The 56,609-nt window shown below is 70.2% G+C and carries 51 protein-coding genes and 8 pseudogenes (1 of these 59 running past the window's edge); 23 read left to right on the forward strand and 36 right to left on the reverse strand.

Translation table 11 applies throughout. The features are described 5' to 3' along the window. The first annotated feature begins 318 nt into the window (after positions 1–318). The gene (locus ASC56_RS32390) at positions 319–1,083 is read left to right on the forward strand and encodes an alpha/beta hydrolase (RefSeq protein WP_055495167.1); all 765 of its coding nucleotides are present in this window, start codon (positions 319–321) and stop codon (positions 1,081–1,083) included. Between the two features lie 62 nt (positions 1,084–1,145). On the opposite strand, the pseudogene ASC56_RS38735 reads toward ASC56_RS32390, so the two are convergent. The 7 genes and pseudogenes from ASC56_RS38735 to ASC56_RS38745 all read right to left on the reverse strand — a co-directional run. Then, a pseudogene (locus ASC56_RS38735) lies at positions 1,146–2,104 on the reverse strand (IS5 family transposase); the annotation flags it as partial. Positions 2,105–2,224: 120 nt separating this feature from the next. After that, the gene (locus ASC56_RS32405) at positions 2,225–2,662 is read right to left on the reverse strand and encodes a biotin transporter BioY (RefSeq protein ID WP_055495168.1); all 438 of its coding nucleotides are present in this window, start codon (positions 2,660–2,662) and stop codon (positions 2,225–2,227) included. Between the two features lie 22 nt (positions 2,663–2,684). After that, positions 2,685–2,996: pseudogene (locus tag ASC56_RS42985) on the reverse strand (IS630 family transposase); the annotation flags it as partial. A 305-nt stretch (positions 2,997–3,301) separates the two neighbouring features. Next, positions 3,302–4,300, reverse strand: a complete 999-nt coding sequence (gene gap / locus ASC56_RS32410; protein ID WP_055495169.1) for a type I glyceraldehyde-3-phosphate dehydrogenase — start codon at positions 4,298–4,300, stop codon at positions 3,302–3,304. Positions 4,301–4,403: 103 nt separating this feature from the next. Further along, a complete protein-coding gene (locus tag ASC56_RS32415; RefSeq protein WP_055495170.1) occupies positions 4,404–5,360 on the reverse strand; it encodes a GlxA family transcriptional regulator in 957 nt (318 codons plus the stop codon). Positions 5,361–5,533: 173 nt separating this feature from the next. Beyond that, a complete protein-coding gene (locus tag ASC56_RS32420) occupies positions 5,534–6,643 on the reverse strand; it encodes an NAD(P)/FAD-dependent oxidoreductase (protein ID WP_055495171.1) in 1,110 nt (369 codons plus the stop codon). A 211-nt stretch (positions 6,644–6,854) separates the two neighbouring features. Beyond that, positions 6,855–7,052: pseudogene (locus tag ASC56_RS38745) on the reverse strand (IS701 family transposase); the annotation flags it as partial. 4 nt (positions 7,053–7,056) lie between these two features. On the opposite strand from ASC56_RS38745, the pseudogene ASC56_RS38750 reads away from it, so the two are divergent. Beyond that, positions 7,057–7,677: pseudogene (locus ASC56_RS38750) on the forward strand (cation:proton antiporter); the annotation flags it as partial. Positions 7,678–7,696: 19 nt separating this feature from the next. Further along, positions 7,697–8,412 (forward strand): annotated as a pseudogene (locus tag ASC56_RS32430) (IS630 family transposase); the annotation flags it as partial. 29 nt (positions 8,413–8,441) lie between these two features. Here the strand turns inward: ASC56_RS32430 and ASC56_RS32435 are convergent. Beyond that, positions 8,442–9,203 (reverse strand): class I SAM-dependent methyltransferase, encoded by a 762-nt coding sequence (locus ASC56_RS32435; protein ID WP_199836125.1) that lies wholly within the window; start codon positions 9,201–9,203, stop codon positions 8,442–8,444. A gap of 279 nt (positions 9,204–9,482) precedes the next feature. Here ASC56_RS32435 and ASC56_RS32440 point away from each other — a divergent pair, with 279 nt between their 5' ends. After that, on the forward strand, positions 9,483–11,000 hold the full coding sequence (locus tag ASC56_RS32440; RefSeq protein ID WP_055495173.1) for an FAD-dependent monooxygenase: 1,518 nt from the start codon (positions 9,483–9,485) through the stop codon (positions 10,998–11,000). A gap of 317 nt (positions 11,001–11,317) precedes the next feature. On the opposite strand, the gene ASC56_RS32445 is transcribed toward ASC56_RS32440, so the two are convergent. The 4 genes and pseudogenes from ASC56_RS32445 to ASC56_RS32460 form a co-directional block, all read right to left on the reverse strand. Further along, entirely contained in the window at positions 11,318–14,254 is a 2,937-nt protein-coding gene (locus ASC56_RS32445; RefSeq protein WP_055495174.1) for a M48 family metalloprotease, read from the reverse strand. After that, entirely contained in the window at positions 14,251–14,721 is a 471-nt protein-coding gene (locus ASC56_RS40820; protein WP_063785037.1) for a hypothetical protein, read from the reverse strand. Before ASC56_RS40820 ends, ASC56_RS32445 begins: the two co-directional genes overlap by 4 nt. A 356-nt stretch (positions 14,722–15,077) precedes the next feature. Continuing rightward, positions 15,078–15,934 (reverse strand): annotated as a pseudogene (locus ASC56_RS32455) (NAD(P)H-binding protein). 48 nt (positions 15,935–15,982) lie between these two features. After that, complete coding sequence (locus tag ASC56_RS32460; RefSeq protein ID WP_055495175.1) at positions 15,983–16,552, reverse strand: TetR/AcrR family transcriptional regulator; 570 nt, start codon at positions 16,550–16,552, stop codon at positions 15,983–15,985. Between the two features lie 153 nt (positions 16,553–16,705). Here ASC56_RS32460 and ASC56_RS41330 point away from each other — a divergent pair, with 153 nt between their 5' ends. The 6 genes from ASC56_RS41330 to ASC56_RS32485 all read left to right on the forward strand — a co-directional run bounded on the left by ASC56_RS41330 (position 16,706) and on the right by ASC56_RS32485 (position 19,487). Then, complete coding sequence (locus ASC56_RS41330) at positions 16,706–16,936, forward strand: hypothetical protein (protein ID WP_055495176.1); 231 nt, start codon at positions 16,706–16,708, stop codon at positions 16,934–16,936. A 25-nt stretch (positions 16,937–16,961) separates the two neighbouring features. Next, complete coding sequence (locus tag ASC56_RS32470) at positions 16,962–17,321, forward strand: DUF6247 family protein (RefSeq protein WP_234377162.1); 360 nt, start codon at positions 16,962–16,964, stop codon at positions 17,319–17,321. Next, entirely contained in the window at positions 17,318–17,581 is a 264-nt protein-coding gene (locus ASC56_RS32475; RefSeq protein ID WP_055495177.1) for a hypothetical protein, read from the forward strand. The genes ASC56_RS32470 and ASC56_RS32475 overlap by 4 nt, the downstream gene beginning before the upstream one ends. Positions 17,582–17,706: 125 nt before the next feature. Then, a complete protein-coding gene (locus ASC56_RS38755) occupies positions 17,707–18,099 on the forward strand; it encodes a DUF6193 family natural product biosynthesis protein (RefSeq protein ID WP_234377163.1) in 393 nt (130 codons plus the stop codon). 624 nt (positions 18,100–18,723) lie between these two features. After that, a complete protein-coding gene (locus tag ASC56_RS32480; protein WP_055495243.1) occupies positions 18,724–19,098 on the forward strand; it encodes a VOC family protein in 375 nt (124 codons plus the stop codon). Between the two features lie 62 nt (positions 19,099–19,160). Continuing rightward, complete coding sequence (locus tag ASC56_RS32485; RefSeq protein WP_159039754.1) at positions 19,161–19,487, forward strand: VOC family protein; 327 nt, start codon at positions 19,161–19,163, stop codon at positions 19,485–19,487. Positions 19,488–19,663: 176 nt separating this feature from the next. Here the strand turns inward: ASC56_RS32485 and ASC56_RS32490 are convergent, their stop codons facing one another. Genes ASC56_RS32490 through ASC56_RS32550 form a run of 13 tightly spaced genes read right to left on the reverse strand, consistent with a single transcriptional unit; the run spans position 19,664 to position 33,268 of the window. Continuing rightward, positions 19,664–20,860, reverse strand: a complete 1,197-nt coding sequence (locus ASC56_RS32490) for an acyltransferase (protein ID WP_055495179.1) — start codon at positions 20,858–20,860, stop codon at positions 19,664–19,666. Between the two features lie 60 nt (positions 20,861–20,920). Further along, a complete protein-coding gene (locus tag ASC56_RS32495) occupies positions 20,921–22,144 on the reverse strand; it encodes an LLM class flavin-dependent oxidoreductase (RefSeq protein WP_055495180.1) in 1,224 nt (407 codons plus the stop codon). After that, complete coding sequence (locus ASC56_RS32500) at positions 22,141–23,529, reverse strand: NtaA/DmoA family FMN-dependent monooxygenase (protein ID WP_055495181.1); 1,389 nt, start codon at positions 23,527–23,529, stop codon at positions 22,141–22,143. Before ASC56_RS32500 ends, ASC56_RS32495 begins: the two co-directional genes overlap by 4 nt. Next, complete coding sequence (locus ASC56_RS32505) at positions 23,526–24,455, reverse strand: fumarylacetoacetate (FAA) hydrolase (RefSeq protein WP_055495182.1); 930 nt, start codon at positions 24,453–24,455, stop codon at positions 23,526–23,528. The genes ASC56_RS32500 and ASC56_RS32505 overlap by 4 nt, the downstream gene beginning before the upstream one ends. A 20-nt stretch (positions 24,456–24,475) precedes the next feature. Further along, a complete protein-coding gene (locus ASC56_RS32510) occupies positions 24,476–25,729 on the reverse strand; it encodes a pyridoxal phosphate-dependent aminotransferase (RefSeq protein WP_055495244.1) in 1,254 nt (417 codons plus the stop codon). Positions 25,730–25,782: 53 nt separating this feature from the next. After that, positions 25,783–27,450 carry an AMP-binding protein gene (locus ASC56_RS32515; protein WP_055495183.1) on the reverse strand — a complete coding sequence of 556 codons (1,668 nt, stop codon included), beginning with the start codon at positions 27,448–27,450 and terminating at the stop codon, positions 25,783–25,785. Next, complete coding sequence (locus ASC56_RS32520) at positions 27,447–28,565, reverse strand: Glu/Leu/Phe/Val dehydrogenase dimerization domain-containing protein (protein ID WP_055495184.1); 1,119 nt, start codon at positions 28,563–28,565, stop codon at positions 27,447–27,449. Before ASC56_RS32520 ends, ASC56_RS32515 begins: the two co-directional genes overlap by 4 nt. Before the next feature lie 41 nt (positions 28,566–28,606). Further along, a complete protein-coding gene (locus ASC56_RS32525) occupies positions 28,607–29,170 on the reverse strand; it encodes a type 1 glutamine amidotransferase (RefSeq protein ID WP_055495185.1) in 564 nt (187 codons plus the stop codon). An 11-nt stretch (positions 29,171–29,181) separates the two neighbouring features. After that, positions 29,182–29,988, reverse strand: coding sequence for an acetylglutamate kinase (locus tag ASC56_RS32530; protein ID WP_055495186.1), 807 nt, complete (start codon positions 29,986–29,988; stop codon positions 29,182–29,184). Beyond that, positions 29,985–31,040: an N-acetyl-gamma-glutamyl-phosphate reductase gene (gene argC / locus ASC56_RS32535; protein ID WP_055495187.1), complete on the reverse strand. Its 1,056-nt coding sequence runs from the start codon at positions 31,038–31,040 to the stop codon at positions 29,985–29,987. The genes ASC56_RS32530 and argC overlap by 4 nt, the downstream gene beginning before the upstream one ends. Beyond that, on the reverse strand, positions 31,037–31,885 hold the full coding sequence (locus ASC56_RS32540; RefSeq protein ID WP_055495188.1) for a RimK family alpha-L-glutamate ligase: 849 nt from the start codon (positions 31,883–31,885) through the stop codon (positions 31,037–31,039). Before ASC56_RS32540 ends, argC begins: the two co-directional genes overlap by 4 nt. Further along, a complete protein-coding gene (locus ASC56_RS32545) occupies positions 31,885–32,070 on the reverse strand; it encodes a hypothetical protein (RefSeq protein ID WP_055495189.1) in 186 nt (61 codons plus the stop codon). The genes ASC56_RS32540 and ASC56_RS32545 overlap by 1 nt, the downstream gene beginning before the upstream one ends. A 46-nt stretch (positions 32,071–32,116) precedes the next feature. Next, on the reverse strand, positions 32,117–33,268 hold the full coding sequence (locus ASC56_RS32550) for an isopropylmalate synthase (protein WP_079102851.1): 1,152 nt from the start codon (positions 33,266–33,268) through the stop codon (positions 32,117–32,119). Positions 33,269–33,537: 269 nt separating this feature from the next. Here ASC56_RS32550 and ASC56_RS32555 point away from each other — a divergent pair, with 269 nt between their 5' ends. After that, the gene (locus ASC56_RS32555) at positions 33,538–34,293 is read left to right on the forward strand and encodes an arylmalonate decarboxylase (RefSeq protein WP_055495246.1); all 756 of its coding nucleotides are present in this window, start codon (positions 33,538–33,540) and stop codon (positions 34,291–34,293) included. 103 nt (positions 34,294–34,396) lie between these two features. Here the strand turns inward: ASC56_RS32555 and ASC56_RS32560 are convergent, their stop codons facing one another. The 6 genes from ASC56_RS32560 to ASC56_RS32585 form a co-directional block, all read right to left on the reverse strand. Continuing rightward, positions 34,397–35,107, reverse strand: coding sequence for a response regulator transcription factor (locus ASC56_RS32560; RefSeq protein ID WP_055495190.1), 711 nt, complete (start codon positions 35,105–35,107; stop codon positions 34,397–34,399). Between the two features lie 44 nt (positions 35,108–35,151). Continuing rightward, a complete protein-coding gene (locus tag ASC56_RS32565; RefSeq protein WP_055495191.1) occupies positions 35,152–36,357 on the reverse strand; it encodes a transposase in 1,206 nt (401 codons plus the stop codon). Positions 36,358–36,722: 365 nt separating this feature from the next. After that, positions 36,723–37,580 carry an alpha/beta fold hydrolase gene (locus ASC56_RS32570; protein WP_055495192.1) on the reverse strand — a complete coding sequence of 286 codons (858 nt, stop codon included), beginning with the start codon at positions 37,578–37,580 and terminating at the stop codon, positions 36,723–36,725. Between the two features lie 101 nt (positions 37,581–37,681). Continuing rightward, positions 37,682–38,050: a MerR family transcriptional regulator gene (locus ASC56_RS32575; RefSeq protein WP_055495193.1), complete on the reverse strand. Its 369-nt coding sequence runs from the start codon at positions 38,048–38,050 to the stop codon at positions 37,682–37,684. Between the two features lie 54 nt (positions 38,051–38,104). After that, on the reverse strand, positions 38,105–39,352 hold the full coding sequence (locus ASC56_RS32580) for an MFS transporter (protein WP_055495194.1): 1,248 nt from the start codon (positions 39,350–39,352) through the stop codon (positions 38,105–38,107). A 62-nt stretch (positions 39,353–39,414) separates the two neighbouring features. Beyond that, on the reverse strand, positions 39,415–39,957 hold the full coding sequence (locus ASC56_RS32585) for an SDR family NAD(P)-dependent oxidoreductase (RefSeq protein ID WP_055495195.1): 543 nt from the start codon (positions 39,955–39,957) through the stop codon (positions 39,415–39,417). A gap of 191 nt (positions 39,958–40,148) precedes the next feature. Between ASC56_RS32585 and ASC56_RS32590 the strand changes: the two genes are divergently transcribed. After that, positions 40,149–43,454 carry a BTAD domain-containing putative transcriptional regulator gene (locus ASC56_RS32590; RefSeq protein WP_055495196.1) on the forward strand — a complete coding sequence of 1,102 codons (3,306 nt, stop codon included), beginning with the start codon at positions 40,149–40,151 and terminating at the stop codon, positions 43,452–43,454. Between the two features lie 231 nt (positions 43,455–43,685). Further along, positions 43,686–43,997 carry a hypothetical protein gene (locus ASC56_RS41335; protein WP_199836126.1) on the forward strand — a complete coding sequence of 104 codons (312 nt, stop codon included), beginning with the start codon at positions 43,686–43,688 and terminating at the stop codon, positions 43,995–43,997. A 275-nt stretch (positions 43,998–44,272) separates the two neighbouring features. On the opposite strand, the gene ASC56_RS32600 is transcribed toward ASC56_RS41335, so the two are convergent. After that, on the reverse strand, positions 44,273–44,926 hold the full coding sequence (locus ASC56_RS32600) for a hypothetical protein (protein ID WP_055495198.1): 654 nt from the start codon (positions 44,924–44,926) through the stop codon (positions 44,273–44,275). A 260-nt stretch (positions 44,927–45,186) separates the two neighbouring features. On the opposite strand from ASC56_RS32600, the gene ASC56_RS32605 reads away from it, so the two are divergent. The 3 genes from ASC56_RS32605 to ASC56_RS43285 all read left to right on the forward strand — a co-directional run bounded on the left by ASC56_RS32605 (position 45,187) and on the right by ASC56_RS43285 (position 46,173). Next, positions 45,187–45,618 (forward strand): hypothetical protein, encoded by a 432-nt coding sequence (locus ASC56_RS32605; protein WP_107309409.1) that lies wholly within the window; start codon positions 45,187–45,189, stop codon positions 45,616–45,618. Next, positions 45,612–45,863 carry a helix-turn-helix transcriptional regulator gene (locus tag ASC56_RS32610; protein WP_055495199.1) on the forward strand — a complete coding sequence of 84 codons (252 nt, stop codon included), beginning with the start codon at positions 45,612–45,614 and terminating at the stop codon, positions 45,861–45,863. Before ASC56_RS32605 ends, ASC56_RS32610 begins: the two co-directional genes overlap by 7 nt. A gap of 82 nt (positions 45,864–45,945) precedes the next feature. Beyond that, positions 45,946–46,173, forward strand: a complete 228-nt coding sequence (locus ASC56_RS43285; RefSeq protein WP_371330329.1) for a hypothetical protein — start codon at positions 45,946–45,948, stop codon at positions 46,171–46,173. A 145-nt stretch (positions 46,174–46,318) separates the two neighbouring features. Here ASC56_RS43285 and ASC56_RS32620 read toward each other — a convergent pair whose 3' ends face one another. Continuing rightward, positions 46,319–47,422, reverse strand: coding sequence for a GlxA family transcriptional regulator (locus ASC56_RS32620; RefSeq protein ID WP_079102854.1), 1,104 nt, complete (start codon positions 47,420–47,422; stop codon positions 46,319–46,321). 96 nt (positions 47,423–47,518) lie between these two features. Between ASC56_RS32620 and ASC56_RS32625 the strand changes: the two genes are divergently transcribed. Further along, complete coding sequence (locus ASC56_RS32625) at positions 47,519–48,337, forward strand: dienelactone hydrolase family protein (protein ID WP_055495201.1); 819 nt, start codon at positions 47,519–47,521, stop codon at positions 48,335–48,337. 102 nt (positions 48,338–48,439) lie between these two features. Beyond that, positions 48,440–49,054 carry a transposase family protein gene (locus tag ASC56_RS32630; protein ID WP_234377167.1) on the forward strand — a complete coding sequence of 205 codons (615 nt, stop codon included), beginning with the start codon at positions 48,440–48,442 and terminating at the stop codon, positions 49,052–49,054. Here the strand turns inward: ASC56_RS32630 and ASC56_RS32635 are convergent. After that, on the reverse strand, positions 49,048–49,416 hold the full coding sequence (locus tag ASC56_RS32635) for a VOC family protein (RefSeq protein ID WP_055495202.1): 369 nt from the start codon (positions 49,414–49,416) through the stop codon (positions 49,048–49,050). The genes ASC56_RS32630 and ASC56_RS32635 overlap by 7 nt on opposite strands. A gap of 439 nt (positions 49,417–49,855) precedes the next feature. Between ASC56_RS32635 and ASC56_RS43290 the strand changes: the two are divergent. Together ASC56_RS43290 and ASC56_RS41340 are read left to right on the forward strand one after the other, a co-directional pair. Next, positions 49,856–50,146, forward strand: a pseudogene (locus ASC56_RS43290) (helix-turn-helix domain-containing protein); the annotation flags it as partial. An 82-nt stretch (positions 50,147–50,228) separates the two neighbouring features. Then, positions 50,229–50,912 carry an IS630 family transposase gene (locus ASC56_RS41340; protein WP_199836127.1) on the forward strand — a complete coding sequence of 228 codons (684 nt, stop codon included), beginning with the start codon at positions 50,229–50,231 and terminating at the stop codon, positions 50,910–50,912. Between the two features lie 535 nt (positions 50,913–51,447). Here ASC56_RS41340 and ASC56_RS32645 read toward each other — a convergent pair. Continuing rightward, entirely contained in the window at positions 51,448–53,217 is a 1,770-nt protein-coding gene (locus ASC56_RS32645; RefSeq protein WP_055495249.1) for a S8 family serine peptidase, read from the reverse strand. Between the two features lie 114 nt (positions 53,218–53,331). Next, a complete protein-coding gene (locus ASC56_RS32650; protein WP_055495203.1) occupies positions 53,332–53,787 on the reverse strand; it encodes a hypothetical protein in 456 nt (151 codons plus the stop codon). A 355-nt stretch (positions 53,788–54,142) separates the two neighbouring features. Between ASC56_RS32650 and ASC56_RS42395 the strand changes: the two are divergent. The 3 genes and pseudogenes from ASC56_RS42395 to ASC56_RS32660 form a co-directional block, all read left to right on the forward strand. Next, a pseudogene (locus ASC56_RS42395) lies at positions 54,143–54,555 on the forward strand (cupin domain-containing protein). 106 nt (positions 54,556–54,661) lie between these two features. Further along, on the forward strand, positions 54,662–55,090 hold the full coding sequence (locus ASC56_RS32655) for a hypothetical protein (protein ID WP_199836128.1): 429 nt from the start codon (positions 54,662–54,664) through the stop codon (positions 55,088–55,090). Positions 55,091–55,326: 236 nt separating this feature from the next. Beyond that, positions 55,327–56,609 carry the beginning of a M48 family metalloprotease gene (locus ASC56_RS32660; protein ID WP_234377168.1) on the forward strand. The gene runs 1,375 nt beyond the window's last position, so only the first 1,283 of its 2,658 coding nucleotides appear in the window; it begins with the start codon at positions 55,327–55,329; its stop codon lies beyond the right edge, outside the window.

Genomic DNA, 56,609 nt, shown 5'->3' on the forward strand with positions numbered 1-56,609 from the left:
ACAAGAGCAACGGTTCCAGCTTCGGGCCCCGACGGGGAACTGACGCACCAGCAGCAGAAGTCACATAACTACTAACGATCAACTACTGGCGCAGGACACTAGGGTCTGTCTGGAGTTCTGATCACGTCGCAGGGAAAAGGGTTGAGTGAGCTGACGTTCGCTTGGTAGCGTCCGGGACACCGTGACAGGCCGTGAGGAGGTGAGACCCATGAACGCTGTATCGACGTGGGTGCTCCCCCTTCCCGTCACGGCCGGGCGATTGACGTAAGTGTCGCCGGGAGCGCCGCGACAACAAGGCACTCCCGAAAGGCAACACCTATGCACTCTCTGCAGTTCACCGCCACGTCGTCGTCGAACGGCATGGTCGAACGCGACTTCATCTTGGGCGAGATCCCCGGCGTCCTCTGGTCGCCTGCCTCCGGCGTCGATCGCGCGCCCCTGGTGCTGATGGGGCACGGCGGCGGTAACCACAAGAAGCATCCGGCGATGGCGGGCCGGGCACACCGCCTCGTGACCGGCTGCGGCTTCCACGTCGCCGTCATCGACGTGCCCGGTCACGGCGACCGGCCGCGCACCGCGCACGACGAGCAGGAGATCGCCGAGCTGTACCGGGCGAGGGAGGCGGGCGAGCCGGAAGGCCCGATCGTCGTCCGCTACAACGCCCACCTGGCGGAGCTCGCCGTGCCCGAGTGGCGGGCGACCCTGGACGCCCTTCAGGAACTTCCGGAGATCGGCGCCGATGGTCCGGTCGGCTACTTCGGCATCAACATGGGCACCGCAATCGGCGTGCCGCTGGTGGCGATCGAACCCAGGATCACGGCCGCGGTCTTCGGCCAGCACTGGCCCGATGTCCTGGCCGAGAAGGCGAAGCAGATCACCATCCCGATCGAGTTCGACATGCAGTGGGATGACGAGCACATCCCGCGCGAGGCCGGTCTCGCGCTGTTCGACGCCTTCGCCTCGAAGGAGAAGACGTTGCACGCCAACGCGGGCAAGCACAAGGAACTGCCCAGGTTCGAGGCCGACAGCGCGGTCCGGTTCTTCGCCCGCCACCTCGGCCGAGCGGTCACCTCGCCGGCCTGACGTGCGCGGTTGCGGCGTACGGCTTGCCAGCCGGACGCCGCAACCGCGGCCCCGGGTTGAGGCCGTAGTTGGAGCCCCGCCATGTAGCTCGCCGGAGTCTTGTCGTATCGCATGGCCAGGCCCCGCCATGCCCGGATCTTGTTGATGCAGCGCTCCACCGTGTTGCGCTCCTTGTACTGCTCAGCGTCATGGGACACCGGCCGGCCGCCGGAACTGCCGCGCTTCTTGCGGTTCGCGGCCCGATCGGCCTTCTCCGGGATGACCGCCTTGATCCCGCGTCTGCGCAGGTAGGCGCGGTTCGCTCGCGAGGAGTACGCCTTATCGGCAGCTACCGCGTTCGGTCGGGTGCGCGGACGGCCCACCGGTCCGCGTACCTTGACTTTCCCAACACCGCGACGAACCGGGGACTGTCGGCGGCCTGCCCGGGCGTGAGCACGAACGCCAGCGGGCAGCAGCGCCAGTCTGCCGCGAGGTGGACCTTGCTGGTCAGCCCACCGCTCGACCGCCCCAGCGCCACCGCTGCCTTGAGCCGGGCCCGGCGGCGCCGACGCAGCAGTCGGCGCTCGGCCCGCTCGGACTCCCGGGCCGGCGAGTCGACGGCCACCGGGGCGATTTGCCCTGTTTCCGAGGCCCCTATTCCTGCGCCGCGGCCTTTTCCAGCGCTGCTAGGACCACCGGTTCCACCACCATCCCGGCCGCGTCGCGATGGGCGCGGGCCACCGTGGAGTCCACGCTGACTAGGGACATGCCGGCCTGGCCGAGCCGAGCGGCCTCGGCGATCATCCCGTCCATCACCGCGGTGAAGACGTCGGCGTCGAGCCACTGGGTGAAGCGGTCGTAGACCGTCTGTCAGGCCTCGAACTCCGCGGGCATCTCTCGCCATTGGCTGCCGGTGCGGAACCGCCAGATGACGCCCTCGAACTGTTCGCGCAGGTGCTGGGGGGTAGGGGCCGTACCGTCCGATCGGCAGGAACGGCTCTATCAGTTCCCACACATTATCGCTCAGTTCACGTCGCGTCACCTGAGCCCTCTACCAGCTCGGCGTGACCCTCGGGTCCGAAACGGACCGCATTGATCACGACTCCAGACAGGCCCTAGTGCCGCATGTAGGCAGCAACGTTCGCCCTGTTGCTGCCTGGCGTCAGCTCGTGCTGAGTGGCGTGGTTTGCTCAGCGTCGAGTTGGTGGTCGGCCCAGACGTAGCTTTCGGGGAGCAGGTCGGTGATAGAGACGGTTTGGAGATGCTCGCCTGTGCCGACGATGACCTTCAGGGCTGGGAAGTAGTCGAGAAGGACTTGGCGGCACCGGCCGCATGGGGGAACGACCCCCCGGTCGCGGTCGCCCACGGCGACGATCGTGTCCAGGTCGTAAGCGCCTTGGGCAGCCGCCGTGCCGATGAGGACCAACTCTGCGCAGGGGCCGCCGGTGAAGTGGTAGGCGTTCACCGCGGTGATGATCCGGCCGTCTCGGGCGCGCGCCGCGGCCGCCATGGTGTGGTTGTCGCCGCGGCATCGAGTGCGGGCGACGTGGGCTGCGGCCTGGATGAGTTCGTGGTCGACGGTGTGGGGGTGTGTGGTCATCTTCTCTGCCCTTCGTGCGGTGTCAGGCGACGTTGGCGCGAGTGACGATGGTGCGCAAGTGAATATCGGCCGTGTGCTTGTTCCGCCAGATGATGTGACGGCGGATCATGCTGCCCTGGGCCTTGTGGGTGGGTGGTCGGTGCCGTCGAGGGTGAAGTAGCGCAGGGCGGTGAACTGGACCTCGAAGCGGTTCAGCCAGGAGGAGTTGGTCGGGGTGTAGGCGGTCTCGACGTTGTTGGCCTCGGCCCAGTAGGCGACCCGACGGCATTTCTTGATGGTCAGGTGCGGGGGAGTAGTTGTCGCACACGATCGCGATGCCGACCGCCGGTGGGTATTCCGCGCACGGCGGCGGACGGTGGGCGCCCGGAGTCCGACTCCGATTCGCGAACAGGGATTCGACCATAGGCCGCTCGATCGAGTGCCGACGTCTCGTGGGAATACCGCGCACTACGAATACGTGACGGGCACCAGTTGTGCGCGGCGACCTCTCGCCGGAACTGGTGGACGACGGGCTGTGACCGGAAGGCGGGGCGGACCTCTGTGACTGAGCGTTCCAGTTGGCCCAACCGGCCAACTGGAACGCTCACGGAGCTACTGGGCGACGCGGTCGCCGGATGTGGGGGATGGCCCCGGCGTCGGTCAGCGGGTGGCGAGGAGCTCGAGCGTGTCGATCACGCGGTTCGAAAAGCCCCACTCGTTGTCGTACCACGCGGCCACCTTGACGTGACGGCCGTCGACGCGGGTGAGGGCCGAGTCGAAGATCGACGAGGCCGGATTGCCCGTGATGTCGGACGACACGAGCGGGTCGTCCGAGTACTCGAGGATGCCGGCGAGCGGCCCCTCCGCCGCGGCGCGGTACGCCGCAAGCACGTCGTCGCGCGTCACGTCGCGGGTGACAGTTGTATTGAGTTCGACGATCGAGCCCACCGGAACCGGCACGCGGATCGAGTCGCCCGACAACTTGCCGCCGAGGTTCGGCAGCACGAGGCCGATCGCCTTGGCGGCGCCCGTCGTGGTCGGCACGATGTTGACGGCGGCGGCACGGGCGCGGCGGGCGTCGCGGTGTGGACCGTCCTGCAGGTTCTGCTCCTGCGTGTATGCGTGCACCGTCGTCATGAAGCCGTGCTCGATGCAGGCGAGGTCGTCGAGCACCGCGGCCAGCGGCGCAAGGGCGTTGGTCGTGCATGAGGCGTTCGAGATGATCGTGTGCACGTCCGGGTCGTATGCGTCCGTGTTGACCCCGAACGCGAGCGTGACATCGGCACCATCCGACGGTGCACTGACCAGCACCTTCTTCGCACCGGCATCGAGGTGGGCGCGGGCGGCAACGGCCGACGTGAAGCGGCCGGTCGCCTCGAGCACGATGTCCACGCCGAGTTCGGCCCACGGCAGCTGCGCCGGTTCACGTTCGGCGAGCACCGTGATGCGACGGCCGCTGACGATGAGGGCGTTCCCGTCGACGGTCACCGGGCGACCCAGCCGGCCGGCCGTCGTGTCGTAGGCGAGCAGCCGCGCGAGGGTGGCTGGCTCCGTGAGGTCGTTGACCGCGATGATCTCCAGGTCGCTGTCACGTTCCAGCAGTGCACGCAGCACATTGCGTCCGATGCGGCCGAATCCGTTGATGGCGATGCGCGTCATGAATGGTGTCCCTTCGGTTCACCATCAATTTCGCGCGCTGCATCCGCCCGCGACAGCGGCGTGATCGCCACGGTTCGAAAGGATCGCGCCAGGTAGCGGTGGGCTACTCGCCCTGGGTGAAGGTGCGCCGGTACTCGCTCGGCGTCGTGCCGAGGATGCGATGGAAGTGCAACCGCAGATTCGCACCGGTGCCCAGGCCGACGTCGGCGGCGATCTGCTCGACGTGCCGCTCCGAACGTTCGAGCAGCTCACGGGCCAGGTCGATGCGGGCGCGCATGACCCACTGCATCGGCGTGTATCCCGTGTCTTCGACGAAGCGCCGCGAGAAGGTGCGCGGCGACACCGCAGCATGCCGGGCGAGCAGCTCGAGGGTGAGGGGCTCGCCCAGCCGGTGCAGCGCCCACTCGCGGGTGGCGGCGAACCGCTCACCAAGTGGCTCGGGCACGCTGCGCGGCACGTACTGCGCCTGACCGCCGCTGCGGTAGGGGGCCGCGACCAGGCGCCGGGCCGCGTGGTTCGACGCGGCCACTCCGAGGTCGCCGCGCAGGATGTGCAGGCACAGGTCGATGCCCGATGCTGCGCCGGCCGACGTCAGCACGCTGCCCTCGTCGACGAACAGAACGTTCTCGTCGACCTGGACGAGCGGATGCTTCGCCGCGAGCGCCCGCGCGTAATGCCAGTGCGTCGTGGCGCGCTTGCCGCGGAGCAGGCCCGTGGCGGCGAGCGCGAAGGCGCCCGTCGAGATGGCGGCGAGTCGCGCGCCCCGGTCGTGGGCGGCGATCAGCGCGTCAACGACGGCCTGCGGCGGGTCGTCGCGGTCCGGGAACCGGTAGCCGGGGACGAAGACGATGTCGGCCCACGCAAGCGCGTCGAGGCCGTGGGCGACGTAGTACGACAGGCCATCGCCGCCGGTCACGAGACCGGGTGCCGCCCCGCACACCCGCACCTCGTACGGCATGCTCGTGCGGGTCGTGAAGACCTGCGCGGGAATTCCGACATCGAGCGGCTTCGCACCCTCGAGCACAAGGACGGCAACGCGATGCAGGCGGGAGGCTGGCACGGAATAGAGGCTACGTGGGGGCGTGACTTCGATACGCCCACTGCGTGGACCGTGCGGATGACACCGCGCCCGGACTGTCTTCCAGCCCGGGCACGGACCGGTTTCCGGAGTCGGTGTCCCGCACCGGCCCGGGCAGTGTTGGGCCCATGGCCGGTGTCGTGGTGCGCGTTTGCTCAGGAGTCCGTCGGGGGAATGAGATGGTCGAGTGCCTCGGCGCAGTCCTGGGCGGCCTGAGCCGAACGCGGCAGCATGAGACTCTCATAGGCACGGACGGCGTCGTCGATGCTGGATTCGGTGACAAGGGCCTGGGCGAGATCGGTGCCGTCGAGCATGGCGAGGTTGGCACCGAGCCCGACCGGGGGCATGAGGTGCGCCGCGTCGCCCAGCAGGGTGATGCCAGGGACGTGTTCCCAGGTGTGCGGGACGGGGAGCACGAACACGGGCCGGTTGACGAACCCGCCGTCGTGGTGCCGCAGGAGATGGAGCAGGCTCTCGTCCCAGCCGTCGAACATCTTCAGCAGGTGTGCGCGCACGGCCGCCGTGTCGTCGAGTTCCAGGCCGGCGGCCACCTGCCAGTCATGCGGGGCGCGGAAGGCGATGTAGACGCGGATGTGGCCGTTGCCGTTGCGCTGGGCGAGCAGGGCCTTGCTGTCGGCCGCCGCCAGCAGGGTGCCGTTGCCGACCAGGCGTGCGAGGGCGGGATGGCGGGTGTCGCAGTCGTCGAAACCGGTCTCGATGAAGGTGACACCGGTGTAGCCGGGTGTGGCGTCCGACAGGGCTGGGCGGATGCGCGACCACGCGCCGTCGGCGCCGACCACCAGGTCGGCGTCCTCGGTGGTGCCGTCGTCGAGGAGCAGGCGCCAGGAGCCCTCCCCGAGCGGGGTGGCCCCGGCGACAGCACAACCCCAGCGGACGGTGCCCTCGTCGAGGGATTCCAGGAACAGTCCGCGCAGTTGGCCGCGGTCGATCTCCGGGCTGTCTTCGTCGTGGACGGGCCCCGGGAAGGGCACGGCGGTGGCGGTGACAGGGTCGAGCACGCGCCACTCCTGGCCGTCGGGGCGCGCCAGGGCACGGAACCGATCGAGCAGGCCCGCCGCGCGCAGGGCGATCTGACCGGTGGCGGCATGTATGTCGAGGCTGCCGCCCTGGGGGCGGGCACCGGCGGAAGCCTCGGATTCGAAGACGGTGACGGAACGGCCGTGGAGCTGCAGGACGCGAGCTAAGGCAAGGCCGCCGAGGCCCGCGCCGACGACCGCGATGCGGGGGCCGTGAGCGGAGTGCATGGGTGTGTCCCCTCGAAAGGTGGATGAGTTGCCAGGAGATCCGGCGCACGACCAAGAAAGCACAGTGAGCAATGAGATGCCTCTGAAATACGGTGCGCCGGTACCGAACCGACCGGGCGTCGCTAGCGCAGGAAGGCCCAGACCTGCCAGCCCCTGGCCGACGCCGCACTCCAGCTCTTCCTCGACCGCGGCGAAATGCTCAGCCCGCCAAGATCGCCCACCGGCTGCCCGCGATGCGGATCAGCTCGTCGAGGGTGGTCTCGGCCCGGCAGTAGGCGATGTGGTAGGAGATCTCCCCGGGCCGGCTCACGCTGCGCCGGGCAAGGACCCCGTGCCGGCGATCCGGCCGGTGCCAGGGCCGCACCTCGATGCGCGCCCAGTCGTAGAGGCGCAGGCCATGAGCCCCCTGGTGCGTGCGATCGCAAGGCGCCGGATGGGCGCTCGTCGCCGGGCGGCTGGAGAAGTGGGGTGTCCGGGCTCTCTTGATCGTGGTGGTCTCGGGGATCGCCGCCGGTGTCTTCACCCACAGCGCGATCGCAAGCACGTTGGACTCCGAGATTGCCCAGCACACGGCCGAAGTCATCCTGGCCGTCCTGCTGTTCATCGATGCCACCGAGCTACCTGGTGGTCGGCTGTGGGGCAGAGATCCCGCCTCGGCCGCTCGGGCACTGCTGGTGGCCCTGCCGCTGAGTCTGACGCTGATGGTTCTGCTGGGCTGGCTCGTGCTGCCCGAACTTCCGGTAGCGGGGCTGCTGCTGATTGCCTGTGTGATCGTGCCGACCGACTTCGCTCCGGCCGAGACGCTGGTACGCGACCGGCGCATCCCGGCGCGGGTGAGAAGCGTGCTCAACGTGGAGAGCGGCTACAACGACGGGATCGTCGCGCCGATCTTCCTGTTCGCGCTGATCCTCGCTGGCTCGACTTCTTCTGCGCACACCCCCATGCAGGCACTGGGCACGGCCGTCCCATCTGCGATGAAGGCATTCATCATCGGGCTGCCGATGGGCGCGCTGCTCGCGTGGCTGATGAATCTGGCCGACCGCAGGAACTGGACGACACCTGCTCGCCCGCCGCGGCGTCACCTTCCAGCGCACCAAGACGTGGAAGGAATCCCCCGACCCCGAGCGCGACGCCAAGCTGGACCGCATCGAGGAGGTGCTGGACCGTTTCCCGGACCCGGTCTTCGCCTTCGACGAGTTCGGCCCGCTCGGAATCCGGCCCACCGCGGGCTCGGGCTGGGCCCCGCCTGAAACACCCTGACCGACTCCCCGCCACCTTCCACCGCACCCACAGAGTGCGCTACTTCCACGGTTGCTACTCGGTCGGCGATGACCGCCTGTGGGGTGTCAACCGCCGCAGAAGGGGCGCCTTCACCACACTGGCCGCGCTGAAGTCGATCCGTGCCGCCCGCCCGGACGGCACACCCATCTACGTGATCATGGACAACCTGTCCGCCCACAAGGGCGCCGACATCCGCCGCTGGGCGAAGAAGAACAAGGTCGAGTTGTGCTTCACCCCCACCTACGCCTCGTGGGCGAACCCGATCGAGGCCCACTTCGCCCCGCTGCGGCAGTTCACCATCGCCAATTCCGACCATCCCACCCACACGGTGCAGACCCGGGTCCTGCACGCCTACCTGCGCCGGCGCAACGCCAACGCCCGCCACCGCGACGTCCTGGCCACCGGCCGCCGAACGCAAGGAACGCGCCCGCATCCGCCGTGAGAGGAGCATCCGCTGGGGCGGCCGGCCACTCACCTCGGCTGCATGAGCGTGCCGCCCCGCCGCGGCCGCACCACGTCAGGGACGGAGCGCGACGAGGAGATCAACCACGTAGGTCTCTTCCACCTCCTCGCGGGGAAAGATCCTGCCCAGCCGCTCACGCTCGTCGACGAAGAACGCCTGACGGTCAGCCTCTTCAAGGACGAGGAATGCCGACCGGCTGCCAATGTTGGCGAGATGCATGTCCAAAGAGACGGTGCGGCTCCAGCGCACTTGACGGCGCTCAACTCGCAGCCCCGTCAGCCCCGCCAGCCGGACAGCATCACTGTCCGAAGGGCGCACCGCAGACCTTGGCTTCACCCCGCAGTGGTGCGCAATACGCCCGTGCTGCTCGCGGATCCACGGCACGTCGAAGGCCGTGGTGTTCCACCAGATCGCCAACGCACCGCCCGCTCGCAGGACGCGCAACGCCTCCGGGACAGACCGGCCGGGATCGGTCCACTGCCAGGACTGGGCATACGTGATGAGGTCGCAGGAAGCCTCGGCCAGCGGCAGCGCATTACCGTCACCCCTTACGATCGGCACCCCCGGGAGCGCCTGGTGGAACTCACCAGCCATGGCCTCACCCGGCTCGACAGCAATCACATCAGCACCTCGCTCCCGCAGCAGCACGCTGGCGATTCCGGTACCCGCGCCGACATCAGCGACCCGGGCACCCGCCAAACGACAGCCTGCGAACTCCTCGATGCGGTCAAAGAGCAAGGCTGGATACGAAGGCCGACTCGCCGCGTACTGAGCCGCGGCTACATCGAACGACTGGGCGCGAGAGCTGACGGTCATACCCTCATCATCACCTCCCCGCACCAAACACTCGACCACCACCACCACCCTGTGATCGTTTCCGGTCACAGCACTAGGTCGGCAGCGACTGCGGCGGAAGCCGGTGGCCGGACAAGCCTCCCCCTTGCTGATCGGCGCTTTGACCAGGGGTGATCAGGCGGCGGGGCCGTGGTGTCGGTCATATGTCGGGGGCTGTCGGTCCGTTGTCGGTGGGGTTTGGCACCTTCCAGAGACCTGCCGGGTGCCCATCCGGCTGTAGGTTCAGGAAGGAGATCTCTCGTGCATGACGTAGTGATCGTGGGCGCCGGCCCAGTTGGTCTGTTCCTTGCCTGTGAGCTTGGCCTCGCGGGCTGCTCTGTCCTGGTGCTCGAGCGGGAGCCGGAGCTCCGCTCCCCGTTCAAGGGAGAGCCGCTTGGGATGCGGGGCCTGTCCTCCGCGGCGGTCGAGGCGTTCTACCGCCGCGGGATGCTGCAGCAGCTGCTGACGGCGCCGGGCGTCCACGACTATTCCGGCGCGAACCCCGACGCGGACGAGCCGTCACCCCCTCGTCACGCTGGTCACTTCGCCGGCATGATGCTCGATCCGGCCAAGGTCGACGTCGCCGCCCTGCCGTTCCGGCTTCCCAGCCCGGCACCGGAGGGCGTGCTGGCATACCTCGAAGCCGTCGAGACGGTGCTGTCCGAGCAGGCATCCAAGCTCGGCGTGGAAGTCAGGCGCGGCGTCACGGTCTCAGCCATCGTCCAGGACGACGAGAGCGTGGTCGCGCAAGCCGGCGCGGACGAGTACGCGGCGCGCTGGCTCGTCGGCTGCGATGGCGGACGCAGTACGGTGCGTGGGCTCGCGGGCTTCGAATTCGTCGGCACCGAACCGCAGTTCACCGGCTACACCATGCACGCCACCGTCGCCGATCCCGAGAAGCTGCGCCCAGGGTTCAACCTGACGCCGACGGGCATGTACCTCCAGCCCTCGGAAGGGCACATCGGCATGATGGACCTCGACGGCGGCGCGTTCGACCGCTCGCAGCAGCCGACCCGCGACCATCTCCAGACGGTTCTGCGCCGTGTGTCCGGCACCGACGTGACACTGAGCGACGTCCATCTCGCCTCGACCTTCACCGATCGGGCCATGCAGACGACGACCTACCGGCAGGGACGCGTCCTGCTCGCGGGCGACGCCGCCCACATCCACTCCCCCCTTGGCGGGCAGGGACTCAACACCGGCATCGGCGACGCCATGAACCTGGGGTGGAAGCTCGCGGCGACCGTGCACGGGTACGCGCCGGACGGGCTTCTCGACACCTACACCCGCGAGCGCCATCCGATCGGCGCAGCGGTGCTCGACTGGTCACGCGCCCAGGTGACGGCCATGGGTCCGAACCCGCATGCCCAGGCGATCCAAGGAGTGATTCGCGACCTGATCGGGACCCGTGACGGAACGACCTACGTGTTCCAGAAGATGTCGGGACAGTGGATCCGTTACGACCTCGGCAGCGAGCATCCGCTGGTCGGCCGCAACGCCCCGGACCTCCGGCTTGAGGGCGGCACTCGCCTCGGCGACCTGATGCAGGACGGACGAGGCGTCGCGCTCGATTTCAGCATCGACCGACGCCTACACGGTTCAGCGATGGGCTGGGAGGGCCGGATACGGTACGCGGCCGGGCCGGCGAGGAACGACCTCGGATTGGGCGCCGTGCTTGTCCGGCCTGACGGCATAGTCGCCTGGGCAGGTGATCGCCGCCCTGATCATGAAGCGTTCGAGCGGGCCGCCAGCCATTGGTTCGGCAGTCCGGCGATCTGAGCGACCAGATGGCGGCCGCCTGCTCGTTGCGGGCCGTCGGCCCACGGGCGGCGCGGCCCGGGATGGGTGGTGTGCCAGTCCGGGACAAGCTTCAAGATCGTCCCATGGCCTCTTCTGGGCTCACAACCCCTCCCTGATCCGGACGTATAGCAACGCGGGCGGCGACCTGTCCAGCAACCGCCAAAGCAGCCGAGGACGCGTACGGGCAGGCTCGCGCGCTGGTCCAACGCATGCTCCGCCGGTCCTCCTCCCCGAGCGAGGCCGGCAACAGCGAGGCCCAGGACCCAGGTCGGGTGTGCCGGAAGCATTCGGCTGGATTACTTGGCATCGGTCGTGCCGGAGTGCCGGACCAGATTGGGCCAGTACCGGCGGGCGTCCTCCATCGCCCGCAGCACGTCGGTCACCGCGGTGGCCGTCGCCTTCATTCCGTCAGCCAGCTCGTACAGCGGCGTGATTTCTTTGCGGTCCGCCGGGCTCTTCTGGGGCTTGTCCAACCAGGCGAGGCAGTCGCGGCTGCCGTGCTTGGTCTGCTGCAGGGCCCTCGACCACCCGGGCTGGAGCGTGCTGTCGGGTACGGGCAGATACCGCTCACCGGCGGAGGCGTCCCTGGCCAGCGCCGAACAGAGGGCGCGGAAGCGGCTCTCGTTGAGACGCACGAGGTCGTGCGGATGTCTGACCGCTGTCTCGTACAGCGCCTGGACCTCCTTGTTGAAGGATTGGTAGTCGGACGTCAGACGCAGGGTGTCGGCCTGGCCCTCGAGCCGCCACCAGACGATCAGTTGGAAGGCACGAGTCCGGTCGGAAACCGCCGCGGGCGGAGGACTGGGCGGCTGGAAGGGTGTCGAGGCTTGGCCGTGTCCCACCGTGGTGCTGACCATGGCGCCAGCGGTCGCGAGCAGAACCACGGTGCCTGCCCGCCGGGCGAAGAGTCTCCGCGCGCCACTCTCCGCCGGATGCGCGGTCGGCCGTGGGCGCGACGGCTTCCGGCGGACTGCCTGCACGGCGTGTGCGGCCAGCGCACCGGCCACCGCCGTCAACGCGGCCGCGTACGCCGCGGGCGCCGCCGCCCCGGCCAGCAACTGCCACAGTGGCCAGCTGCCTTGGGGCACCCAGTGGCAGCTGCTGCCCATGGTCCGCAGCGGGCCGAGGCAACCGTCGACGGATCCCAGCAGGAACTGTCCCGCCAGCGCCGTCGCCTGGACGATGCCGGCCGCGACGAGCGCCCCGGGCAGCCGCAGGTCGCGGGCTGTGAAGCCCACCACGGCGCTGGTCACCGCGGTGGCGACCCAGATCGCCACCAGCACCCACCAGGCGTACACCAGGGCGAACCCGCCGCCGCGCTGGCCGATGGGCGGCTGCCAGCTGTGCATGTACGCCATCACCGCCGCGATTCCGGCGAGACCGGCAACACCGCCGAGCAGTCCCGCCGCGGCGGTGGCTCGCAGCCCGGGCCCGTTCACGACGGGGAGGGCGCCGGCCCGCGGGTGCCCGGCCCCGCGCGCGGCTGGGAAGGGTGGCAGCGTCCACAGCGCCAGCGGATAGGCCCACAGACCGATCGCCACGCATACGAACACCGTATTCACACCCGCGATGGCAAGGTGCGGGAGCACACTCGCGATCGCGTGCAGCTCGCCGGAATGGCTGCTCCAGGGGCCCGGGAACATCTTGACGATGTCCTGCTGCAGACCGCCTTCGGTGAAGATGTTTCCGATGGCTGACAGGGACCCCGATTGATGCCACCAGCTGAGTCCGACGCCGCCGAGCAGACACGCAGCGACCAACGAGGGAGCCATCGCGGCGTTCACCGTAGCTCCCCGCCATGACCGCAGGCGAAGCAGCCCGCATTGCACGATCCACGCGACAAACGCGGTCGCGCTCCCCAGGAGGACCACAAGGACCACGGGATGCGCTGGAATCCACTGCTGCCCGCTGACGGCGCCAGAGGCCAACTCCCCGACCACCAAACCAAGTCCCAGCCACAGGCCGGAGCGAAGCCCCGTGGGCACGGGTATGCCCTTGAAGAGGGCATATGTCAGTGAGCGCCACGCTGCCACGGTCACGATGGTCGCCGCAGGCACTACCGTCAGCCAGATGGCCGGTGTGACGTTCCAGACTGCGGCCAGCGTGCGGGACGAGAGCAGGGTGGCCACGCCGATGAGGAACATCTGCAGGGAGCTCAGGGCGAACAGCGTCGCCGGTTCGTCGAGCGAGCGCTGCCGCTCCGTCCATGACGGGTGGGTCCGCCATGGGCTGGCCAATCCGGCCGCCCGCTGCCTCCACACCCCGGACCGCTCGCGCTCGGCGGCCTTCTCCCACACACTGCGATCGGCCCCGTGGGAAACGGCATCGACATCGGCGTACAACTCCCGGTAGCGCAGAGTGTCCGCGTCCGCTGCCCTCACCAGGAGCACATAGAACACCGCGAGCACCAGGCTTCTGAGGATGCCCGCACGTGCGCCGGGCCACAGCGCGGCATCCGTGGGGACGAGGAAACGGTTGAAGAACTCACCTGCGGTGTACGTCGCCCCGATCACCAGCCCGTAGGGCAGGAGCACCAGGAGGAAGAAGACGCGCCGGAGGGCGACCACAGCGTAGGCGATGTCGACGTCCCGGTTGCTGATGTGCGCGAGTTCGTGCAGGACGACGGCGCGGAAGCCCTCCGGGTTGGACTGGCGCGACAGCAGAAGCCCTCCGTGCAGGCACACCGTGCGGTGTCCGGGGCGCCCGAACGCGGCGGCGCCGGCGTCAACCGAGGCCGGTGCCACCACGAAGCGGGGAGCCGATCCGAGCCCGGCTGCCGACACCAGGCGCATCAGCTCGGCCGCCAACTCCCCGTGGGGGTCCACCTCCTGCACGGGTATCACCCGCCCGGGCCTCCCCTTCCACCTCGGCAGCCACCAGTACAGTGCCAGAGCTGCGGCGAGCACCACAGCGGTGCCCGCCACCCCATGCACGTACGGATCGGGATCCGCGGCCGACACGCAGGCCCGCAACTTGGTGGCGTACTGGATGTCGAACAGCAACGTGTCGAGGTACCGGCCGTTAGGATCCAGGCCCGCTGCCAGCTCGCATTCGAGGTGCTTGCCCTGCCACGGCAGGACCATGGACAGGTCCGCGAGCATGGAGATACTGGCCGACACCATCACGATGACCAACAGGGTGAACCGCAAAGTGGTGCCGGCAGGCAGAATCCGCGGATCGAGCGACCGCCGCTCGTCCGCCACCTCCGCGGGCAGGCCCAGCTGTCCGCTCACCGCTCGCTCTGCGGTGCCGGGGGATCCAGGACCAGCCGGGCCACCACGCAGTCGGCCAAGGCCCTGCTCGTCGACTCGTCCATGCCGGCGCCCACCGCTCCCTCGCGTACCTGCTGGTGAACCGCGTCGAGTTGGTCCCGCGTCAGCGAGGGCACGGTCGTCAGCGCGGCCGGCTGACGCCGCAGCAGACTGCGAACGGCTCTCCTCAGCCGAGGTCCCACACCGCCGACCATCGCCTTGACGCCCGAGCGGCATGCCTCGTCCACCGCGATCCACACCACCGGCGTCACCACGGCGGTGACCTCGGCCAGGCCGAATCCCAGCGGCTCCCGGTGGTCCGCCCGGCGATTCAGCAAGCGCACCACACTGTCCTCGTCCAACCTGCCGAGGGCCTCCACCAGCGGGAGCTCACTGGGCGCCTGCTCCCTGACGACGCTCTCCACGACCTCACGGACCAGGGGACTCACGGCGCCCACCCTTCGGGGGATGACCTTGCCAACCGACCACGCGCACAGGGACGATATTCACACGGCAAGTGACGGCCGGTCACCGTTTCGTCGATTCTTCCGAGACGGCGATCCGTTCGGCGGCGGCCCGGCTGGTACTCCAGCTGTAGATCGTGATCTTGCTGGTGGGGCTGTACAGAGACGGGCCGCTTCGCCCGGTACGAACCCCGTGGGCCGATTCGGCCTGTGCCGGAAAGCTCGTCGACTGGGCGAGACAGCACGTGATGCGCCGCCGTACGGCACCAGGCTGCTTCGGCCGGTCCCCTTCGCCGACTCATCCGGCTCTGCCGGTGACAACTACTGAGCCTCGACCACATCTAGGCGGCGATGCTGTCCGCGAACTGGTCGGCGACGCTGCGAGGCTCGCGGCCGAGCAGTTCGGCCAGCAGAGGGTCGACTCCGGCGAAGCGGCCTTCGCGGGCCGCCTGGAACGTGGTGAGCGTCATCCGTGCCATCGCCTCCGGCGTGCCGGCTGCGACCTTGTCCGCGATCCACTCCTCGTCGTCCTCACGACGCGTTTGACCTCACGGTCGCTGATCTTGGAGGCCATGGCGGCGATGTCGTCGAACGTCACGGCCTGGCGCGCGGTGAGCGTGACCGGTCCCTCGAATGTCCGGTCACCGGCCAGGATGACCGCTGCCGCTTCGGCGGCGTCGGCGCGGTCGGTCCATGAGACCGGCCCGTCGGACGGGGCCGTGATCGTGCCGGTCTGCTGCCAGGGGCCAAGCAGCCAGCCCAGGCTGTGGGCGTAGAAGCCGTTGCGCAGCGAGGTCCATGCGACGCCGGAGCCGGCGAGGATCTCTTCGGTGGCGGCGTGGTCGCGGGCCGGGTGGAAGGGACTGTCGGTCCCGGCGCCCTGGTGACTGGTGTAGAGGATGCGCCGGGCTCCCGCTGCGACGACGGCCTCGATGCCGACGCGGTGCAGGGCGACCGCGTCGGCGTGGGGGTCGTTGGAGGAGACGAGCAGGACCTGATCGGCGCCCTCGAAGGAGCGGCGCAGCGCGGCCAGGTCCTCGTAGGAGCCCTGGCGTACCCGTACTCCGCGGTCGGCGAAGTGCTGTGCCTTGGCGGCGTCACGGACGCTGACACCGATCTGCTCCGCAGGGACGCGCTTGAGGAGATGCTCGACGGTGGCGCCGTTGAGTGCGCCAGTCGCACCCGTGACAACGATCATGATGGTGTTCCTTTCGTGCCCGCTCCGCGCTCGGCGCGTGGGGGCTTCTCATCGGCCGCGCAGGAGCGGCAGAAGGATGTCGTCGACGAGGTGCTCGACGAAGCGTTCGTCGCACCGCTCGCCGGCGACGACGACGCGGTGCACGATCACGGCCGGGGCGACCTCGGCAAAGAGCTCGGCGGCCTGGGGCGCCAGGTGTTCGCCGTGCCCGATCGCTTTGCGCAGCGGCTGGTCGGTCATCGCGGCCTCGTCGCGGCGCAGAATGCGGCGCATCTCCTCGGCGAGCCTCGGGTCGCTGCGCATACCGGCGAACAGCGCCCCGAGCAGTCCGATCTCCTGATCGGCGATCTGTTGCGCCAGCCACGCGACGAGCGCGAGCAGGTTCTCGCGAAGATCGCCCGCGGCGGACTCGGGCGGAGTGGCGTGCGAGCGATGCTCGACCGCAGCGGCGACGAGGGCAGCCTTGTCACGGTAGCGGCGGTAGATCGTCGTCTTCGCCGCCCCGGAGCGGCCTGCGACCGCCTCCATGGACAGCTGCTCGTAACCGAATTCGGTCAGCAGGGAGAGTGTCGCGTCGAGGATCGCTACGTCACGGCCCGTGTCACGCGGCCTGCCCATGGCGGACGGCCTGTCCGGTCCACCGGCTCGCGAGCCACTCGGTGCGCTCACCAAGATACGGCCTCCCCACTTTCGCTACGCTACGGTTGCGTATCGAAAGTACCCCAACCGGTAATGAGGTCAAACCGGACCGTCTGCGTTCGTGGGCTTCTCTTGATCGAAGAGACAGCACACCCAGTCGGTGACGTTCTCTTCGTCCTCGACGCCATATGCGAGCAGCGTGCAGCAGCGTCGCGGCTGCTGCACGCTGCCCAGCGGCTGCGCGAGGCCGTCGGTGAGATCCCCGACGACTACACCGACGACTACACCGACGACGACATCTTCGACGACGACATCTTCGACGACTACACCGACGACGACATCTTCGACCACGGCGTCGACTGACGCCCCACCGGGAAGAGATGACCGCATGTCCGTCCCCACGGCCCCGCATCGCGCGTACGGTGGCGATACGACCCGCCTGGAGGTGCCGATGAGCGCGCAGCCCGAGGAAGCCCCCGCCCCGCCGGCCCCGGCCGCCGCCGCCCAGCTGCTCGCACGGCTCCGGGCCGACCCCCGCGCCGGCACCTGGGTGCCCGCGTTCGAACAGGACTGGGCGCGGGCCCTGGATGACGCCCGGCACAGCTACAGCCTCGCTCCGGTCCACGATGTCGTCCGCATCTGGCGGGCCCGCCTCGCATCGGCTCCGGCCGTGGAGGCGTTCCTTGCCGGCGGCTGTGACGACTCCGACGGCATCGACCTGGACCAGGTCCTCGGGGCACGTACGTGAGCGATCAGCCGCCCTGGCCCGCACGCCTGTCGCCCCAGGCCGCAGGCACCGCAGGGGAGTTGCCCGACCACACCCGCGAGATGCTCCGGGACGTCCTGGACATCGCCGGGCGCGACCCGTGGTCCTTCCCGCCCTTCGACGCCCGCGACCCCGAAGGCGAGGACGTCCGCTCCGCCTCGGTCGGACAGCTCACCGCCGTCTACTGGATCAACCGCCCAGCCGGACGCCTGTACGTCGTGGACATCGTCTGGCTCGGCTGACTGGTTGTGTTCACCAGTTCACCAGTTTCGGTTCTGGCTCAACTTCTGTGGAGGCGGCCCTCAAAGATCCCTGATCGGATTGCTTGCCCTGGCCTGTCGTCAAGTCTCCAGGCAGAATGCTGATCATGACAGATGGTGCTGCTTCAGACATCACGGAGACCGCGTGGCGCAGCCTGTTGACCCAGCGTTACGTTGACCAAGAGTTGGTACGTGCCGCCTACGCCGAGCCTCGGCTTCGGCAGCTCTTTCCTTGGACCGGTATGTGGGAACTGCACTTCAGCCGGTGTACCAAGTACCCCTGGTCGTGGGATCTTCCGTTCATTCTCCCTCGGAACGGTGGGGGATTCGAGGTGTGGGGCCCGTCCAGAGCCGATTTCATTGGTGAGGCCGACACGGCCGATGCGGCCGCGGCGATGGCGGCCGACCATCTACCGGCAGGCAGCCGACGCGTGGTCGTCGGCAACCGAGACGCCCTCGCCGCGGCAGAGGAAAGCCCTGACCGGCACACGACGCCCTGACGCTCATGACACGTGGACTTCCACGGGAGTTGAGCCAGAACCCTGTTCCGTGGCCAAATCCAGCTGACCCTCCCTCGAACGAGCAGCGTCCCTTTCCCTGGCATTCCAGCTGCCGGAGACACAGCGTTGCCGCGGTGCCTGACAAGAGATCCAAAACCATTGGGAGTGGACACGACGGCCCTGGGACACTGGCAGGCATGAAGCCGCTCCCCGGATCTTGCCAGTGCGGTTTTTAGTGCTCTGTCGACGGTGCTGGTACTGGGGAGTCTGTGGCTTTTCGATGCCGATATGGTGCGTGCGCTCGACCGCTGGATGCGTGGGCGGCAGGCCGCGGCCGATTCCATGATGTTGCCGGTGAGTACGGTGGCGGCGGAACTGGTCGTGGCGTTGGCTCTCGTGCTGCTGGCCGACCGAGTCTTGGGCGCACGGCTCTTCGGTTCCCGCGGATGGGGCAAGCGGTTCGAGGTTGTCAGCGGCTGGGTCCGCAGTTGGGAGCAGGTGCCGCCAGGGCTGCGCGAGGTGCGGCGGATGCCGTTCCGCCGCGCATGCCCGCGGTGGCGGCGGGTACGACCCCTCCCGTATAGGGGCGTCGCGAAAGCGGCCGAAGAGCGAGGGGCGTCGGAAGTGATTCGAAAGCTGCAGGCGGTCGCGCTGGACTGCGCCGATCCGGTAGGGCTTGCGCAGTTCTACGCGGATCTGCTCGGCGGCCGGGTGGTCGCGGACCCGGAGAATCCCGACTGGGTCGAGGTGCACGGGTTCGAGGGGACGCCGCTGGCCTGCCAGCGGGTGGACGGCTACCGGCCACCCGAATGGCCCGGCCAGGAGCGCCCGCAGCAGCTCCACCTGGACTTCGACGTGGACGACCTCGACGGGGAGGAGAAGCGGGCGCTCGCCCTCGGCGCAACCGTGCTGGAGCGGACGGACCAGCTCCACCCGGGGGCCAATTGGCGAGTCTACGCGGACCCGGCCGGCCATCCGTTCTGCCTCTGCCTCCACTGAGTGAACCGCCCAGGTTCTGATGGAGACTCGATTTCATGAAAGGGTCGAGTCCCGTTGCCCGCTTGAGCTTTGCCGCCGTGCGGCTGGCCTTCGGCGACTCCACCGTCATGATCGCTGACGAGTTCCCCGAGCAGGGGATCATCTCACCGCTGACACTCGGCGGCACCTACGGTGCGCTGCAGATCTCCACCGACGACGCGGACTCCCTGTGGAAGCGTGCCCTCGACTCCGGCGCCGAGGTCTTCCACCCTCTCGCCGACGCCTTCTGGGGCGATCGGCACGGGCAGATCATCGATCCGTTCGGCCACCGCTGGGGCATCTCCCAGCGCCTGCGCGACGTCACCCCCGAAGAAGTCGCCCGGGCCGCCGCCGCAGCCTTCGGCGGCTGAAGGAGCTCGGAGCGTCATGGCCGATAGGAAGTAGGCCGCCACCCGCGAGGTCTGCTTCCGCACGCGTGTGTGCATCTGCCGGGTCGGCGCGTGCCTCGTGCGCCGGCTGCGGCGTGGTGATCGGTGTCAGCTCTCCAAGGTGCCCGGCAGCAAAGGCGCTCTTGCTTGAAGAACGCCTACTTGGCATACGCGGCGATCGTTGGCTTCATGAAGCGGTTGATCGGGGTCTCGATGAACCGGTAGGAGATCACGGAGACGGTGAGGCACAGCGCGTAGAAGGCGGTGACGAACAGCACTCCGTCGATGACCGAGTTGCCCCAGGGGTGGACGTAGCGTTGGCAGATCAGGATCAGCGCCCACTGGTACATGTAGATGCCGAAGGTGTATTTGCCGTAGGCCGAGAGGCGCGTGATGGCACGGCTCTTCTTGGAACCGGGGGTGTCCCAGCGGGCGATCTCCCTGGCTGCCAGGGCGCCGATGAGCAGGACAATCGGAATGATCGTCAACGCCGTCAGGTCCAACAGGATCGGCGCCCATAGCTCCTCGACCACAACCGCGAGCACGAGCAGCGCGGTCGGCAGCAGGACGTTCCGCGTCCACCTGCCGCGCAGCACCAGCAGGCAGATCACCACCCCGCACAGCGCCTCCAGGACGCGGGTGAGGGGAAAGACGTAGACGAGCCAGTACTTCCACTCGGAGACTCGGACTGCGTGGCCGCGCTCGGTGAAGGCCGCGTTCGCGAACGTGGCGCCGTCCGGCAGGATGTGCAGCACGACCGGCAAGAGCACCACGACCGCGACCAGACCGGCCAGCAGGTAGAACAAGAACCGGTCGCCGTGGCGGGCCAGGAACCGGTACATGGTCGGGAACACCGCATACAGGACGAGTTCAGTCGACAGGGTCCAGGCGGGGGCGTTGGCGGCCCAGTAGATGCCGTGGTCCGGGAACCAGCTTTGCATGAGGGTGAGCGTGGCGAACAGGCCGGTGGCCGGGAAGGTGGCGGCGAAGGCGCACACGATCATGGCCCAGGTCAGGAAGTGCACCGGCAGGATGCGCAGCAGCCGGCGGGCGCGGAAGCCGCGGCCCGGTGGGCGCTCCGCGGAGATCCAGGTCAGGATGAAGCCGCTGAGGACGATGAAGAACGACACCGCGTTGAAGCCGGCCGGATTGAAGATGCGGTAGTACGTCTCCTGCACCGTGTGGTCTTTGAAGACTTGCTCGAAGGACAGATGCGAGGCCAGGATGCAGAAGGACGGCAGCAGACGGGCGGCGGCGATGAAGGTGAGCTGTCTGGCCGCCGGGCGCGCCGGTGACTGCTCCGTACGGACAGGGGTGTCGGCAGGGGTGGATGTCAGCGCATGGGTAGTCACCATTGCACCCTCACACCCTCACACTCAGTGTGAGGGTCAAGCCGATTTCGGGGGTGAGGATCGTCACAGTCCGGTCGGGCTCGCGTGCGCGGAACGGCTGTCGGGGCGCGCCAGGCGCAGGTGGCCGCGCAGCGTCGTCGCGTCGTACGCGGTGCGGAACGCTCCGCGCCGCTGTAGTTCGGGTACCAGGTGGCGAGTGATCTGCCGCAGGTCGTGCGGCAGCGTGCCGGGGCGTAGCCGGAAGCCGTCGAGTCCTGCTTCGCGCCAGTCCAGGAGCAGGTCGGCGAGTTCACCGGAGGTGCCGGCGAACACCTCGGCGTCGGAGGCTGGTTGGGTTCCGTCCAGAGCGTCGAGGCGGGCCTTGCGGCGGGCGGCGGCGCCCGGTTCGGTGTCCAGGAAGACGAGGACCTCCGCGAACCGGAGCAGCGGCCAGGCGCGTGTGTCGCGGCCGACGCGACCGGCGGCCGTGTCCACCTGGTCGAGGATCGCCGCGGCTGTCGCGCGGTCGTGGGGCGTGACCCATACGACGTCGACGGAGCGTGCCGCGAACTCGTAGGGCACGCGGGCGTGCGCCAGGCTCATCACCGGTGGCTGTCCCTGCGGGGGGCGTGGGATGGTGGCGGGGCCCCGGACACTGAAGTGCGGGCCCGTGAAGTCGATGTGGTGGACCTTGTCGTGGTCGATGAAGCGGCCGGTGGCCACGTCACGGATCTCCGCGTCGTCCTCCCAGCTGTCCCACAACCGGCGGGCGACCTCCACCGCGTCGGCGGCCTCGTCGAACAGCGGGCTCAGCCGTCGGCCGATCCGCTCGGGGTCGTGCACGTCGCCGGCGGTGAGCTGCGGCGTCGTACGGCGGCCGAAGTGGGTGGCGTCGGCGGCGCGCGAGGCGATCTGCGGGCGCCAGCCGGCCCGGCCGGTGCTCGCGTGGTCGAGGGTGGCGATGCCGGTCGACACATGGAACGGCTCGGTGTGGGTGACGTTCGCGGTCGGGACCAGGCCGATGTGCGTGGTCAGGGGCGCCATGCGGGCCGCGAGCAGGACCGCGTCCAGGCTTCCTCGCACCTGGTCGGTGCGGTCGTCGGGCCGGTGGAAGGCGGCCGACTGCACACCGAGCGCGTCCTCGAAGGTGACGAAGTCGAGCACGCCGCGCTCGGCCTCGGTGACCAGGTCGGCCCAGTAGTCGGCGGTGAACAGCGCGCCGGGCCGGGCGTCCTTGGCCCGCCAGGCCGCCGGGTGCCAGCCGGCGGCGTCGAGGGCGACGGCGAGGTGCAGCGGGGGTGCGGTCACGAGGCCTCCTCCTCGGCGGTGGTGTCCGGGGTGTCGCGCCGTGTGCTGTGTCGCAGGCCCAGGTGGTCGCGCAGGGTCGGGCCCGTGTAGTCCCGCCGGAAGACGGCCTTCTCCTGGAGCAGTGGCACGACCCGGTCCACGAAGTCGTCCAGGCCGCCGGGGGTCAGGTGCGGGACGAGAACGAAGCCGTCGGCGCCGTCGGTCTGCACGAAGTGGTCGATCGCGTCGGCGATGGTGCGGGGGGCGCCGACGAAGGTCTGCCCGCCGGAGACCTCGACGACCAGTTCGCGGATGCTCAGGCCGCGTTCGGCGGCGAGGGCCCGCCAGCGCCGCGCGGTCTCGGCGCGGTCCCGGCGGAACAGTGAATGACCCTTCAGCATCAGCGAGTCGGGCTCGGGCTCGATGTCCGGCAGTGGGCCATCGGGGTCGTAACCGGACAGGTCACGGCCCCAGACGGCCTCCAGGTGCGCGATCGCGGTCTGCGGGCTCACCTGGGCGCGGGTGATCTCGTCGGCATACGCGGCGGCCTCCGCGTCGCTGTCGGCCACCACCACGGTGGCCGTCGGCAGGATCTTCAGCTGGTCGGGGCTGCGGCCGTACCGGGTCAGGCGTTCCTTGACGTCCCGGTAGAAGGCGCGGGCCTGGTCGAGCCGGTTGTACTTGCTGAAGACGACGTCGGCCTCGGCGGCGGCGAAGTCGCGGCCCGGGTCGGACTCGCCCGCCTGGATGATCACCGGGTGCCCCTGCGGCGGGCGCGGGGTCGTGAAGCGGCCCGAGATGTCGAAGTGCCGGCCGTGGTGGCTGAAGCGGCCGGCGCCGGGCCGGACGAACGCGCCGGCCGCCGCGTCGGCGCGCACGTCGCCCTCGGCCCAGCTGTCCCACAGCTCGCGCGCGGTCGCCAGGAACTCCGCGGCGCGCCCGTACCGGTCGGCCTCGGCAAGGAACCCGCCCCGCCGGAAGTTCTCGCCGGTGAAGGCGTCGAAGCTGGTGACCACGTTCCAGGCGGAGCGCCCGCCGCTGAGGTGGTCGAGGGTGGCCAGCCGGCGCGCCACCTCGTAGGGCTCGTTGAAGGTGGCGTTGACGGTGGCGGCGAGCCCGAGCCGGGTGGTGAGCGCGGCCAGGGCGCTCAGCTGCGTGAGGTTCTCCGGCCGGCCCACTACGTCCAGACCGTACAGCTGTCCCTTGTGCTCGCGCAGTCTGAGGCCCTCGGCCAGGAAGAAGAAGTCGAAACGGCCGCGTTCGGCGGTCTGCGCGAGGCGCAGGAAGGAGTCGAAGGCGATCTGGCTCTGCGAGCGCGGGTCCGACCAGACGGTCACATTGTGGATGCCGGGCAGCTGGGCCGCGAGGTGCACCTGCTTGCGTCCGGCGGAGGCCGGGCCGCTCATGAGGCCGGGAGCACGGCCGCGGGGGCCGGGGAGACGTACCGCACCGTGTTCTCGAAGCTGACGCCGTGGCTCTTGACGTCGATGCCGATGCGGTCGCCGTCGGCGATGCGGAAGCCGTCGTGGAAGCTGGCCTCGTCGGCACCCAGCAGCACGTAGTTGACCAGGCCGGGCCGCCGGACCGCCGGGAAGGAGAACAGGTGCTGCGCCATGTCCCGGATCCGGAAGTACAGCGCGTCGCCGCCGCAGTCGAAGCTGCCCTCCCAGGCCGTCGCGCCGTCCCGCACGATGGTGACCCGGCCGGCCGCCGAACGCGGCGGCGGGCCGAGGAACAGCCAGGGCGCGAGCGCGGTGTCGCACAGCTTGCAGTACGGGTTGTAGCCGGGGTCCTTGCGGTGCAGGCCGATGTCGCACAGGTCGTTGCCGAAGGTGTAACCGGCGTAGTGGGGAGTGCCGTCGGCGTCGTTGACGTAGACGAGCGCGACCTCCGGCTCCTCGATGAGGGCGATCGGGCCGGCGGGCACGGTCAGCGGTTCGCCTGGCAGCCGGGCCCAGTCGCCGAAGCCCTTGAAGAACCACTTGGGCGGGGTGAACTCGCCGTCCTCCGGCTGGCTCTGCCCGTCCCACTTCTTCTTGTGGGTGCCCATGAAGCCGCTCAGCAGCGCGGCGCCGGACGCCTCGGGCAGCAGCGGCACCAGCGGGCGCGCGGCCGGGTCGCCGGCCGGGACGACGACCGTCTCGGCGCCCTCGGTGACGGCGGCCCGGACGGCGTCCGCCGAGCCGTCGGTGCCGGTGAAGGCGGCGGCCAGGGCGCCGTCGTCCACCCGGTACAGCGTCTGCACTTCGCCCGGTTCGCGGCGGCCGAAGGTGACGTAGCGGCCGTCTTCGTAGGCGACCTCGGTGAGCACGAGCGGCAGGGACTGGGACATGGGGAAGCCTCCAGGTGCGGTCAGGGGCGGGAGTCGGTCAGGTCGGCCAGAGCCTCGCCGAGGTGGTCGAGGCCCTCGCGGATCCACGGCAGGACGAGCGGGTCGGGCGCGGTCAGCGCGGTGGTGCGCTGCTCGTCGGTGTCGCCGTACAGGCGGCTGGTGGCGGCGCGGATGCGCAGCGCGCCGTCCGGCTCACCGAAGGCGCTCGCCGGCAGGACGCCGACGCCGTGGCGCTCGACGAGCAGCCGGACCAGGCCGTCGCCGCCGGTGACGCCGTGCGCCGCGGTGAGGCGGGCGCGCAGCGGCTCGAAGTCCGGGTACAGGTAGCAGGTGGCGGTCACCGGCGCGAGCCGGGCGCCGACCGCGGTGAAGCGGCTCGCAGCCGCGCGGGCCACCGCCGCGTGCAGTCGGCGGCTCGCCGCGATCCGCTCGGTGATCTCCGGCGGCTCGGCGAAGGCCCAGGCCGCGGCCGTCTGCACCGGGGCGGGCGGGCTGGACCAGATCTGGCTGGCGACGGAGAGCAGCGCCGTGCGCAGCTCGTGCCCGGTGGGGCCGTCGGGCAGCCGGGCCACGCCGGTGCGCCAGCCGCCGACCGCCAGGTTCTTGGTGAGGCCGGTGGTGACGACGGTGCGCTCGGGGGCGTACGCCGCCGGGGAGAGGGCAGGCCGGCCGGGGTCGTGGACCAGGTCGCCGTAGATCTCGTCGGAGATCACGACCAGGTCCAGGTCACGGGCCGCCTCGGCCAGCCGCCGCACGGTCGCGGCCGGGGCCAGGGTGCCGGTCGGGTTGTCCGGCACCGTCGCCACCACGGCGCGCGGGTCCTGCCCGGCGGCGCGCGCGGCGGTGACCGCCTCGCGCAGCCGCTCGGGGTCCGGGACACCGCCCTCGCCCGGCAGGATCGGCACCGGCAGCGCCCGCCCGCCCGCGAGCCGGGCCTGGGCCACGTAGCTGACCCAGCTCGGCACGGGCACCACCACATCGCCGCCGATCGCGAGGACCAGCGCGTACAGCAGCGCCTTGCTGCCCGGGCCGGCCACGACCAGCCCGGGGTCGGTGGCCAGGCCGCGGCGCTGCCAGTAGCCGGCGGCGGCCTCGCGCAGCGCGGGGCCGCCGGCCACCGGACCGTAGGCGTTCTCCCCGGCCGCGGCGGCCAGCCGCTCGCGCAGCTCCGGGAGCACGGGCAGGCCGATCTCGCCGCTGGTCATGGGCAGCACGCGCTGTCCCGAGCGGCGCCGCTCCTCGAGGGCGGCGTCGGCGGCGAGCGTCGCCGACATGGAGACGGCCGCGGCCCGCCGCGGGGCCGCCTGCGGGGAGGCGGGCACGCGGCTCACCCCGTCCCGTACCGCTGGCGCAGCTCGGCCTTGCGGACCTTGCCGGTCAGCGTCTTGGGCAGCACGGACACCACTTCGAGGCGGTCGGGCAGGAAGCGCTCATCGTGTCCCGCCTTCCGGAGCCGGTCGCGGACCTCGTCCAGCGTCGGGCCCTGCTCGCCGCGCGGCACCACGACCGCGCAGATCACGGCGTCGTTGCCGGCGGTCGCGGGCGGCAGGCCGACCAGCGCGGCCTCGACGGCCCTGGGGTGGGTGCCGATGACCGCCTCCAGCTCCGTCATGGGCGCGACCCGCCCGTCGCGGACAATGGCGTCGCGGGCCCGGCCGACGATGCGGATGCCACCGCGGCCGTCGTCCCGAGCCAGGTCACCGGTGTCGAACCAGCCGTCCGCGTCGAACTCGGCGGCGAAGACCTCCTCACGCCGGTAGTAGCCGAGCGCGAGCGAGGCGCCGCGCACCTTGAGCTGGCCCGTGCCGTCGACGCCGGGCGCCTCGATCCGGGTGCGCATGGCGTCGATGACGCGGCCGTTGCTGTGCGCGGCCCAGTCCTCGGGGTCGGTGGGCCGGGTCATGGTGACCGGGCCGTTCTCGGACATGCCCCACAGCGAGTACGTCCGCGCGCCCAGCGTCGCGTGCACCTCCTCGGCCAGCTCCCTGAGGACCTGGGCCGAGCCGATGACCACGTGCCGCAGCGTGCTGGTGTCCCGCTTGAGGGCCCGCTGCGAGGCGGCGATGTCGGCGAGCGTGGCCGGCGGCCCGTACAGCAGGGTGGCGCCGTAGCGCTCCACCAGGTCCAGCAGCGCCTCGTTCCTGCGCATGTCCTGGAAGGCGACGGTGCCGCCGAGCATGACGCCCGCGAGGACGCCCTGGGCGAAGCCGGAGTAGTGCACGAGCGGCGTGGACACGGCGGCCACCCAGTCGTCGCCGAGGCCGAAGGCGTCGACGTAGCCGCGCACGGCCGAGTGGACCGTGTTCTGGCTGTGCAGGACGCCCTTCGAATCGCCGGTGGTGCCGGAGGTGAACAGCACCACGAACGGTTCGTCGGCAGCGAGCGCCAGGCCGTCCAGCTCGGCCGCACCGGACTCCTCCTCCCGGGCCTCGGCCACGAAGTGGTCGTGGAAGGAGAGCGCGCCGTCCGGCGCCGGGCCGTTCACCACGGCGACGTGGGCGAGCGTGGGCAGCTCGGCCCGCAGCCCGGTGACGATCCGCGCCAGCGGCGTGCCCGACCACTCGGGGAGCGTGATGGCCACCCGGGCCCCGGTCAGTGCGAGGCGGTGGCGTAGCTCCTCCTTCTGGCAGATCGGCGAGATCGGGCAGATGACAGCGCCGACGCGCATGCACGCGAACATCAGCGGCACCATCTCCCACCGGTTGGACAGCTGTACGGCGACGACGTCGCCCCTGCGCACGCCGAGCCGGAGCAGGGCGAGCGCGAACCGGTCGGTGAGCCGGGCCAGTTCGGCGTAGTCCAGGGTGTCGGTGCGGGATTCGGCGATGCGGCGCGCGGCGATCGCCAGCTTGTGCGGGTGCTCGCGCGCCCGGCGGCGCAGGTCGTCGAGGAAGGTCTCGTCGCGCCACCAGCCGCGGCGCCGGTACTCGGCGGCGTCCTCCCCGGCCGCCGCGGCGGCGGGGCCGGGGCGCCGGGCTTCGGCCGGGGCGGTCATCGGCGCTCCTTCCGGCGGGCCGCGAGCAGCTGCGGCAGCGGGTCGCCCGCCCGGTCGGCGGCGATCTCCAGCAGGGCCCGGGTGTTCTCCCGCACCCGGTTGCCGATCCAGTCGAAGACCCACGCCTTGCGGGCGTCGGCCGCCAGCTCGAAGGGGACGACCCGGGTGACGGCCAGGGCGGCGGCTCCGGCCCCGCCGATGTTGGCGATGACCCCCGGCACCAGCGTGGCGCCGGCGGCCCGTGCCTTCTCCCGCGCCTCGGCGTCGGAGGCGAGGTTGGCGCCCTCGACGACCAGGGCGGCGCGCAGCCGGTGGGCGTTCTCGGCGTTCAGCGCGTGCTTCTGAGCGGCGAGGATCAGCACGTCGGCGTGGACGTCGAGCCAGGCGTCCGGCGCGCTGGAGGTGGTGACGTGCTGCGGCAGGCGGGCGCGGTCGATCCGGCCGAACTCGTCGGTGACGGCTACGAGGTCGGCCACCGGCAGCCGGTCCGCGCTGATGGTGCCCTGCACGTCGGCGACGGCCACGACGACGTGGCCGCGGTCCTCCAGGAACTGCGCGACCGCGCGGCCCACGGCGCCGAAGCCCTGCACCACGACGCGGGCGGCCTCGCTGCGGCCGCTCGCCTCCAGGGCGGTGACCGCGGCGACGCCGACGCCGTGCCCGGTGACGTCGATGAGCGGCTCGTAGTAGGTGCGCCAGTCGATGGGCATGTCCGCAGAGCCCGGACGGAAGCGCGGGTCGTAGCCCGCCTCGTCGAAGAACACGGCGCGGTCGGCAGGGGTGACGCCCATGTCGATGCCGAGGTGGATGCCGCCGTGCAGCAGGGGCTTGACGGTGCGGCCAAAGGTGCGGAAGGTCTCCTCGCGGTTGCTGCCGTCGGAGACGATGCCGCCCTTGGCGCCGCCGATGCGCAGCCCCGCGAGCGTGAACTTGTCGGTCATGTCGCGGGCCAGGCCGCGGACTTCCTCCTCGGTGACTCCGGCGGTCATCCGCACGCCGCCCATGGCCAGGCCGTCGACGAGCGTGTCGACGACCACCCAGCCGTTGACGGCACCGCCGCTGCCGTTGAGGTGGACGGTGAACGCGGGCTCCTGGGTGACTTCCACATAGCTCATGTCAACTCTCAAGTCCTCGTGAGTGGGTGGGTCGGCGGCGGTCACCGGTAGAGCTGCGTGAAGCCCCGCAGGATCTCCAGGCCGTCGCTGCGGAACTCCAGGTGCGCCTGAGAACCGAAGACGCGTCCGTCGTCGGAGCGCAGGAACTCCACGGGCGCGTGCGCGGAGCGGCCGATGGAGCGGAAGCCGGCCGGTGCCTCCTGGAGGTAGAGGGTGTGCCGGTGGAACACCGTCACGGTCGGTTTGACGTAGGTGAACAGCGGTTCTTCCTTGTCGACCTGGACCTCGTGGCCGCCGACCCGCTGCGGGCCCTCGGCGAGTCGGCCGCCGGCCGAGACGGCCAGGATCTGCATGCCTCCGCAGATGCCGAAGACCGGCACGTCGCAGGTCATGACGAGGTCGACGAGCGGCTTGTAGTGGTCCTGGTCGTAGGCCCGCACCTTCGTGCCGCTCAGCACGATCGCCTGGTAGCGGCCGTCGATGCGGGAGGGGACGGACACCGCGTCGACGGCGTCGGTGGCCGAGCCCAGCTCCTTCAGGCGGCGGCGCAGCTGGGGCAGGGACAGGGTTCCGTTGTTGACGACCAGGACACGGGGCTGCGCCACGTGCGTACTCCTCACGTTCGCGTGATGACGGTGCCGGTGTGGGCGGCGAGCAGGTCGCTGACGGGCGCGCTGCCGATGACGACGCGTTCCACGTCGCGTTCCAGGGCCTCGCCGGCGGCCCGCAGCTTCTTGCGCATGCCGCCGGTGGCGCCCTCGTCGCGGAACTCGGCGGCGGCCTCGGCGCTGATCTCGCGGACCGGCTCGCCGTCGATCAGCAGGTGCGTGACGTCGGTGACGAGCACCAGGTCGGGTGCGCCGACGGCACCGGCGAGGGCGGCGGCGGCCCGGTCGGCGTCGGTGTTCACCTCCCGTCCAGAGGGGTTGCGGGCCAGCGGTGTGACGAGCCGGGCCCGGCCGGGTTCCAGGTCCTTCAGCAGGGTCGGGTCCGCGCCGGTGACAGGGCCGACCAGGTTCTCCAGCTCGACCAGTTGCTTTCCCTGCCACCACCAGCGCTCGGCCTCGCCGGCTGCGAGCAGTCCGTCGCTGCCGAGCAGCCGCTCGGCCTGCAGGCCGCGCTGCTGAAGCCGCTGGATCACCTCGTCGCCGAGCCGGGCGCTGACGGTCTTGATGTCGTCGATGACCTCGGGCGTGGTCCAGCGGCTCTGGTTGCCGTACCGGTCGCGCAGGATCGCCGACGCCTCGCGGTAGCGGGCGCTGAGCTTCTTCAGCGGCTTGGACCAGCCGTGCACCAGGACCAGCGGGCGCTGTCGGCCCAGCCGGGCCAGGTCGTCCCACCAGGCCCCGTCGAGATCGTCGACGGCGCTGCCGCCGAGCTTCACGACGGCCGGGGCCTCGTGCGGATGCCGTGCCGTGCTCATGCGGGCATCACCGGGTGCATCGTCAGCCCCGTCTCCTCGGGCAGGGCGAACCGGAGGTTCACCGCCTGCACGGCCTGGCCGGCCGCGCCCTTGACCAGGTTGTCCAGGGCGGCGAGGACGACGATCCGGCCGCCCTCCTCGTCGTGCAGGACCGTCACGTCGCAGTAGTTGGAGCCGAGCACCGCCTGCGGGTCCGGCACCGGGATCAGCGTCTCGGTGTGCCGGCGCACGCGCACGAACCGGTGCTCCTTGTAGAAGCGCACGTACGCCCGTTGCAGCGTGCGCTGGTCGATCTCGCCGTCGGTGAAGACGTAGCTGCTGGTGAGCAGCCCGCGCACGTGCGAGACGCCGTACGCCGACATGCTCAGCGAGCCGATCGAACCGGGCTTGCTGCGCTCCAGGAAGTCGCTGACCTCCGCCGCGTGCCGGTGGCCGGTGGGCGCGTACGGTGCGATGGCGCCGTTGCGCAGGGGGTGCAGGTCCGCGGTGCGCAGCTGGAGACCGCCGCCGCTGGAGCCGCTCTTGCCGTCCACCACCACGGTCTTCAGGTCGAGGCCGAGGCCGAGGGTGAGCGGGGCGAGGCCGAGCGTGATCGCGGTGGCGTAGCAGCCCGGCAGCGAGATCAGTGCCGCGTCGGCCATCTGGTCGCCGACCAGCTCCGGCACGCCGTAGACGAACCGGTCGGCCAGGTCGGTGCGCCGCTGGACCTTCGGGTACCAGCGGGTGTGCCGCTGCGGGGTGCGGATGCGGAAGGCACCGCTCAGGTCGACGACGGCCGGGACGCGGTCGGCGAGCAGGGCGGCCAGCTCGGCGGAGACCGGGGCGGGCGTGGCCAGCAGGAGGACGTCGACCTGGTCGGCGACGTCCTCGGTGACCGGCTGCACGGTCAGACCGGTCTCGAAGCGCAGGCCCGGGTGCAACTCGGCCGGGCGCCTGCCGATGTTCGAGGAGCCGCCGAGGAAGGTCAGCTCCAGGTGGGGGTGCTGGGTGATCAGTCGGATGAGTTCGCCGCCGGCCAGCCCGGAGGCGCCGACGACTCCTGCGCGGATCATGCGAGCAGCTCCTGCACGTAGTGGCCGATGGCCGAGGGGACGTCCGCGCCGGTGGCCGAGGCCACGGCCCGGAAGCCGGGGGCGTGGTTGACCTCGTTGACGACGTAGCCGTCGGCGGTGCGGAACAGGTCGACGCCGTAGATGCCGGGCCCCAGCTCCGCCGTGACCGCGTCGACGATCTTGACGAGGTCGGGGTCGTGGGCGAGGGCGCGGGTGTCGTTGCCGAGGGCCGCGTTGTTGCGCCAGTCGGTGCCGCCGCTGGCGAACTCGGCGGCACCGACCAGTTCCCGGCCGACGACCAGGCAGCGCACCGAGGTTCCGCCCAGGTACGGCTCGACCAGGCAGGCCTGCTCGAAGGCGTGGCCGAGGTCCTCGACGTAGTCGTACACGGACTGGGCGGTGTCGGCGTGCCGGATCAGCGTCACCCGCTTGCCCATGCCGCCGAAGACCGGCTTGAGGACCACCGGCGGCTCCAGCTCGGCGAGCGCCTGCTCGAAGTCCTTGCGGGACAGCACGAGCCGGAAGTCCGGCACGGGGACGCCGGCCGTGCGCAGCACGGTGCGCAGCGCAGCCTTGTTCTCGCAGGCGTGGATCGCGCGGGCGGTGTTGACGGTGCGTGCTCCGGCGGCCTCGGCCATGCTCGCGACCAGGCCGCCGCGGGTGTAGCTGCGACTGCGCACCAGCAGCGCGTCATAGTCCTGGATCGACGGGGCGTCTGGGTGGCCGAGGCACAGGGACTCGTCGTTGACCCAGTCGATGACGAGAGCGAACTCGTCTGCCCGCTGGATCAGTTGGCGTTCCTCCCAGCTGATCCGGTCGGCGACGACGGCGACTGTGCGGCCCATCACTGGCCCCAGTCGCGCAGCTGAACCTGGACCATCTGCAGGGTCAGCCGCCCGTCCGCGACGTCCTCGACGCGCAGGGTGAGCATGCACTCGGGGCAGGACAGGGTCTCGCCCTGGACGAGCGGCGGAACGGTCAGGTCGGTCTCGCACTCCGGGCAGGCGCCGGTGAGGGCGGCGGTGGACATGTTGGGGCTCCGTTCGTGTACGGGAACAGGTGGGTGTGCGGGGCGTTCAGGCGGATTGGAAGTCGATCGCGGCCTTGCGGATCGCGTCCCGGTCCAGGAGCGGAGCGCCGGCCTGCTCCTGGCGGCCGACGAGCCAGAGCGTGAAGGCGTCGACGTCGACGAAGATCCCGGAGTCGGCCAGCGCCCACGTGACGAGGGCGGGGGTCAACCGGGTCCGCACCCGCAACTCGCGGGCGTTGCCGACGAGTTCGGCCGGCAGCGTTTCGTAGGCCTCCGGGTGGCTGAGTTGGCCGGGCAGCTCGTAGGCGAAGGCGTGCGGCGTGGTCGGGCCGCACTGGAAGGCCTCGCCGAGGCCGGAACCCTTCAGGGCGATGCGGGACAGCTCGGTGAGGTGGGTGAGGTCGAAGCGGGTGTCGCCGTGCACCACCCGCAGCGAGGTGAGCAACTCGGCCAGGGGGGCGTTGCCGCCGCGCTCGCCGATGCCGCCGACGGTCGCCGAGATCCAGTCGGCCCCGGCGCGGACGGCAGCGAGTGAGTTGGCGACGGCCATGCCCAGCATGTTGTGCGAGTGGATCTCGATCTCGGAGCCGTCGATCGCGGTGAGGTCCGCGATCACCGTCTCCATCTGCCAGGGTGAGAGGCAGGCGACCGTCTCGGCGAGCCGGAACCGGTCGGCCCCGGCCTCGAAGCCGGCGGTTACATACGGGACGAGCCGCTCCTTAGGGGTGCGGGCGCCGTCCTCGCCGCTGAAGGTGACGTGGAAGCCGCGCTCTTTGGCCTGTGAGATCGCCGAACGTGCCAGCGTGTGCAGGAACTTCGCGCTCGGCGAGCCCAGCTTCAGCTTCGCGTGCTGCTCCGAGGTGGGGATGGAGTACATGATGTGGCGCACGCCCAGGCGTTCGGCCTCGTCCAGAGCCCGGGCCACCTGCTGCCGGTCCCGCACCACGAGGAGCGTCATGCTGCGCTCGGGGCCGACGGTTGCGTGGACGGCCTCGACCAGGGGGGCGTCCTTGGAGCCCGGGCCGGAGACCATGCCCACCTCGACCAGTTCGACGCCGGTTCGCACCAGCAGGTCGGCGATGGCCGCGGCGTCCTTCGGGCCGAACTCGACGCCGGCCATGTGCGCGGAGTCGCGCAGGGTCGCGTCGGATATCCGCGGCGGGATCGGCAGTTCCTCGTAGTTTTCCGCTCCTGCCATTTCAGTTGACTCCTTGTTCCAGAAGGGAATTCACGTCCCTGCTTCCGGACGAGTTCGATGGACCGCAATCCGGGGATGGATGCGGCCGGTGCTGAGCAACAGCCTCCTTGCCGATGCCGGTTCACGGCAACGGTTTCCGTGTCAGAAGGCTGTGGAAGAGTGTCAAGAAATGTCAGGAAGGACAGACCGTGCAAGAACGGTGTGGGTCGTAGGAAAAGTAGGCCGGAATTCGGGGACCCGGCATTCGTGCCGCGCCTACGGTGCCGTTCATGGACCTTCTCACATTGCCCCGGCTCGGGCTTGTCGTCCCGCCGGAGAATCCCACCGCGGAACCGGAGTTCACCACCCTGCTCGGCCACCGCGTGAACGTCTACACGGCCCGCTTCCCCGTGACACCCGGGCTCGGCCTCAAAGACATGCTCGAGTACTACAACCGCGTCCTGCCCGACACGCTCGGCCGGTTCGGCAGCATGCAGCTGGACGCGGCCGTGGTGGCCTGCAGCGCCTCGCACTACCTGCTGGGACCGGATGGCGACCGTGCCTTCTGCGCGGAGCTGTCCGAGCGCGCAGGCTTCCCGGTGCGGTCCGCGACGCAGGCGATCCTGGCCGCATGCGAGGCTCTGGGTGTGCGCCGGCTGACCCTCGTCTCGCCGTACCAGCCGTGGCTCACCGACGTCTCGCGGGACTTCTGGGAGCGGGCCGGCCTCGTGGTCGACGGTGTGGTGCTCGTCCCGGCGCGCTCGGCGCCCGGCGGCGACCGGCACTACGACCCGTACCAGGTGACGACTTCGGCGATACTCGAGCGCATCGATGCGAGCGAACTCCCCGACGGCGCTGCTGTGCTGTTCACCGGCACGGGCATGGGTACGCTGGCCGCGCTCCGCGAACTGGCCCGGCGCGAGCCCGGCCGCACGCTGCTCACGTCCAACCTGGCGTCGGTCTGGTGGGCCCGGCACACACTGCTTGGCACTGCTGCGGGTGAGGAGCACCCGCTGCTGCGGCGGCTGGACACGTCGGCGGTGTGACAAGTGGGGGCCCCGGGCGTACGCGGGTCGGCGCGCGCCCGGGGCCCTCCACCGCCGGCCCGGCTTCCGGCCCGGCTGCGGCCCAAGTCCGGCAGCGAACGGCTCAGGACGCCTCAGGGATCTCTGACGTCTCCGACAGGTCAGGGTGCCCTTCGCCGTATCCCATCCGGTAACCGATGCCGCGGACCGTGGTGATCCACCGGCTGCAGCCGAGTTTCGCCCGCAAGCTGCTCACATGTGTGTCAATGGTGCGGCTGGTGCAGGCCCAGTCGCTGCCCCACACCTTCGCCATCAATTCCTTTCGCGACACGACCGTGTCTGGATCCATGGCCAGTGCGTAGAGCAGCTCGAATTCCTTCGACGTGACAGCAATCAGCCGGTTGTGCAGCCGCACCTCCCGTCTGCGCGGATCGATGTGCAGCGGACGCAGGGAGATGATCTCCGCCGCGGCCGTCCTGCGGCGAGAACGGCGCAGCACGGCCTCGATCCGCGCGCAGATCTCCCTGAAACCCCAGGTCCTCACCACGCAGTCGTCCGCGCCGGCGCGCAGCGCGAGGACCCTTTCCAGTCCGTTGTCGAGATCGGTCACCGCAATCAGCGGGATGTCCCCACCGCCGCTAACCGATCGGCACACCTCCAGTCCGTCGATGTCCGCGAGCTCCAGCGAGAGCAGCACCAGATCCGCGTCACGGTACCCGCGAAGCGCCCGCGCCCCGCTGTGCACGCTCCGCGTGGTGTAGCCCTGTCTGCGCAGGTCACGCTCCATGGCCTCGGCCGCCGAGGCGTCACGTTCCACCACAAGTACGTTCGTCATTCCTGCCGTCCCCCTGTCATCGGCTCGAGCTCCTTCGGCTGGCGTCAGCTCGCGGCCCCGCTCAGCTGAGCTGCGGGGGTCGCCGACGGGACGACGTCGCGGCCTGATGCGCCGTCGAGGTACTGGTAGACGTAAGCGGCCGAGGCCATCGTCATGTGGTGGTGCCAGCCCGGGAAGGAGCGGCCCTCGAAATCCAGGGCGCCGAAGCGGTCCTGCAGGACCCTGACTGCCGACAGGGCGGCCGTCCGGCCACGCACCAGGGAGAGCACCTCGTCCACCGGCCGGTCCGTGAAGCTGGTGATCCAGTACCGGGCGGGCACCCGGCCGTCCGTGGCGGGCCGCTGCAGGACCCGGTACGTGCGCGCTGCGCCGCCGGCCCCCACCGCCAGTTGCGGCAACCGTACCGTGTCGGCGTAAGCGTAGATCGGCACTGCTTTGGCGCCGCCCTCCCGGGTCTGTTGCACCATCACATGCGGCTGCCGCGCGTGCCGTATCCCCATCACCGCGCCCACCGTGCTCACGGTCGGCGTGTGCTGTCCGACGAGCACGACCTGCCCGGGATCGACCTCGCACACCACATCCAGCCGTTCCCGGGCCAGTCCTGCCAGCACTCCGGCCGCGTCGTCGCACCGGGTCAGATCGAGGACCCAGGGCAGCCCGGCCACATGCGGCAGCGTGACCGCGTCCGCGGCATGGTCAAGGACGTAGGCGCCGACCGGGCGCTCCCTCTCCTCCTGCGGTATCCGGCTGCGCCGCCTGCGCTGCGGGTCCCAGTCCCAGGGGCCGCTGAGCACCAGGCTCCAGTCGACCGGAAAGGAGTGGAGCTCGCTCGCCAGGTAAAGCCCCAGTGCCCGCTGGCAGTTGACTTCCCGGCCGGTGACGGCGTCCAGGCGGCGGTGCACGCCGACCGAGTGCCTGCCGGTCTTCGGAATGATGAGTTCGGCGACCGTCCAGGCATACGGCGCCGCGCTCGCCGCGACGTGCAGGGCGAGGCTGCGGCGCACCGACTTCCAGTCCCACGGGCTGGCATTGATGAACTGGTGCAGCCCCTGTATCGCCGACGCGGGTAAGGACTCCGCGCGTGCCATATGGCGCGGGGTCTTCTTGCCGGAACCGTGGATCAGGGCCCATAGATACGCGCGGGCCCAACGGCGTTGTTCCACTCGGTGAAGCGACCCGAAGACGTCCTCCATGAACCTTTGCAACCGAGCTCCCTCGGTCGCGTTCGTGCGCTCCTCACTCGATGACATAAACGCTACGTCCCCTCGTTTTCCGTAACGCCCGAACGGGTGTCGCTGCATCGTGCATCTGCACGGAACACAAAATACCGTCGGATCCACAGGTTCAACGAGCAAGCACGGACACTTCATGACTTCCCACTCTGAGCTGGGGGAACGGCGTCGAGTGAGGCGGACGAGCGTGCCGCGGAGCGGAGAGGGAGGGTGGGCGCTCAGGCCGGAAACACTGCTCGGCGCCGCATATGGAATGAGTGGTCGGGAGCCTGGCCGATGACATGTCAAAATTTCATGAACAATCATCCATGGCCGAAAAGGGACGACCGCCGAAGGCCGGGGGATACCTTCGGCGGTCGGCTCAGGGGCCGGCGGCGGGGCCGTCAGCGGCGCTCCACCGCCAGGGTGTCGAGCCAGTTGCCGATCAGGCCGTGGACGGCGTCCGGCTGGTCGAGGTGGACGTTGTGGCCCGCGCCGTCGATGACCGCGTAGGTCGCGCGCGGGTAGTGGTCCAGAAGATCGAGCTGGTCCCGCCAGCCCACCATATGGTCCTGACGGCCCGTCACCACAAGGTGTCTGCCGTCGTGCGTACCGAAGCGGGACTCCGGCGTCCGGGCGAACGTATAGGCCTTGAGCAGCGCCGCGGCATCCCCGCGGTGGTGAGCGCGGATACCGGGCAGCACATGGTCGCGGAAGGCGCTCCAGCCCGCGTCGTCCTGGTACAGCGCGATACCGGCGAACACCTCGCGGTCGGCCGGGTCGAGCGAGGCCAGCAGCGCCTCGTCTCGGATGAGCACCTGCCGCTCGGGCAGCAGGCGCTGACCGCTCGGCTTGACCAGCGGAGCGATCAGCGCCGTGCCCAAGACCTGTGGGCCGCGCTCGGCGACCAGGTGGCGGGCGAGCTGGCCGCCGTAGGAGATGCCCACGACCGCGAACGGCTCGTCGCCGACGACCTTGTCCACGAACCGCAGTACCGCTTCGCCCATGGCCTCGGCCGTGACCGGCCCGTCCAGCCGCGGCGAGCGGCCGGAGCCGGGCAGGTCCACGTAGAGCCGCCGCCAGCCGTGGCGCATGGCGAACGCGGGCTCCAGAGGCAGCAGGAGCCGGTGGTCGATGGTGTAGCCGTGCAGCAGCACTACGGGGGTGCCGGAGCCGAACTCGACGTGGTGCAGCAGTTGTCGTTCCGGCTGCGGCGTCTCGCTCGCCGCGCTGTTCTCGGTCGATCCAGTCTCTTCTGTCATAACTCCACAGTCCGATGCTGACACTGGTGTGAGGGGCAGATGCCCCGGTGGGATGGCAGGTTGATGGGCCCGCCGGCAGGGAGGACGGGAACGGGACGACCTCAGGCGGCCCGTCCGGCACGTACCGTGTCGAGGTATGCGGCGACGGCGTCACGGTTGCGCATGAGGAATCGGATGCGCTTGGTCAGCCGGTTTCGTTCCTGTTCCAGCGCGGCGATGATCTCCGGTGAGGCGTCGGGGACGTGGATGGTGCCCGGCTCGTCCAGACAGGGCAGGATCTGGCGGATGATCCGGGTCGGCAGGCCCGCCTCGAGCAGGCGGCGGATCCGCAGGACGCGGTCCACGTTCCCTTCGTCGTAGCTGCGCCAGCCGTTGGGGTCGCGCCGGGAGGCGATCAGCCCCTGGTCCTCGTAGTAGCGCAGCAGTCTGCGGGAGGTGTGGGTGTGCTCCGACAGCTCTCCGATGCGCATGCGGGCTCCTCGTTGCCTCTTGGCTTCCTCTTTCTCGACGTCGTCTGCTCTCGCCTACGCCGCCGGCCTCTTGACGGGGAAGCCGTGGCTGCGGGCGAGGAGGATCACGGCGATCACCGGGAGCATGAGCAGCAGTACGCTCCATGGCAGGGAGTCGCTGCCACTGAGATCGAGCAGTACGCCGCCGATGACTCCGCCGCCGGCCATGGCGACGTTCCACAGCGTGACGAGCATCGCCTGGGCCGCGTCGGCCGCCGATTCGCCGCCCGCGTCACCGGCCGCGGTCTGCAGCAGGGTCGGCACCCCGCCCCAGCCCAGGCCCCACAGCACGGCGGCGACGTAGACGAGGGCGGTGTGGTCGGCGAGTACGGCCAGCGCCGCGGCGGCCACCGCGACCAGCAGCGAGCTGGCGATGGTCAGCACGCGCAGCCGGTGATGGATCTGCGCGCCGACGATCCAGATGCTCACCAGCGAGGCGGCGCCGAACACGAGCAGCACCAGGTCGGTGTTGCCGCCGATGCCGAGGTCGTCGAGGAACGAGGCGATGTAGGCGTAGATGATGGTGTGCGCCAGGACGAAGACCAGCGTGACGAAGAGCACCGGGGCCACGCCGGGGACGCGCAGAGCGTGCAGCATCCTTGGCCGCTCGCCGCGCTTCTGGCCCGGGAAGTCCGGTACGGCGGCGGCGATCCCCGCCAGCAGCAGGACGGTCAGTGCCGTCATCGCGAGGAACGCCACGCGCCAGCCGGACACCTTGCCGAGGAAGGTGCCGGCGGGCACACCGAGCGAGAGCGCCACCGGGATGCCCGCCATCGCGATGGCGATCGCCCGGCCCTGCAGCGGGACCGGGGCCAGTCGGCGGGCGTACCCGGCGAGCAGCGCCCAGGCCAGGCCCGCCGCGACGCCGGCGACGAAGCGCGCCGCCATGGTCAGCCCGTAGACGGAGGACAGTGCGGTGACGGTGTTGGCGACGGCGAAGCCCGCCATGGCGGTCAGCAGCAGTCGCTTGCGGCGCCAGCCCGCGGTGGCCGCGGTCAGCGGGATCGCGGTGAGCGCGGTGCCGATCGCGTAGATCGTGACCGTCTGCCCGGTGGCGGACTCGCTGACATGCAGGTCATGGCTCATCGCCGGGAGCAGACCGGCGGGCAGGGTCTCGGTGAGACTGGTGATGAAGACGGCGGTCGCGAGGGCCAGCAGGGCGAACATCGGCAGCTTCTGCGGTTGATCGCTTGCGCCCCCCCGGCGCGCTGCGGCGCCGGGCTCCGCGGCCGAACCGGCCGCGGTGTCGGGTGTGGTGCTCATGGATGTGCTCCAGGGTCGTAGGGGATGGGTGGGTGGACCCCCGGGTCCGGGCCGGTGCGGTGTCATGGCCGGCTGAGTCCGCCGTCGACCGGGAGGCGGACGCCGGTGGTGAAGGTGGCGTCGATGGCCAGGAAGATCGCGGCCCGCGCCACCTCCTCGGCGGCCCCGAGGCGGCCCATCGGCGGCAGGGAGGCACCGTTGCCATCCGGCGCCTCGATACAACCCGGCGCCACGGCGTTGACGCGGATGCCGCGGGAGACGAGTTCGGCGGCCAGCGCGTGCACGGCAGTGGACGGCGGGCCGGGCGCCGTCAGGACGACCGCACCACCGTCGCTGAGGCGCGGCAGCAGCGGCCGGACTGTGTCCACGGCGTCGGCGAACAGCAGGTCGACACCGCCACCAGGACCGAGGCAGGCCGACACGTCGGCCGGTGCGACGATCCGGGCCGTGGAGCCCAGTTCGGCGCACAGGCGGCGGCGCTCCTCGGTGCTGCGGGCGGTCAGCACGACCTGGGCGCCGCCCTCCACCAGGCGCTTGGCGATGGCCAGCGCGATGTCAGTGGCCTCTCCGAGGACAACGGCCGTCCGGCCCGCGTACTTGGTCATGCCGCCGCTCCCTCCTCGCGTCTGTCTCCCGGGCCGGTCGCGTGGTACCGCCCGGCGGACACGACTGTGCGCGGGGGTGCTTCGGGAAACCTTCGGAACAGCTGACGGTCGGCTTGCGGTCGGGCACTGGGCCGTCAGTGTCCTCGGTGGCCACCCTGTCCGGACGGTTTCCGTGACGTACAGTGACGCTCATGCGGTTTGGGGTGTTGGGCCCACTGGCGGTGTGGGACGACGAGGGGGCGGCCGTCAGGGTTCCCGAGGCGAAGGTCCGGGCGCTGCTCGCCGATCTGCTGGCGCATGATGGCGGCCCGGTCTCCGCGGACCGCCTCATCCATGACCTGTGGGGCGACCGGCCGCCGGGCCGGGCTGCGGGCGCGTTGCAGGCCAAGGTCTCGCAGCTGCGCCGAGCCCTGGGCCGGGACCGCGTGGTGCACCAGCCGTCCGGCTACCGGCTGCGGCTCGACGGCGACGAGGTGGACGCCACCCGGTTCCGCGCCCTGGTGGAGCGGGCCCGCGGCGTCGCAGCCCCCAGCGCCCGGGCCGCGTTGCTCACCGAGGCACTCGAGCTGTGGCGCGGTCCCGCCTACGCCGACTTCGCCGATCGGGAGTTCGTCCGCGCGGCCGCGCAGCGCCTCGCCGAGCAGCGGCTGTCCGTACTGGAAGCGCAGGCCGAAGCCCGGCTGGCGGCCGGCGACCATGTCCTGCTCGCCGGGGAACTCGCCGACCTGGTGACCCGGCATCCGCTGCGGGAACGGCTGCGCGCGCTGCAGATTCGGGCGCTGTATGCGACCGGCCGGCAGAGCGAGGCGCTCGCGGCGTACGAAGATCTGCGCGCGCGTCTTCTCGCCGATCTGGGCGTCGACCCGAGCCCCGAGCTCGCCGCACTGCACCAGGCGGTGCTCCGCCAGGACCCGGAGCTGAAGGCGGCGGCGCCGAACGCCACCCGCTCTCGTCCTCGCACGGAGCCGGACGCCGGCCGTCCCCGGCCCGCTGCGGAGGCGAACGCGCGCACCAGGCCGAGCCCGGCCAACCTGCCCACCTCCCTCACCCCGCTCATCGGCCGCGACAAAGCCCTCGCCCGACTCTCCGACCTCCTGCACGCCGCGCGCCTGGTGACCCTCACCGGCCCCGGCGGAGTGGGTAAGACCCGGCTGGCCGTGGCAGCGGCCGACGCGGTCCACGACGGATCCGTCGTGCACCTGGCCGACGGCACCTGGTTCGTCGAGTTCTCCGGCGTCCGCGAGGGGACCGCCGCCGACCTCGCCCAGGTCGTCGCCACCACCCTCGGCATCAGCGATCACACACCCTCCGCCGTGCCAGTCCACGGCACCGCCACCCGCTCGCCCGCCCACCACCTCGCCGCCGTGCTGCGCGACCGCCGCACCCTGCTCGTGCTGGACAACTGTGAGCACGTCGTCGACGCCGCTGCCGATCTCGCCGCCCTGCTCCTGCGCACCGCACCCGGGCTGCGCATACTGACCACCAGCCAGGAGCCACTGGGCCTGCCGGGCGAGGAGGTGTTTCTGGTCGAGCCGCTGCCCACCACCGACGCGGTACGGCTGTTCACGCAGCGGGTCGCCGCTGCGGCACCCGGCTGCTCGCTCGCCTCCGGCGCCTGTGACGCCTCCGACCGCGCCGCCGTCACGGAGATCTGCCGCCGCCTGGACGGCATCCCGCTCGCCCTGGAACTGGCCGCGACCCGCGTACGCGCCCTCGGCGTACGCGAGTTGGCGGCCCGGCTCGGCGACAGGTTCCAGCTCCTGACCTCCGGACGGCGCGGCGCGCCCGCGCGCCAGCAGACCCTGCGCGCGATGATCGACTGGAGCTGGGAGCTGCTCAGCGCACCGGAGCGCATCGTGCTGCGCCGCCTGGCCGCCTTCAGCGACGGCTGCGATCTGCAGGCGGCCGAGGCGGTGTGCGCGGGCGACGGCGTTGCCGGGCCCGAGGTGCCCGACCTGGTGTCCCGGCTCGTCGACCGGTCCTTGGTGGCGGTCGTCGCCGGACCGGCCGGTCCGCGTTACCGGCTCCTGGAGTCCGTCGCCGCCTACGCGACCGAGCGGCTGCACGAGATGGAGGATTTCGCCGCCGTGCGCGAGCGGCACCTGCGTCACTATCTCGCGCTCGCCGAACGGGCCGAACCCGAACTGCGCGGCGCCGGGCAGCGGTCCTGGCTTGCCCGGCTCGACGCTGAGTCCGGCAACCTGCGGGCGGCCCTCGAGGAGGCGGCGCGCCGGGCCGCGGCCGGGGCGCCGACCGAGGCGGCACGCCTGGCCACCGCTCTGGCCTGGTGGTGGCTGCTGCGCGGACGGCTTGTCCAGGCACGCCGCAGCCTGCGCGCGGTCCTGGACGCCACCACGGCCGCCACAGCGGAGCCCGACGCCGAACTGAGCCTGCTGCATGCCGCTTTCGCCCTGCTCACCGGCGATCACGACACGGCTACCGGCACGCCGGACGGCGACGCCGTCCCCGACCCGGCACGCCGCGCGCGATCACTGTGGCTGTGCGCGTACGGCCTGTTCAGCGCGGGAGCAGCCGCCGACAGCGGTGAGCTGAACGACCGGGCGTTGAAGCTGTTCACCGCGGCGGGCGACCAGTGGGGCACCGCCGCCGCTCTCGGGCTGCGCGCCGCGCTCGCACTGATTCGCGGTGACCTTGACAGGGTGGGCCGCGACGGACGGCGCAGCGCCGACCTCTTCCACACGGTGGGCGACCGCTGGGGCGAACTGCAGACCGTGTCGCCGCTCGCAGCGCTCGCCGAGATCAAAGGCGAGTACGAGGAGGCCACGCGCCGCCAGTACGAGGGGCTGCGCATCGCGCGCGAACTGGGCCTGGCGGCTGAGGAGTCGGCCCGGCTGTCCGGTCTGGGCCGCCTGGCGCTGCTGGCACGCGACTTCGACCGGGCCCGCGACCTGCACGAACAGGCCCGGCGCAGCGCCACCGAACAGGGCTACAAGTACGGCGAGATCCACGCCGAGATGGGCCTGGCACTCGGCGCCCGCCGCTCCGGCGACCTTGATGCCGCCGAGGCGCACCTGCGGCACTTGCGCGACGGCTATGCGGACGTGTCCTCGCAGGCGGGCGACCACCTGCTGCTGGCCGAGTTCGGTTTCGTCGCCGAACTGCGGGGCGACGCCAAGGGCGCCGCGGCGCACCACCTGCGCGGCCTGGACGTGGCTCGCGCACTGGGCGAACCGCGCGCCCTCGCGCTGTCCCTGGAAGGCCTCGCCGGCGCGGCAGCCCTGCACGGCACCGAGCCGGCTGCCGGCTGCGCGGCCCTGCTGCTCGGCGCCGCCGACGGGGCCCGCCGCAGCGTCGGCGCACCCCTGCCCCCGGCCGAACGCACCGACGTCGACCGCATCACCCACGCGGCCCGGTCCACCCTGGGCGACGCGGACTTCGCACAGGCCTTCGACCACGGCACCCGCCTGCCCGCCGAGGAGGCTCTGCGTCGGGCAGCCACGGCCCTCGGCCAACTCACGCAAGGGGGCCACGACTGAGCAGGTCATTCTCGGGGCGGACTCCGAGAGGTCCGCAAGGTGTGGCAGGACGAACGCGACCGGAATGGCGCCCGTTCCGCGAATCCGAAGTCGTGCACCGCGGCCGCGGCGGAGGGCGGGACGTCCTTGACGGCTGCCCTGCGCATGCTTCACCGGCGCGCAGGCTGTCCGACGCGGCACACCCTGTCGGCGGCTGCCGGAGACAGTCTCACCACTGACGACGTCCGCAGGATGCTGCACGGTGAGCAGGCCGACACCCGGGAACAAGCAGCCACGCTCATCCGGGCCCTGGACGGTGAACCCGGGTTCTTCCGGCCGCACCGGGAGGAGTCCCGGCCCCATCAGACCGTACCCAGTCCGCCGCCCCGGCTGCCTGACATCCCGGCCCACCGGCTGAACCGGCTCCTGACCACGTTCGGTGAGGCATTTCAGGACACCCGCACGCTCGCGCCGTCGCCGGAACTGGTCTCCCGGCGCCGGGCGCTGCGCCGCCAGCCGGCACAAGCGGCCTGGTCCTCGGACCAACTGTCGAGCGGTACGTGAAGGACCAGATCAAGAAGCCGGACCTCGCCGCCCGCCCAGCCGCGCCCTTGGCCGGAACGTGCTTGAACCCCTCGGCCCGCGGCCGGAACAGCAGCCGCAGCATTGGCCCCAGAAGGACGTACCTCAGTACGTAATTGACCTCCCAACGGCCAATCGGCCCCCGGCTCGCGAGGTCAGTCACAGCGGGGCCGACGCGCTTCGCGGATACGCGAGCCCATCGGACGTTCCGTGCGATGGGGGGGGGAAATCGAATCCGTGAACCGAATGGCGGTGGCTCAGGAGTCGGCACCCGCGGGTGCCGACTCCTGCCTGGGCAGCGCCTGCCAGGGGACCTGACGCGCGCGCAGGTCGGCACGGATGCGCCCGGCGAGCCTTGTGGTGTCGTAGTGGTTCAGCAAGGCGCCGAAGGCCGCGCCGACCATGAAGGGCGTCAGCATGGGGATCTTGCGGACGGCGAGCGTAAGCAGCCGTCGGCGCAGTTCCCTCCTCAGCCGGACGCTGAGCATGAAACTGACCGCGGAGGTCGGCTTCGTGATGTCCAGGCCGCGCCCTTCCGTCCACTCCGCGACATACAGTGCGGCACGCTGTCGAGCGGTCCCGGGCGCAGGCAGACCGTACACCTCGTGAAGTTCGGCGATGAGCTTGAACTCGACGGACGCCGTCCCGAGGATGCCTGCGGCCAGCTCGACGGGCATTGCCGGAGGAGTGGGCAACGCCGCGGCAGAACCCACGCCCGCTCCGACGGCCTCGGTGCCCCTCACCGCCCCGGTGACCAGGTGATCGGCGATCTCCTCCGGGCCCAGGCCGGGGAAGTGCCGACGCAACGTGTCCAGATCGCGGACCCGGATATGCGAAACCGCCTCGATCAGCTGCTCCGCGAGAGCGGGGGAGGTCAGCGACCATTCACGGGTCTGCGCGTCGGGCGACATGGCACACCTCCCGTTCGGTGGCGCGTTCGACACCCTTTCCACGTACCCGGTGGTACTTCATCGATTCGCTCGGGCGACGGCATGAGCGCTTCTGGGTCCATCTCGAAGGCGCCCGCAGTAGCGATGGGTTGAGGCCGATTTGGTCAGCGCTTGCCGGCCCCAACCACTCCTGTCCCCTCTGCGATGTACAGAAAACTTGACATCATGTCGCGACCGTTTGACACTCTCCGTGTCAAGCTTTCTTTACATCGGGAGCGGCAGTGGCATTCGAAGAGAAACGTGCCTGGATGCTGGTTCTGGTCACGATCGCGTCGTACGCGGCGTACCTGGCCGTCGTCCTGCGGCGGCACGACGGAGCGGCGGCGCTGGCGCAGACGCCCTACGTGTCCGCGCTGCTGTGGACGGTCGGTGCGGCCGTCGTCACGCAGATCGCGCTGAACATCGTGGTGGCGATCCTGTCTCCGGAGGGCGCGAACACCAAGGATCAGCGCGACCGGGAGATCCACCGCTTCGGCATGTACATCGGGCAGTCGTTCATCGTCATCGGCGGCGCGGCCGGACTCGCCCTCGCGATGGTCCGCGCCGATCAGTTCTGGATCGCCAACGTGATCTACCTGGCGTTCGCCCTGTCGGCGATCCTGTCGTCCACGGCGAAGATCGTCGCCTACCGGTTGGGCTTCCACCCGTGGTGAGGCCGACGAGGGTCACCAATGCGATCCGGGCGCTGCGCTTCGCCCACGGCGAGATGACCCAGGCCGAGCTCGCCCGCCGCATCGGTGTGACCCGGCAGACGGTCATCGCCATCGAGCAGGGCCGCTACTCGCCCAGCCTGGAGATGGCCTTCCAGATCGCCCGGGTGTTCGGCGTCCCGCTCGAGGAAGTGTTCCAGTACCCCGGAACCGACGAAACCCGCGAAAACGGGGGAGAGACCAAGTGAAGCCATCGTCCAGGACACCTATGGACCGCCCGAAGCCCTGCGTCTAGGAGAGATCGCGCGGCCGGAGCCCGGTAGCGGCGATGTGCTGATACGGGTCCACGCGGCCTCCGTCGACCCGGGCGTCTGGCACCTCACCACGGGCCAGCCGTACGTGATCCGCGCCCTGGGCTTCGGGCTGCGCGCGCCCAAGACGCGCGTCCGGGGCATGGATGTCGCAGGACGCGCGGATGCCGTCGGCCCGGACGTCACCCGCTTCCCGCCGTCGAGCTGTACTGTGACCGCCAGCCGGCCTCCGAGTACAAGTCCCTGAACGAAAGACGCGCCGCCGACCGCAAGAACGTCCGCTTTGCCGACAAGCGCAAGCCGGCCTCGAAGTCCAGCTCGCCGAGCAGGGTCAGGACACACCATGCCGTAACCTCCGGCACCACCCCGTCAGTACGGCCATTCCGAGCGCTCTAACCGGTCCTTGACCGGATGTGAGGGGCTGCACCACGGGAGTGGGAGCTGGAGGACATGAACCGGGTCCGAACGGGCTCTGGGAGATCAGGGCCCTGGGCCTGGGCGGCGTTGCGGCCCGCTTCGCGAACAGGCCGGCGGAAGGTGGCGCGGTAGTCCCGCGGCCGCTGGCCCGTGTGCCGCGCGAAGATGGCGCTGAAGGTGCTCGTGTCCGCGTACCCGAGGTCGGCGGCGATGCGCACGATGGTCCTGTCGGTCGTCTCCAACTGGTGACGAGCCCGGCGGACCCGAGCGGATTGCACGTATGCGAGCGGGGTCTGACCGGTCTCCTGGCCGAAGCGACGCAGCATGGTTCGGGTGCTGACGTGAAACGCATCGGCGAGGGCGGTCAGGTCGTAGCGAGCTGCGAGATTCCGGTCGAGCCACCGCTTCACACCGAGTGAGAACTCACGGCCGACGGCAGGCATCAACTCCAGGTCGACGTAGGGAGCTTGAGTGGAGCGTGCGTCGTCCACGAGCGCGATGCGTGCTGTGCTGCGAGCGACGCGGGGGCCGTCGTGCTCACGGATCAACTGGAGCGCGAAGTCGTACATGGCACTGAAGGCGGCGGTCGTCGTCACCCCGCGGTCGGTGACCACCAGGTGCTCGGGGCGCACCTTCACGTTGGCGTATCGACGGGCGAACTGGTCCGCGAACAGCCAGGACGTCGTCGCCTCGCGCCCCTCGAGCAGGCCTGCCTCAGCGACGAGGAAGGCGCCGACACAGATCGACACGACAGCGACACCGGAGGCGGCCTGCGAGCGAATCGCCGCCACTTCGGACCCCAGGTTCGCGAGCGTCGCGTCGAGATCGAGCCCGGGCGAGAGCTCAAAACCCGGCACGATCAGGACATCGACGGGGCGCAACGCCGAGACCTCTATGGCCGAGCCGCCGGACGCGACCACCCGCCGCCGGGGCGAGACGACGGACACCTCGTACGGCGGTCGATCCGACCCTTGCGCCGCGGCGATGTGGTCGGCCATGGCCAGCAGGTCGGGAATCCCGAACACCTCCGAGGCGAAACAGCCGGGATACGCCAGCACACCCAGGCGCAGCGGTTGCATGGTTCCTCCGGCTCCCCGCAGGAGTGGCGATATCGCCGCTCTATGTGGCGATGTCGCCGCTTCTCTTGCGGCGAGTGTCTCACCACACTCTCGATCATGACAACCGTACGAACGCGGCGCGACGACCCCTTGGACGACTTCTCCCGGAGAGCCGTCAGCGTCCATGACGTCAGCAAGACCGTGTATGTTGCCGGGACAGGACCCGGCGTCGTTCTGATGCCCGAGATGCCGGGCATCAGCCCCGATGTTGCGCGGTTGGCACGCTGGGTACGCGACGCCGGCTTCTGCGTGTATCTGCCCTCTCTCTTCGGCGTCGACGGCGCCTACCCAACCACCGAGGCAGGCGAGGCCGTCGTCCGTCGCGTATGCGTCAGCGCCGAGTTCCGTGCGTTCGCCGGGGGCGGCACCAGCCCCGTCGTGGCGTGGCTGCGCGGCCTCGCGCGTATCGCGCACACGGAGTGCGGCGGGCCGGGCATCGGCACGGTCGGACTGTGCTTCACCGGCAACTTCGCCCTGACCATGGCCCTCGAACCGGCCGTCATAGCCCCGGTCGTCAATCATCCCTCGCTGCCGCTGGACGACCCCGGGGGGCTGGAGATCGGAGACGAAGACGCAGTTGCCGTTGCCGAACGCATCAAACGAGACGGATTGACGGTGCTCGCCTACCGCTTCGACAACGACAGGTGGTGCACGGGCCGGCGGTTCGCGGCCTACCAAGCGCTGCTCGGCGAAGCGTTCGACGGCCGCGTGCTTCCCGCCGACGCGGCGAACACCAACCCTCCACCCTTCTTCCGGGACGTCGTCGGGTGCGCCCACAGCGTCGTCACGGCACATCTGGTGGACGAGCAGGGTCACCCGACGGTGCGTGCCCGGGATGAGATCATCGCCTTCCTCGCGGAGCGGCTCAGCGGGTGACGCGCAAGCCTCGCCGGGACCCCTGCCCGGGCTCACCTGGCAAGCCGCAGGCCATGCGCCGGTCGCAGTCACCGGGTGCGCTGCACCGATGTCCCTGCCGAGATGGCCGGCCACCGCGCCCTGAAGAAGATCGCCAAGCGGGGCGGGGAGGTCGTCCTGATCGACGGCACCCTCATCCCCACCCAGCGCCGCACCGGCCGCGCGAACCGCCCGAACCGCCCGAACTACTCCGGCAAGCATCGCCGCTACGGCCTGCACCTGATTGCCCTGACCGACGAGCGGGGCCATCTGGTGTGGATATCGGCCGCCCGGCCCGGCCGCACCCACGACATCACCGCCGCCCGCCGCGACCACATCCTGGCCCACCTGCGCGCTGCCGGCCTCGGCGCCCTGGCCCACCTGGGCTCTATCGGCCTGGACGACGACGGGGACGATCCCGTGGTCGTCACCGGCTTCAAGGCCACCCGCGCCCGCAAGCTCACACCCGCCGAAAGGGAGGCCAACCGCATCCTGGCCGCCGGACGCGCCCCGGTCGAACGCGGCTTCGCCCATCTGAAGAACTGGCGGATCCTCACCAAGCTCCGCACTGACCCCGCTCGCGCCACCCACCTGCTTCGCGCGCTGCTCGTACTGACGAACATCGAGGCCACTACAGGCAATTGCTCCATACCGCAGGCAGCCCGCGACCAGCACAAGCACCCGGAACAACGTCACTGAGCCGGGATCGGCTGGGTGAGGTTCACCGGGTTGCCGTCGGGGTCCTGGATGTGGGCGACGCGCTGTCCCCACGGCATGTCGTTGGGGCCGCTGCGGACCGAGCCGCCCAGCGCCGTCACCCGGCCGAGCGTCTCGTCGACGTCGTCGACACCGATACTGAGCAGGATCCGCGGTGCCGCCCCGGTCCCTGGGTTCGTCTTGGTTACCAGCCCGAGGTCGGTGTCGCCGATGCGCAAGCCGAGGTAGAAGGCCGGGCCTTCCGCCGGCACCCGGAAGGTCTCCTCGGCGCCGAACAATTTTGTATAGAAGCCGAGCAGGAGGTCCTGGTCGGCAGTGATGATCACTGGCTGGATGGTGGACATGGCGCTCCTGTCGAGAAGTCGTGTCGCTGGGTGGACCGTTCGAGGACGGTGAACTCATCGGCAAAACCGCCCTGCCAGACGATCTACACCCCGGACTGCCGCCCACGACCAGTACGAGCAGCCCGAAACGGGGTCACACCACCCCTGCTGACCAGCCACTTCAAGATGGCGCAGCCTCGCTGTTCGGCGTAGCCCGCGCCTACCGATACGGAGGCGTCGCCATCGTCCGCCACTGGGCAATCCGCGCCGTCCTAGTAGATTGTCGCGGCTAAGTATTGTTCTGGTTGGTGGAGTTGGGGTTGGGCAAGCTTCCCTTGTTGCTTCCGTTCGGCCGGGCAGGGGTGCCGTGTCCTCGCAGAAGAAGTATCCGGTTGCGTTGAGTGTCGAAGATCGTCTGGCGTTGGTGCGGGTGACGACGACGGGGGTCCGCAGCGCGTCGATGATCAGGCGGGCGCGGGTGCTGCTCGCGTTGGACACGTCGGTCGGCGAGGTCGATCCGCGGGCGGTGATCGCAGACCGGGTCGGGGTCTCGTGCGAGTCCGTCCGGCTGGTCTCGAAGCGGTACGCGGAGAGCGGCGGCGATGTGTGGGCCACGGTCGGCCGGAAGGAACGCGCATGCCCGCCGGTGCCCTCCCCGGTGACCGGCGAGGTCGAGGCGAGGCTGATCGCACTGGCCTGCTCGACGCCGCCCAAGGGACATGCCCGGTGGTCGCTGCGCCTGCTGGAGAAGCACGTCGCGCTGGTCGAGGACATCCCGGATCTGGACCACTCCACGATCGGCCGGGTGTTAAAAAACGGAACTGCGTCCTCACGTGAAGAAGTGCTGGACCATCCCGCCCGCTGCGAACGCGGCCTTCGCCGCGGCGATGGAGGACGTCCTGGCGGTCTACCGCCGCCCCTTCGATCCGGCGCGCCCGGTGGTGTGCATGGACGAGAAGCCGTACCAGCTGCTCGGCCACGTCCGCGATCCGCTTCCCGCGCGGCCGGGCCGTGACCGGCGCGAGGACAACGAGTACGTCCGCTCGGGGACCTGCTCGATCTTCTGCTGGGTCGAGCCGCTGCGCGGATGGCGGCGCGTGGACGCCCGGCCCCGCCGGACCAGGGTCGACTGGGCGCACCAGGTCGAGCACCTGCTGACCGTGGACTATCCCGACGCCGCCACGGTCGTGCTGGTGGTGGACAACCTCAACACCCACACCACCGCCTCGCTCTACGAGGCGTTCGACCCGGGGAAGGCCTTCGCGCTGGCCCAGCGCCTGGAGATCCACCACACCCCCAAACACGGGTCCTGGCTCAACATCGCCGAGATCGAGCTCTCCGCGCTCACCCGCCAGTGCCTGGACCGCCGCATCGACGACCTCGCCGTGCTCAACACCGAACTTGCCGCCTGGCAGCAGCACACCAACAGCAACCAGCGCCAAGTCGACTGGCACTTCACCACCGACGACGCACGTGTGAAACTGCGCCACCTCTACCCAACTACACAGCAAAACTAAGCCGCGACAATCTACTAGTGCTGTGGCCGGAAAGGTTTGCCGGGAAGCTCGCGGCGTCCGGTGCGGTGCATCGCAAGGCGGAGCGTCGCCCGCGTACTGGATGTACTCGGGCGATGCGACAACGCGGCGAGGTGCCGGGCCGGGCGTCGCGAGCCGGTGAACCTTTCCGGTCGCAGCACTAGCGGCCAGCGGCGATACCCCACTGCACTACAAACAATTCCTCCACGACGCCGAACGACGAATCCTCCTCCGACGCCTCGGCAGCGGCTACGCCTTCCCTCATCAACTCCTACGAGAACACGTTGCCGTCGACCCTGAAACCCTCCTCTCCCGCCTGGCGAACAACGACGCCGCAAAACAGCCCGCATGAGCCCGCTGACACAGGCGAGATCAGCACTTCATGGCGCCATGACGAGCAGAAAGGCTCGAAGCCCGGACCCGGGAAGACCCGGCTTCGAGACTGCCTGTGCTGCTGGCCGGACGGCACCAGCCCTCGGGGCGGGTGCCGTCCGGCCAGCAGGCCGCGGGTAGGGACCTACCCGGTCATGGAGGGGGCGTAGGGCAGCAGGGCAGGAGCGAGCTGCATGCCGGGGGCCAGTCCGAGGGCGACGAGGGCGTCGGGCAGGCCGCGTCCGGTGCGGGCGGCCTCCGCTGTGCCGGGGGCGGCCAGTTGGCGGCAGCTGGCGGCGATGATCTCGAAGAGGTGCTGTACCCGGCCGGGGCCGCGGGGCAGCAGCTGGCCGTGGAAGTCCTCGTGGTGGGCGAGGATGAGGGCGGCCAGGCCTGCGACGTGAGCCGAGGCTGTGCCGGTGCCGTCGAGGGCCGTGTAGCCGCCCCCTGGGGCGCACGACAGGACGGCCACACCGGGGGCGGCTGCGTCGATGCCGGGGCCCTGGCTGCTGAACGGGGCGGCGAACAGTCCTTCGGGTGTCAGCTGCGGACCTGTGTGGGTGGCTTGGGAGGTGTCGGGCGGGTAGGTTCCGAAGGCTCCCAGGGCGCCTACGGCGAAGACGGTGGGCAGTGAGGCGGGGAAGGCGATCGGCCCGCCGGTGTCGCCTGCCGGGGCGATGCAGGCGATGCCGGCTGCGCTGGCGTCGGCGAGTTTGCGGGAGACAAGTGCCGATGGGTACGGGGTTGCCACTTGGATGTGGGCGAGGTCGGCCTCGCGTTCGATGCAGTGGTCGAGGGCAGCGATCAGGTCGCTGAAGTGGCCGTCGGGCATCACCTGGCAGACGTCGAGCTCGGCGTCGGCGGCGATGCCGATGATGCCCTTGCCGGTGTCGGCGGCGCCGATGATGCCGGCCGCGTGGGTACCGCTTCCGGCCGGATCGTGCCTCCAGCCCTCCTGCGTGCCGTGCACGAGGTCGGCCCCGGAGCGCACCCGCTGTTTCAGGTCGGGGTGGTCGGTGCTGACGCCCGTACCGATGACAGCGATCTTGATGCCGAAGGCGCGGAATGTGGGGGGTAGCCGGTCCAGCCGCATGGCCTGCTGGCCCCAGCTGTACTGCTGGCGTTCCTCCAGTTCCGGGTACACCTTGGCCAGCGGGGTGAGGGTGACGACGTTCTCCTGGGTCGCCGACAGGTCGGGGCGGTGGATCCAGCGGTCCGTGTAGCCGCCCTTGGGGCGGACGTACAGCAACTGGACGGACTGTTCGGTCTCGGTGGCCAGGGTGACGGTGACCGTCCCGTCGGGGGCGGTGATGCCCTGGCCCGGCCAGGTCGACCCGATCAGGAAGACCCCTGCGCCGGCCAGCGGTTCGTCGTCCGGGCCGCAGACGCGCAGCGAGATTTCCACGGGCTTCTCCAGCGGCAGGACCAGCCCCGGGTCGTGCAGCGGCAGCATCCCTGGGGCCTGCGTGGTGGCAGGCCCGGCGCCGGACAGCGGCAGGTCCGGCTCGATGTGCACGTGCAGTGCCCGCATCGCCGGCAGCTGGGTCTCGGCGGCTTCGACGACCGCGATCTCCGGGCAGGAGGGAAAGACCCCGGCCGACTGCAGCTTCTCGGACGGCTGGAGTCTGCGGATCACCGTGACGTCGGGCATGCCCTCCAGCCGGTCGCACACCCCGTCCATGCCCAGTTCGGGCACTCCTGGTGGGAGCAGTTGCTGCGGCAGCGGTGTCACCATGTACCGCTGCCGGCGCGGCTGCACCGTGATCGGTGACGGTGCCCTCTTCTTGCGTGGCGCTGCTTCTCTGTCCTCGGGGCCCAGCTCGCCGCCGGCACCCGCGTCCTCGGATTCGCTCTGGCGGTTGTTCCGGAGCTTGTTTCCGGGCCTGTCCTTGACCATCACGTCCACCTTCACCATGCCTACGTCGGTCTTTGTGTTTCTGATCCGGATCACGGGCGGCTCGCGCTTCCATGGTGATGCGGTGTGCCCGGGAACGACTCCCGGGCACACCGCATCACGGGCCGCCAGCAATCAGCCGATACCGAAGGGCTGACCCATCTGGCCGAAACCGAAGCCAGGCTGCTGGTACTGCTGCTGGTACGGCTGGCCGAACGACTGCTGGCCGAACCCGCCGCCCCACTGCTGCTGGCCCTGCTGGCTCTGCTGCATCAGCGTCAGGATCGCGGTCGGCAGCGCCTGCTGCACGGACTGCTCCACCGCACTGCGCACGCCCTGCAGCAGCGCCGTGTGCAGCGCGACAGCCAGGTACGGGTGCGCGTGCTGCTGGGGAATGCCCTGCTGCTGCAGCTGCTGCTGGACCTGCTGGATCTGCTGCAGCGTCTGCTGCATGCGCTGCGCGATCTGCTGGCTAGCCTGCTGGCAGGCCTGCTGGATCGTCTGCTGGACCACCTGCGCGAGCTGCTGCTGCGGGCCGCCGATCTGCTGGCCGAACTGCTGCAGGGGCGGGGTACCGGTCATCACCGACATGAATGCTCCATTCGATACCGCAGGAAAGCCGACATAAGGGATGATGTCGGCTTTTTCGGATTGATTCCGACGCGCTGAAGCTAAGGTGGCGTCGCCACGACCGCAATCGGGGGAGCCGCTCAGGAGGAAAGAATCCCCCCGATCGGATCCGGCGAGTGGTGAGCCGTCGTCGGCGCGGCAGGATGGTTTGCTGGACCGCGGCGGACGACGGCGCGGACGGCAGGGGCTTCAGACCCGGCGGCATGCAGGAGCCCCGAAGCCCTCGACGGGCACCTCTGCATCGCCTTCAGCGACACCGTCGGCCAAACAGCGGGCCGTCCTACCGAGTGCAGCACTGGGCTGCAACGAGGCAGGCATGGAGCCATGCGGTCGCTCTGGGTCATCGACACAGCTGCTCTGCGACGCGCGTTAGCTCGCCGCCCGCGACCCCGTTGCGACCGGAGCGTTCTGGCGGCTGACCGATCCCGGACGGCAGCTCGACGCCAACCTCGTCCGCATCTCACCCGGCGAACGCATCGACACCCACACCGAGCCGGACCTCGACATCCTCCTCCTCGTCATCGCCGGAGGGGCACCTTGGGCACGGCACTCGACCCCCAACCACTCACCGAGGGCAGCCTGCTCTGGCTCCCCCACGGCTCCGCTCGAAGCCTCACCGCGGGCATAGACGGCATCTCATACCACGTCACAACATCAGCCGACAGAGCCGAAGATCGTGATCGTTCACGATTGTCTCTTCACTGCTCAAAAGAGTGTGCTGAAGTGTAGGCAACATGCTTTACCAGGGCGGAGGTTGGCGATGGTACGGGTCCGGGATCTGGTGCGTGAGGTGGTTGCAGAATGCGCTCCCCAAGAACTGCCGCTGGTCGATAGTTTGAGGACGCTCGGCGACGATGAGGTCATCCGCACTCTCACCCGGCGAGGGCAGGGGCGGGAACCTCTCGGATTCGGCTACGCCGAACTGGCCGCGCTGGTCACCCCGGTCGTCTGGGGCGTCCTCGACCAAGTCTCCCGGCGCACCATCGACATGGCCACTGACACCGCGATCACGCGAAGCCGGGCGAGGCTCCGCAGGCTGATGCGCCGCGACCGGACCGTACCGCCCCAAGTGCTGCCCGTGCTCACGCCACCGGAGATGGCCCTTCTGCGCGCGCACATCCTGGAGAGGGGCGCTGAGCGCGGGATAGCACTCCAGGACGCAGAGGCCCTTGCGGACAGCGTGCTGGCACGCATCGCCACGGGAACGCATCCGAGTCTGCCCAGCCAACCTGAAACACCTGCGGAGCCGGAAGCCCTCGCGTGAGAGTCCTGTCCGCGGTCCGGGGTGTTTCCGGGACGGGAGCCCGCTTCGCCCTCCTGATGATTCTCGTGACGGCATCGGGTGTCAGGATGCTCCAAATCGAGTTCGAGAGGCTCATGCTCATGCAGCGTGGGCCGGACACGGTAGCCATACTCCAGGGAACGACGGGCTGCTTATACGCAGCCGGGTTCGACCCGAACAGTGGTGACCAGGCCAACCTCCTTGCACAGGAGGCCAACATGGATGCCCTGACGAAGTGTCTGGCCAAGCAGGTGAATTTCCCGTACGCGGGCATGATCGCGACACTGGCGATGCTCGTGATCGCGGGGCTGGTGTACTGGCTGCTGCCGAAGGTACGCGACCGGCGCGGCGGCACCCTTGCGGTCGAGACGGTCGACCCGGACGGGACACTGCGAGCGGAACTTGAAGTCATGCGTGAGCGTGCCGCGATCCGTGCGCACCTCACCTTCCGTGTCGATCCGACCCGGATGACCTCCGGAGCCAGCGTCTACGGGCGCACCGGCAGATACACAGTGCGCCTGCACGTGGGCCTGCTGGCCCGGCGCAGCGCGGACCCTGACGGCTTTCGTGCCGTGGTCCTCCACGAACTCGCCCATGTGCACCACCGCGACGTGGACTTGGCATACGCGAGTACGGCACTGTGGCGGGTCTTCGTCGCCGTGGCCCTGGTGCCAACCTTCGCCAACGTCGGGTGGATCGCCTTCCTTGCTCTGAGCGGGACCCGGTCGCCGTGGTGGCCTGCCGGGGTGCCGGTGCTCGCTGCCGAGCTCATGTTCGGTCTGTTGCTCGCCGTGCTGGTCCACCTGGCTCGCGCCGGCCTCTTGCGGCACCGTGAATTTGAGGCTGATCTCCAGGCGGTGGCCTGGGGTGCGAGTCCCGGGAGCTGGAACCAGCCTGATCCGGTCGGCCCGGTGGCCCCTGTGGTGCACCGGCTGACCCCACTGCTGCGAACACATCCTGATTGGGCGGAGCGCAGAGGCGTACTGGCTGACACCGGCCGCCTCTTCCGGGCCCGCCCGCTGGAGATGTTCCTGGCCGGCGTGTCGGCAAGTCTGCTCTATCCCGCGTTCATGGAACTGATGCCGGCGACCACCGCGGTGGGACTCACCGTAGCGCTGGTCACCCCGGTGGTCTGTCTCACCCTCGGCCTGCCGATCATTCGCTCGAGGCATCCTGCCAACAGGAGCACCGGCTCTGATGCCGTTCCCGGCCTCGGCCTCGGATGCGGATTGCTGGTCGGTGAGTTCGTGGCCAGCGGCCTCGGCCGAACCGAGTGGCTACTGCCGCAGACCCAGTACCTTGCGGCGTTCCTGATCATCGGGGCAATCCCGGCGATCTGGTGGTCCCAGGTCCTGCCCCTGGCCTTACAGCTGCCGAAACGGGGGTGGCGCTGGGGTGCAGCGACGCTCTGCGCGCTAGTGACCGCCATGGTGCTGTGGAGCGGAATGATGTGGTGGCTGTGGGGAGGCCGCATCATTGCGATGGGCGCAGGCGACCAAGA

This window comes from Streptomyces sp. TP-A0356, assembly GCF_001417775.1.
Taxonomy (GTDB): domain Bacteria; phylum Actinomycetota; class Actinomycetes; order Streptomycetales; family Streptomycetaceae; genus Streptomyces.

Bases quoted from the DNA above. Each gene is read 5' to 3' on its own strand.
- ASC56_RS32390 (WP_055495167.1), top strand. From the start codon at position 319: ATGCACTCTCTGCAGTTCACCGCCACGTCGTCGTCGAACGGCATGGTC.
- ASC56_RS32405 (WP_055495168.1), bottom strand. From the start codon at position 2,662: ATGACCACACACCCCCACACCGTCGACCACGAACTCATCCAGGCCGCA.
- gap (WP_055495169.1), bottom strand. From the start codon at position 4,300: ATGACGCGCATCGCCATCAACGGATTCGGCCGCATCGGACGCAATGTG.
- ASC56_RS32420 (WP_055495171.1), bottom strand. From the start codon at position 6,643: ATGCACTCCGCTCACGGCCCCCGCATCGCGGTCGTCGGCGCGGGCCTC.
- ASC56_RS32435 (WP_199836125.1), bottom strand. From the start codon at position 9,203: ATGACCGTCAGCTCTCGCGCCCAGTCGTTCGATGTAGCCGCGGCTCAG.
- ASC56_RS32460 (WP_055495175.1), bottom strand. From the start codon at position 16,552: ATGGGCAGGCCGCGTGACACGGGCCGTGACGTAGCGATCCTCGACGCG.
- ASC56_RS32470 (WP_234377162.1), top strand. From the start codon at position 16,962: ATGTCCGTCCCCACGGCCCCGCATCGCGCGTACGGTGGCGATACGACC.
- ASC56_RS38755 (WP_234377163.1), top strand. From the start codon at position 17,707: ATGACAGATGGTGCTGCTTCAGACATCACGGAGACCGCGTGGCGCAGC.
- ASC56_RS32490 (WP_055495179.1), bottom strand. From the start codon at position 20,860: ATGGTGACTACCCATGCGCTGACATCCACCCCTGCCGACACCCCTGTC.
- ASC56_RS32500 (WP_055495181.1), bottom strand. From the start codon at position 23,529: ATGAGCGGCCCGGCCTCCGCCGGACGCAAGCAGGTGCACCTCGCGGCC.
- ASC56_RS32505 (WP_055495182.1), bottom strand. From the start codon at position 24,455: ATGTCCCAGTCCCTGCCGCTCGTGCTCACCGAGGTCGCCTACGAAGAC.
- ASC56_RS32510 (WP_055495244.1), bottom strand. From the start codon at position 25,729: ATGTCGGCGACGCTCGCCGCCGACGCCGCCCTCGAGGAGCGGCGCCGC.
- ASC56_RS32515 (WP_055495183.1), bottom strand. From the start codon at position 27,450: ATGACCGCCCCGGCCGAAGCCCGGCGCCCCGGCCCCGCCGCCGCGGCG.
- ASC56_RS32520 (WP_055495184.1), bottom strand. From the start codon at position 28,565: ATGAGCTATGTGGAAGTCACCCAGGAGCCCGCGTTCACCGTCCACCTC.
- ASC56_RS32530 (WP_055495186.1), bottom strand. From the start codon at position 29,988: ATGAGCACGGCACGGCATCCGCACGAGGCCCCGGCCGTCGTGAAGCTC.
- argC (WP_055495187.1), bottom strand. From the start codon at position 31,040: ATGATCCGCGCAGGAGTCGTCGGCGCCTCCGGGCTGGCCGGCGGCGAA.
- ASC56_RS32540 (WP_055495188.1), bottom strand. From the start codon at position 31,885: ATGGGCCGCACAGTCGCCGTCGTCGCCGACCGGATCAGCTGGGAGGAA.
- ASC56_RS32545 (WP_055495189.1), bottom strand. From the start codon at position 32,070: ATGTCCACCGCCGCCCTCACCGGCGCCTGCCCGGAGTGCGAGACCGAC.
- ASC56_RS32550 (WP_079102851.1), bottom strand. From the start codon at position 33,268: ATGGCAGGAGCGGAAAACTACGAGGAACTGCCGATCCCGCCGCGGATA.
- ASC56_RS32555 (WP_055495246.1), top strand. From the start codon at position 33,538: ATGGACCTTCTCACATTGCCCCGGCTCGGGCTTGTCGTCCCGCCGGAG.
- ASC56_RS32560 (WP_055495190.1), bottom strand. From the start codon at position 35,107: ATGACGAACGTACTTGTGGTGGAACGTGACGCCTCGGCGGCCGAGGCC.
- ASC56_RS32565 (WP_055495191.1), bottom strand. From the start codon at position 36,357: ATGTCATCGAGTGAGGAGCGCACGAACGCGACCGAGGGAGCTCGGTTG.
- ASC56_RS32570 (WP_055495192.1), bottom strand. From the start codon at position 37,580: ATGACAGAAGAGACTGGATCGACCGAGAACAGCGCGGCGAGCGAGACG.
- ASC56_RS32575 (WP_055495193.1), bottom strand. From the start codon at position 38,050: ATGCGCATCGGAGAGCTGTCGGAGCACACCCACACCTCCCGCAGACTG.
- ASC56_RS32580 (WP_055495194.1), bottom strand. From the start codon at position 39,352: ATGAGCACCACACCCGACACCGCGGCCGGTTCGGCCGCGGAGCCCGGC.
- ASC56_RS32585 (WP_055495195.1), bottom strand. From the start codon at position 39,957: ATGACCAAGTACGCGGGCCGGACGGCCGTTGTCCTCGGAGAGGCCACT.
- ASC56_RS32590 (WP_055495196.1), top strand. From the start codon at position 40,149: ATGCGGTTTGGGGTGTTGGGCCCACTGGCGGTGTGGGACGACGAGGGG.
- ASC56_RS41335 (WP_199836126.1), top strand. From the start codon at position 43,686: ATGCTGCACGGTGAGCAGGCCGACACCCGGGAACAAGCAGCCACGCTC.
- ASC56_RS32600 (WP_055495198.1), bottom strand. From the start codon at position 44,926: ATGTCGCCCGACGCGCAGACCCGTGAATGGTCGCTGACCTCCCCCGCT.
- ASC56_RS32620 (WP_079102854.1), bottom strand. From the start codon at position 47,422: ATGCAACCGCTGCGCCTGGGTGTGCTGGCGTATCCCGGCTGTTTCGCC.
- ASC56_RS32625 (WP_055495201.1), top strand. From the start codon at position 47,519: ATGACAACCGTACGAACGCGGCGCGACGACCCCTTGGACGACTTCTCC.
- ASC56_RS32630 (WP_234377167.1), top strand. From the start codon at position 48,440: ATGGCCGGCCACCGCGCCCTGAAGAAGATCGCCAAGCGGGGCGGGGAG.
- ASC56_RS32635 (WP_055495202.1), bottom strand. From the start codon at position 49,416: ATGTCCACCATCCAGCCAGTGATCATCACTGCCGACCAGGACCTCCTG.
- ASC56_RS32645 (WP_055495249.1), bottom strand. From the start codon at position 53,217: ATGGTGAAGGTGGACGTGATGGTCAAGGACAGGCCCGGAAACAAGCTC.
- ASC56_RS32650 (WP_055495203.1), bottom strand. From the start codon at position 53,787: ATGTCGGTGATGACCGGTACCCCGCCCCTGCAGCAGTTCGGCCAGCAG.